This is a genomic window from Arthrobacter globiformis NBRC 12137 (assembly GCF_000238915.1).
GTDB lineage: Bacteria > Actinomycetota > Actinomycetes > Actinomycetales > Micrococcaceae > Arthrobacter > Arthrobacter globiformis.
On the sequence record NZ_BAEG01000085.1, the window covers coordinates 230,687 to 287,273 of the forward strand.

A 56,587-nucleotide genomic window follows, 5' to 3' on the forward strand; every position below is an offset into this window, starting at 1 on the left:
GCCCACCACACCGCCGCCGATGACGGCCACATCTGCCTCAAGACCTGTGGCGGCACATTCCTCGCCGTTTGTGCCAGGGTTCATGCATATTCCTTCCCTACGCCGGTACTAACCGGATCAGGTCAAGCGGTCGGCTCTGACGCCCTCTCAGCCCTGCGCCTTTTATGACAGCAGTAACGGCTCCCGCGGTACCTGCCCAGTTTAGAGGAACTAAGGTGGTTGCCATGACCCAGCACTCTGCCCACACCGCCGCCCGCCTGTACCTCTGCACCGACGCCCGCAAGGACCGCGGGGACTTCGCGGACTTCGTGGACGCGGCGTTTGCCGGCGGCGTGGACATCATCCAGCTGCGGGACAAGAGCATCGAGGCGGCCGAGGAACTCGAGCTGCTGGAAGTCGTCCACGCCGCCGCCCGCAGGCACGGCCGGCTGTGGGCGGTGAACGACCGCGCCGACATCGCGTCCATCGCCGGTGCACCGGTCTTCCACATCGGCCAGAAGGACCTGCCGCTCCGCGCCGCCCGGAAGCTGCTGCACGATGCCACCGTGATCGGGCTGTCCACCCACAGCACGGATCAGGTGGATGCCGCCATCGGCGCCGCCCACGGTCGCAGCGGCCTGGACTATTTCTGTGTGGGCCCGCTCTGGGCCACGCCCACGAAGCCTGGGCGCGCCGCCGTCGGGCTCGACCTGGTGCGCTACGCGGCGGAGGCTGTCCGCACCGCGAACGAGGAACGGGTCGGCGGCCTGCTGCTGCCCTGGTTCGCGATCGGCGGGATCGACCGCACGAATGTGGAGCAGGTCCTGGCGGCCGGAGCCAGCCGGATCGTCGTCGTCCGCGCCATCACCGATGCCGCAGACCCGGCAGCCGCCGCCGCGGAACTGCTCGACGCCCTCGACGCAACGGCGCCGGCGGCCATCTCCTAGCTATCCGCTCAGTCCCAGCTGCACCATCCGCCGGGAATGGTTGTCCGCGACCTCGGCGGTGATGCCCCGCATCAGCTCCCGCGCGGTGGCGTCCGTGGCGCCGGGCTCCGCCTCGACGAACAGCGCGCCAAGAAAGGCGTGCTCGTGGCCCACGCGCTGGGCCTGCGTGACCGCTTCACCCAGGAGGCGGCGGCCCCACAGCGCGAGCCTGGACGCGAGCCGGGGGTCGTCCGCCAGCGCTCCCTTGAGCCGCTCCCGGAGGACGCCCGTGGCTTCTTCCGACGACTGGATCTGCTGGATGAGCTCGCGCGTTCCGGGATCCACGAACCGGGCCACCGCGCGGTAGAAATCGGCGGACACGGTGTCCACCACATAGGCCTTCATCAGGGATTCGTACCAGTCCGCCGGACGGGTACGTTCGTGGAAGTGGTCCACGGCCGACTGGAACGGCAGCATCGCATTTTCGACGTCGACGCCCATCTCAGCCAGCTTGGCGCTCACCAGTTCGTAGTGCTCGAATTCAATGACCGCAATCCTGCCGATCACGGCCCGGTCATGCAGCGTGGGCGAGTAGCGGGCGTCGGAGGAGAGCCGTTCGAACGCGGACAATTCGCCATACGCCATCACGCCGAACAGGTCTGCGACGAAACGGTCGTAGCGAGCGGTGTCAGCCGAGGATGTGCCCATAATCCAAGACTAACGGCGCAATTCGGGCTAACCTGATTTTCGTGTCACATCATCGTCTGTCGCCCAGCGTCCACGAGCAGACCAACGCGCTCGCGGACGCCCTGAGCGCACTGCGGACGGAGCTGGAGCTACCGGGGGACTTCCCCGAGGACGTTCTCAAGGAAGCCGAAGCCGCCGTGGCGGACCGGCAGTTTCCGGACCTGGATCTGACCGGGGTGGAATTCCTGACCATCGATCCGCCGTCGTCCACCGATCTGGACCAGGCACTGTTCATCGAACGCCGCGGCGAGGGCTACCGGATCCTCTACGCCATTGCTGACGTACCGTCCTTCGTGCGGCCGGGCGGCGCGCTCGACGCCGAGACCCGCCGCCGCGGGCAGACTTTCTACGCGCCGGACGGCCGGATACCGCTGCACCCCGAGGTGATCAGCGAGAACGCCGGCAGCCTGCTGGCCGGACAGCTGTGCTCCGCCTTCGTCTGGGACTTCGAGCTCGACGCCGCCGCCGAGGTGGTGTCCGCGGTGGTGCGCCGGGCCACCGTGCGCAGCCGTGCCAAGCTCAACTACAGGGGCGTCCAGGCGGACCTGGATGCCGGAACCGCCCCTCCCATGCTGCAGCTGTTGCGCGAGGTGGGGCGCAAGCGCGTGGACCTGGAGCGGGCCCGCGGCGGGGCCAGCCTGAACATGCCGGAACAGGAGATTGTTCAGCTTCCCGACGGCGGCTACCGGATCGTGGCGGTCCCCCAGCTTCCGGTGGAGGACTGGAACGCCCAGATTTCGCTCATGACCGGGATGGCCGCCGCTTCGCTGATGCTCAATGGCAAGGTGGGGATCCTGCGCACCATGCCGGCCCCGGATGAACGCTCGCTCAGCCACTTCAAGCGCCAGACAGCCGCGCTGGGCAAACCCTGGGACGGGCAGGAAAGCTACGGCGAGTACCTGCGCACCCTCGACCCCACCGACCACCGGCAACTGGCCATCCTCCATTCGGCCGGCATGCTCTTCCGCGGCGCCGCGTACACGCATTTCGACGGAACCGTCCCGGAGGTCGCCGTCCAGTCAGCCATCGGCACGGCGTACGCCCACACCACCGCGCCGCTGCGCCGGCTCGTGGACCGGTTTGTCCTGGTCATCTGCGAGGCACTGAGCAACAACCAGCCCGTGCCTGCCTGGGCCCGGGAGGCGCTCCCCTCGCTGCCCGAAATCATGGCGTACTCGGACCAGCTGGCGGCGAGGATGGAACGCCTTGCCCTGGACACCGTCGAAGCCGCGCTGCTGATCAACCACATCGGACAGGAGTTCGATGCCGTGGTGATCTCCGGGTCAAAGCCCGCCAAAAACGGCAACGGGAACGGGAACGGCGCCGGCAATGGGAACGGCAACAACGGTAAAGGGCTCAACGGCAAGGGAACCAACGGGTCCGGCCCCTCTGGCGTGGTCCAGATCGCCGAACCGGCGGTGACGGCCAGGTGTGCGGGCGAAATGGAGCCCGGCACCAGGGTCCGCGTCCGGCTCATCTCCTCGGACATCGCCACCAGGGAGGTCCACCTCGAGCTTGTCGGCTGATCCGCTCCTGCGCCGCCGCAGGCCCCTGCGGCGGCGTGAGTCAAGGAAAACACGGGTTTGCCAGTAGACTGGGTGGGTAGTAATGGATGCCCGGTCGTTGATTTCCTCGATTTGAATTCAACAAGCCCGCCCCTACGCGATCTTGAGTACCACCCGCCGGTCCCCAGTGCCGGCAATTAGATAGCCCGCGATCGGCTTCCACTGGAATTGCTTGCGCGCCTGAGCGTGCTCCGGAACGGCCCCGTGCCCGCCCCGTTGAGCAGGCGGCGCCAATGCCTAAATGAATAAGGAAACTCCCCTGTGAGTGAATTGCATACCCACCAGCTGCTCTCCGACGACACCGGCACCGAGACCATCGAGCCGGAAGAAACCATCATCTCGGACGAGAAGCCGCACGAAATAGCCGAAAAGTCGTTCGCCGACTTCGACGTCCGCGCTGACATCGTTGAGTCACTGGCAGACGCCGGCATCACGCACCCCTTCCCCATCCAGGCCATGACGCTGCCCGTCGCCCTGTCAGGCCACGACATCATCGGCCAGGCCAAGACCGGCACCGGCAAGACCCTTGGCTTCGGCATTCCCGTCCTCCAGCGCGTGGTGGGCCGGGACGACGCCGGGTTCGACAAGCTGCCCTCCCCGGGCGCGCCGCAGGCCATGGTGATCGTTCCCACCCGCGAGCTTGCCGTCCAGGTGGCCAACGACCTGCAGACAGCATCCCGCAAGCGCAACGTCCGCATCGCCACGATTTATGGCGGCCGCGCGTACGAACCCCAGATCGACGCGCTGCAGAAGGGCGTGGAAGTGGTTGTCGGCACACCCGGCCGCCTCATCGACCTCTACAAGCAGAAGCACCTCGTGCTCAAGAACGTGAAGATCGTGGTCCTCGATGAGGCCGACGAGATGCTGGACCTCGGCTTCCTGCCCGACGTCGAGACCCTGATCGCCGGGACCCCGGCGGTCCGCCAGACCCTCCTGTTCTCGGCCACCATGCCGGGCCCGGTCATCGCGATGGCCCGCCGGTACATGACGCAGCCCACCCACATCCGCGCCGCCGATCCGGACGACGAGGGCCTGACCAAGCGCGATATCCGCCAGCTCATCTACCGCGCGCACAGCATGGACAAGACCGAAGTGGTCTCCCGCATCCTGCAGGCCCGCGGCCGCGGCCGGACCATCATCTTCACCAAGACCAAGCGCACCGCAGCCAAGGTTGCCGAGGAACTGGTGGACCGCGGATTCGCCGCAGCTGCCATCCACGGTGACCTCGGACAGGGCGCCCGCGAGCAGGCCCTCCGTGCCTTCCGCAACAACAAGGTGGACGTCCTCGTGGCCACCGACGTCGCCGCCCGCGGCATCGACGTCGACGACGTCACGCACGTCATCAACTACCAGTGCGTCGAGGACGAGAAGATTTACCTGCACCGCGTGGGCCGCACCGGCCGCGCCGGCAACAAGGGCACCGCCGTGACGTTCGTTGACTGGGACGACATGCCGCGCTGGGGCCTCATCAACAAGGCGCTGGGCCTGAGCGTTCCGGAGCCGATCGAAACGTACTCCTCCTCACCGCACCTGTACGAGGACCTGGACATCCCGGAAGGCACCAAGGGCCGGCTGCCGCGCAGCAAGCGCACCCTGGCCGGCGTCGACGCCGAGGTCCTGGAGGACCTGGGCGAGACCGGCAAGAAGAACAGCCGCTCCGGTGGCCGCGATGCCGGCCGCTCCGGCAGCCGGGAAGGCAGCCGGGAAGGCAGCCGCCGCGGCGGTGACGCCGGCAAGCGTTCGGGCGAGCACCGCCGTCGTTCTTCAGAGTCCGGCGCGGATGCCGGAACCGGTCCCGCTTCCACTGCGACTGTCGAAAGCGAGCAGCCGGCGCGCCCGCGCCGCAGCCGCACCCGCACGCGCCGCCGCAATGGCGAAGTGGTTTCCGGCAGCGAGTCCGCAGCAACCGGCTCGCAGCCGGGCGGCACCGAGGCTTCATAGCCTCAATGACTGAAACTGTCTGGGCGCCGGACGGCAGCAACCTGGTGGTGCACGCGGATAACGCGGACTTCCTCCCCACGCTGCCGGACGGCGCCTTCACGCTCATTTACGTGGACCCGCCCTTCAACACCGGCCGGGCCCAGCAGCGCCAGGAAACAAGGATGGTGCTGAACGCCGGCGGCGACGGCGACCGGGTGGGCTTCAAGGGCCGCTCCTACGACACCATCAAGGGTGCCCTGCACCGGTACGACGACGCCTTCAGCGACTACTGGTCCTTCCTCGAGCCGCGCCTGGTGGAGGCCTGGCGGCTCCTGGCCGACGACGGCACCCTGTACCTGCACCTTGACTACCGCGAGGTGCACTACGCCAAGGTCATGCTGGACGCCATCTTTGGCCGTGAGTGCTTCCTCAACGAGATCATCTGGGCCTACGACTACGGTGCGCGCGCAAAAAACCGCTGGCCCACCAAACACGACAACATCCTCGTGTACGTCAAAAACCCGGCCAAGTACCACTTCAACAGCGCCGAGGTGGACCGGGAGCCCTACATGGCGCCGGGGCTCGTGACTCCGGCCAAGCGTGAGCTGGGCAAGCTGCCCACCGACGTCTGGTGGCACACCATCGTCTCCCCCACGGGCAAGGAAAAAACCGGCTACCCCACGCAGAAACCCGAGGGCCTGGTGCGCCGGGTGGTGGCTGCGTCCAGCCGCCCGGGTGACTGGTGCCTCGATTTCTTCGCCGGTTCCGGCACCCTCGGCGCCGTGGCGGCCAAGATGGGGCGCCGGTTCGTCTGCGTGGACCAGAACCAGCCGGCCATCGACGTCATGGCCAAGCGGCTCGGGGCGCACGCCGAGATTGCGTCCTGCCCGCCGGCGTAGGCATCAGCCCAAGTAAGTAGCACGTCAGGGCGTTCCCAGCGCTGGGAACGCCCTGAAGTGCTACCCAGTTGGGATTCGGCGGACGCCAGATGGGGTTCAGCGCACGACGGCGGTGCCCGTGCCCAGCTCCTCAATCCGCTCGAACACGTCCGGCGCAGTCAGGTTCTCGCCCAGCCGGTTCGGCTTGCCCAGGCCGTGATAGTCCGAGGACCCGGTCACCAGGAGCCCGTGCTGGGCGGCCAGCTTCCGCAGGAACTCCCGGCCCTCCTCCGGGTTGTCCCGGTGGTTGACCTCCAGCCCGGCCAGGCCGGCGTCGATCATGTTGTGGTACGTGCTTTCACCCACGATGCGACCCCGTGCGGAGGCAACGGGGTGGGCAAACACGGGAACGCCGCCCGCGGCACGGACCAGTTCGACGGCGAGGGCCGGCTCCGGCGCGTAGTGCTGCACGAAGTAGCGCGAGTGGGAGGTGAGGATGGAGGTGAAGGCCTCGGAACGGTCCGCCACCACGCCCGCCGCCACCAGGGCGTCGGCGATGTGCGGCCGTCCCAGCGTGGCCCCCGGCGCCACATGGTGGATCACGTCGTCCCAGCTCAGGGGATAGTCCTCGGCCAGCAGCGTAACCATGCGTTCGGCGCGGGTGAGGCGGGCCTCCCTGGCCTTCGTGATTTCTTCGAGCAGCCCCGGGTGCGTGGGATCGTGCAGGTAACTCAGGAGGTGGACGCTGATCCCGTGCTCTGTCCGGCAGGAAATCTCCATCCCGGGCACCAGTGCCACGCCGTCATCAATCGCCGCCCGGGACGCTTCCTCCCAGCCGTCCGTGGAGTCATGGTCCGTCAGCGCGATGACGTTCAGTCCTGCAGCCGCCGCGGCTGCCATGACCTCCGCCGGAGTTTCCGTGCCATCGGAAATATTCGAGTGGGCGTGCAGATCTATCCTCACCAGCCCAGCCTAGTAGATGGCGCGCCCCAGTGGCCGGGATAACCATGATTCTCCCTCCCGTTCTCCCTGCGGGGCCGGTGTTGGCCTAAGCCGCTCGGCTGGTGAGACGATGGGACGGTGAACTCAGCAGACAACACCCACAACGGTGAAAACACAGCTTCCCAGCCCCTGGAAGAGCGCGTCAACAACCGCTCCCAGCGGCCCAGTTCCGCGGCTTTCAAGGCCTTCATGGCCAGCAACTGGGCGCCCGCGCCGCAGGTGACCCCTGAACGGGACGCCGTCGCCGGCCACGCCGCGAAGAGGCGGCGGGCCATCTCCGACCAGTTCAAGGGTGAACGCCTGGTGCTTCCGGCCGGGCCCCTGAAGGTCCGGTCCAACGACTGCGACTACCGCTTCCGGCCGCACTCCGGCTTCGCCCACCTCACCGGCCTCGGCCTGGACCATGAGCCCGACGCCGTGCTCATCTTCGAACCTGTCGAGGAGGGAAAGGGCGACGACGGCGGCAGCCACCGCGCCACGCTCTACTTCCGGCCACTGGCCGGACGGGACACCGAACAGTTCTACGCAGACGCGCGGTCGGGAGAATTCTGGATCGGGGCCCGGCCCACGCTGGCCGAATTTGAGGCCCGGCTCGGAATCCCCACGGCCCACATCGACGAACTCGAGGTGGCCGTCACCAAGAACGTCGGTGCCCCCGAAATCGGCGGCGTCTCCATCCGTCTGGTGCGCAAGGTGGACGAAAACATCGACGCGCTCGTGGACACCGCCCGCTACAACACGGCCAAGGACCCGGACAACCTGGACCTTGGCGTGCTGGACGCCCTCGACGAGAAGCTCTCCGAAGCACTCTCCGAGCTGCGCCTGACCAAGGACGAGTGGGAAATCGAGCAGATGCAGATCGCGGTGGCCGCAACGGTGGAGGGTTTCACCGAAGTGGTCAAGGCTCTGCCCCGCGCCCTGACGCACTTCCGCGGTGAGCGCGTGGTGGAGGGCGCCTTCTTCGCCCGCGCCCGGGAGGAAGGCAACGAACTCGGCTACGACACCATCGCCGCCGCCGGCAACAACGCCACGGTGCTCCACTGGACCCGCAACACCGGCAAGGTCAACGCCGGGGACCTCCTCCTGCTGGACGCCGGCGTTGAGGCGGATTCGCTCTACACGGCGGACATCACCCGCACGCTCCCGGCCAACGGCAAGTTCTCGGACGTGCAGCGCAAGATCTACGAAGCCGTCCTCGACGCAGCCGACGCCGGCTTCGCAGCCGCACAGATCGGCGTGAAGTTCCGCGACATCCACACGGCCGCAACCACCGTCCTCGCGGAGCGCCTTGCCGAATGGGGCCTGCTCCCGGTCCCCGTCGAGGAAGCCCTCGGCGAGGACGGCCAGCAGCACCGGCGCTGGATGCCGCACGGCACCAGCCACCACCTCGGCCTCGATGTGCACGACTGCGCCCAGGCCAAACGGGAACTCTACCTGGACGGGGTGCTGCGCGAGGGAATGGTCTTCACCATCGAACCGGGCCTGTACTTCAAGCAGGAAGACCTCGCCATCCCCGAGGAGTACCGCGGCATTGGCGTACGCATCGAGGACGACATCCTGATGACCTCCGAGGGCCCCGTGAACCTCAGCGCGGCCCTGCCCCGCACCGCGGACGACGTCGAGGCCTGGATGGCCGGGATCTACCAGGAGATCGACGCCAAGGATTAGGAATTGCAGAAAGGGACGGCCACCGGGTGATCCGGTGGCCGTCCCTTATTGCTGTCTCCCGCTACTGCTGGTGCTGCCCGTCCCGGCCCTGCTCGGCCTGGTTCGGATCCACCCGCACGCCATACTGCGGCCGGCCGTCCGGCAGGTCCGGGTAACGGACGGACGCCGGGCGCTGGCCCGCGGCCGGCGCGCCTTCCGTGCCCTGGTCCTGCTGGCTGGCCCCGTACTGCTGGCCCTGCTGGTTGGCCCCGTACGGCTGTTCCTGCGGCTGCCCGCCCTGGGCGTCCTGCTCCGCACCATACTGTTGGTTGGCACCGTACTGCCCGTTGGCGTCCTGGCTGCGCTGACCGTAGGGGTCGTTCCAGCCCGCCGGCCGCTGCGGCGCCTGGCCCTGGGAAGGGCCCTGCGGCGGACCCTGGTGCCGGCCCGGCTGCTGGTAGGGCTGGTTCTGGTAGTCGTGCTGGCCCTGGTAGTCGCGCGGGGCGTGCGGCGCCGGCCCCGCACCCGGAGTGGCGTCGGACGGCGTCATCGGCAGCTGCTGGAGCAGCCGCCGCGCCTCGTGGGCAGCCTCCAACGCCACGATGACGTCGTAATTGGTGGCAACCACCTGGCTGGTGGACGTGAAGTCGCGCTTGCCGCGCTGCATGGCGTAGGTCACGATCCCGAACAGCATGAAGAACGCCGCGCCCATCAGCACCGAGCTGATGATGGAGAACGTCCCGCCGGCCGGTGTGAAGAAGGACAGCATGACGCCGACGAACAGGCCGAACCACATGCCGCTCAGGGCACCGGAGAGCGCCACCCGGGGGTAGCTGAGGCGGCCCGTCACGCGCTCCACCATCTTGAGGTCGTTCCCCACGATGGACACCAGGTGCACCGGGAACTGCTGGTCAGCGAGGTAGTCAACGGCCTTCTGGGCGTCCAGGTAAGAGGTATACGTGCCGACGGTGTCCCCGGTAGGGACAGTCTTCGACTCGTCCGAGCCGTTGGGCGCAGCCTTCGGAGCACCAAAAATGTTAGCCATACCCCCATTCTTGCCCATAAGGATGGGTGAAAGCTGAAAATTCAGCTAAAAGAGAGCAGACTCGGTAGCCTGTAGAGGTGAGCACGAATCCTACCCGCGTCTTTGTTGCGCGCCTCCTGGGACTGGACGTCTTCGACCCTCTGGGCGACCGTCTGGGACGATTGCGTGACGTCGTCGTGCTCTCCCGCGGAACCCGGGGCGCCCCGCACGTGGTGGGCATCGTCGTCGAGGTGCCCGGCAAGAAGCGCGTGTTCGTCCCGATGACCCGCATCACCTCCATCGACCAGACGCAGGTCATCTGCACCGGGCTGGTCAACCTGCGGCGCTTCGAACAGCGCGGCGCCGAGACCCTGGTGGTGGCCGAAATGTTCGACCGCCGCGTCACCCTCACCGACGGCAGCGGTGACGCCACCATCGAGGACATCGCCATGGACCAGCATCGCTCGGGCGACTGGTTCGTGAGCAAGCTGTTCGTCCGGCGCGGACACTCCCTGGCGCCCCTGAGCAGGCTGCGCCGCAACGAAACCATGATCATCGACTGGGCCGACGCGCACCAGGGAGCGAAGACAGAACCGCAGGCAGCCACCCAGTTCGTGGCGAACCACGAGGACCTCAAGCCCGCGGACTTCGCCGAGGCGCTGCAGGAAATGAGCGACAAGCGGCGGTTCGAAGTGGCCAGCGAACTGCAGGACGAGCGGCTCGCGGACGTCCTGCAGGAGCTGCCCGAGGACGACCAGGTGGAAATTCTCTCCGCCCTCGACGTCCAGCGCGCCGCTGACGTCCTGGAGGAGATGGACCCTGACGATGCCGCCGACCTCCTCGGTGAGCTCCCGTCCGCCCAGGCGGAGGAACTCCTTCAGCTGATGGAGCCCGAGGGCGCCGAGGACGTCCGTCGCCTCCTCGAATACGACGAGGACACCGCCGGCGGCCTCATGACCCCCGTGCCCGTGATCCTGCCGCCCGAAGCCACGGTCGCGGAAGCCCTCGCCCACGTCCGGCGCGAGGAGCTCTCCCCTGCGCTCGCCTCATCCATCTTCATCGCCCGTCCTCCGCTGGAAACGCCCACCGGCCGGTTCCTGGGCGTGGTGCACATCCAGCAGCTGCTGCGCTTCCCGCCGTTCGAGTCGCTGGGCAACCTCGTGGACAAGAACCTGGAACCGCTCTCGGACCTGGCCCACATCAGCGAAGTGGCCCGCACACTCGCCACGTACAACCTGAACTCGCTGCCGGTGGTCAACCAGGCTGGCCGTCTGGTGGGCGCAGTGACTGTGGACGACGTCCTGGACCATCTGCTGCCCGATGACTGGCGGGCTAACGACGGCGAAGCCCCGGTCAGAAAGCTTGGTGGCCGCATTGGCTGAGAACACGGCAAAGGGAACCCGCACCGGCGGAAAGCCGGCAGGCCAGGGGAGCCTGGACACGCCGCTGAGCGGCCGCCAGCGCATCCTCCCCAAGTTCTCCCCGAACCCCGACGCGTTCGGCCACGCGACGGAGGGCTTTGCCCGTTTCATGGGCACGCCGCAGTTCCTGCTCTACATGACCGTGTTCTGTGTATTCTGGCTCGCCTGGAATACCTTCGCCCCCACGGCCTGGCAGTTCGACAAGGTCGAACTCGGGTTTACGCTCCTGACGCTGATGCTGTCCCTGCAGGCGTCCTACGCCGCGCCGCTGCTGCTGCTCGCCCAGAACCGCCAGGACGACCGGGACCGCGTGTCCCTGCAGCAGGACCGCCAGCGGGCGGAACGAAACCTCTCAGACACCGAATACCTCACGCGGGAACTGGCCTCCTTGCGGATCGCGCTGCGTGAAGTGGCCACCCGTGACTACGTCCGGGCGGAACTGCGCAGCCTGCTGGAGGACTTGCTGGAGGCCCAGGAGGAGCTCCGCACGCACGAGCCGTCAGGGCCCGGAAGCCATGAATCGCCGCGCGAACTGGTCCGGGAAAAGCTGAAGGAGAAGCGGGAGAAGCAACGCAATCCCCGCACGCAGCAGATCCCCAAGGTCAAGTCTGAAAAAACGCGCGGCCGGGCAGCCCACCGACCCACCTCTCCCGAAAGCTGAGCACCACGGCATGAGCACCACCCTCGTTCAGGCAGTCAACGCTGCCCTGGCAACCGTCATCGACCCGGAACTCCGGCGCCCCATCACCGAACTGGGCATGGTGGACTCCGTGGAAATCTCCGACGACGGGACCGTCCGGCTGGCGGTGCTGCTCACCATTGCCGGCTGCCCGCTCCGCGACACGATCACGAGGGACTCCGAGGCGGCGCTGCTGAACGTTCCCGGTGTGACCGCCGTCGACGTGGACCTGAAAGTCATGACCCAGTCGCAGCGCGATGCGCTCAAGGAGCAGCTGCGCGGCCCCGGCGGCGAGCGGGGCATCCCGTTCAACCAGCCGGGATCCCTCACCAAGGTCTTTGCGGTGGCCAGCGGCAAGGGCGGCGTGGGAAAGTCCTCGGTGACCGTCAACCTCGCCTGTTCCCTCGCGGCACAGGGGCTGCGCGTGGGCATCGTGGATGCCGACGTGTACGGCTTCTCCGTGCCGGCCCTGATGGGGATCACCCAGGCCCCCACCCGCGTGGACGACATGATCCTCCCGCCAGTGGCCTACGGCGTGAAGGTCATTTCCATCGGCATGTTCGTCACCGGCAACCAGCCGGTGGCCTGGCGCGGACCCATGCTGCACCGGGCCCTCGAGCAGTTCCTCACCGACGTCTACTTCGGCGATCTGGACGCGCTGTTCCTTGACCTCCCGCCGGGCACCGGCGACATCGCCATCTCGGTGGCGCAGCTGCTGCCCAAGGCCGAGATCCTGGTGGTCACCACTCCGCAGGCCGCCGCGGCCGACGTCGCAGAACGCGCCGGCGCCATCGCCACCCAGACCGGGCAGACGGTCGCAGGGGTCATCGAGAACATGTCGTTCCTGGAAATGCCCGACGGCGGCCGGATGGACCTGTTCGGCACCGGCGGCGGGGAGGTCCTCGCCGAAAGGCTCAGCGCGTCGACCGGCACGGACGTGCCGCTGCTGGGCCAGATTCCGCTGGACATTCTCCTGCGGGAAGGCGGCGACTCGGGCAATCCCATCGTCCTGGGCGGCCCGGACACGCCCGCAGCGGCGGCGCTGTCCGGCATCGCCGGGAAGCTCGCGGCCAGGCCGCGGGGACTGGCCGGGATGAAGCTGGACGTCCAGCCCCGCTGATTGGGCAAGGCCCCGCTAGGTCGCCTCGGAGTCGAAAGGGGCCCGCTCCCCCACGCCGAGGCTTTCGATGATGCGCGCCGGCCGCTCCTCGGTGTGGGAAGCTGCGGCTGATGCCGCAGCGGCTACTGCCGCCGGACCGCCGGCGCTGACCGGCTTGGTGTCGTCTTCGAGGAGCGCTTCCTTGATGATGCGCCGCGGATCGTACTGGCGGGGATCGTACTTCTTCCAGTCGACGTCATCGATGTCGATGCCGACTTCTTCCTTGATCTGTTCCCGCGCGCCGGAGGCCATCCGGCGCACTTCACGGACCAGGTTTGCCAGTTTCTGGGTGTATTCGGGCAGCCGCTGGGGGCCGATCACCAGAATGCCGATGAGCAGCAGAAGGATAAACTCCGGGCCGTTGATTCCAAACACTTTAGGAAGATTACCCTCTCCGGGGAGGCAGTGACGATTTCGGTCCGGCCGGCACCCTCTGCGGGCACGCTGCAGGGACGGGGAAGCGTCTCAAAGCCCCAGCTGGCGGGCTATTTTGCGGAGGCCGCGTTCGAGCCGGTCGACCACCGTCTCCTGCGCTGCGGCTGTGCCGCCGGCAGCGTCCGTCCCGGCGGCAACGCCCGGGCTGGCCGCGCTTCCGGCGCCCGCGAGCATCGCCACGGCATCGTCGGCCGAGGTGGCAGGCAGGTCCGACACGTAGGTGAAGGTACTCCGCGGCGTCTGGTAGATCGCGCTCCACGGCGGCCCCGCCTTGACCCAGACCTGGCCGTCCGCCGTAGCACCCGGCAGGTCAGCGGCGACGTATCCGTCGCTTCCCGCCGGGTGCCGGTCAGCGGGTTGATCGGCCAGGGCGCCGTCGGCGATCCCTGGTGCTGTTCCAGAATCCGTGCCGTGTGCTGCCCGTCCGTGAGGCGCAGTTCAACCGTGGGCCGGCCCGCCAGCACCGTGGTGCTGGCAGAAACAAGGTGGAAGCCCATGGCACGCAGCTCAGGGCAGGTCCAGCCGGAGGACCGCAGCGCGGCGAGGCGGCTGTCCGTTCCGGGAGAATGTCCGGACTGGCCGTAGAGCGAGGCCGTGCCCGCGGCGTATTGCCTGGGTTCGCCCGCGGCCGTATAGGCTCCGGCGGCAACGGCGCCTGCCGCCACCACAGCCACCCCGCCGGCCAGCCCCGCCAGCATCATCCGGCTGGGCCGGGAAACGGGGGCCGGCGCCATGGCCAGTTGCTGGGTGCGGAGCAGGAGCCGCGCTGTCAGTTCGTCACTGGCGGCCGGGACCGCGGCTGTACGGAGTCGCTCAATGTACTGGCGCTGCCGGTGCAGCGCGCTGGCGCATTCGGCGCACGCGCGGATATGGTCCGTTGTCTGCGGGTGCCGTCCGCCCGCAAGCGGCGGCAACCCTGTCCTCGTCCTGAGCCCCTCCAGCAAGCGATGTAGCTGACCCATGTCGCCGATCAGAGAACGCCGGCGATGCGGGGCATCTTCAGCCGCGGCTTGCGTGCCTGCTGCGGGCGCGGATCCCGGTGGGCAAGCTTTTCGCGCAGCATCGTCCGGCCGCGGTGAATGCGCGAACGCACCGTGCCCAGCTTCACGCCGAGGGCCTCGGCGACTTCGTCGTACGACAGCCCCTCCAGGTCGCACAGGACGACGGCGGCACGGAAGTCCGGCGGAAGTTCCTCGAGGGCGGCCTGGACGTCGAGGTCCAGGTTGTTGAGTTCGAAGCTTTGCTCAGGGCCGGGTTCCCGGCCGGGCAGCCGGGATTCGGCGTCCTCGGCGAGGGCGTCAAAGCGGATGCGGCTCTTGCGCCGCGCCTGGTCCAGGAACAGGTTGGTGGTGATCCGGTGCAGCCAACCGTCCAGGGTTCCAGGCTTGAAGTTCTCCAGGGAACGGAAGACGCGGACGAACACCTCCTGGGTGAGGTCCTCGGCGTCGTATTTGTTACCGGTAAGCCGGTAGGCGAGCCGGTACACCTTGGCGGAGTGGTTGGTGACCACTTCTTCCCACGTGGGCATGGCCCACTCGGCAGCTTGCTCTTCAGTTGCAGGGACAGGTGCCGCAACGGATGCTGACATCGTCCACTCCCCTCGTGGATGTAATAACGCCTGACGTGCTTTACATCATTGGTTCGGCGCCGATCACCACTTGGATGAGCGGATTATTATCATGTCAAAGTTGGCTGGGAATTTCCTGACTGCAGGGCCCTCCTTTGCTAAAAGCGCAACTCCAGGCCGGAATTTCATGCCGGTTTCCGGGGATTTTCTTCGCAATTCGCCGCACAGCGTGAGAGTATGCGCCATCACAGGCGTCACGGCTGTCACTTGCCCCTCGGGCGCCGTCCAACCAAGTACGCTGTAAGAACATGCCCCCTGCCGCCCAGAAAGCGAAATCCATGAGCGCCGATAAGTCCACGAGCTGGTCCTATGCAGAAGATCTGCCTGCCGAGGATGAGGTCCTGCTGCGCGCCCGGGAACGTTCGTTCGAGCTTGGCGTGACACCCATCGGCCGTGGCGTTGGCGCCGTGCTGACTGTGCTCGCCGCCGCTTCCAAGGCGCAGACCGCCGTCGAGATCGGTACCGGCGCGGGGGTCTCGGGCGTCTGCCTGCTCCGCGGCCTCGGCCCGCAGGCTGTGCTCACCACCATCGACGTGGACGTGGAGCACCTGAAGGCCGCGCGGGAAGCGTTCCAGGAGGCCGGCAGTCCGGCCAACCGCACCCGCACCATCTCCGGCCGCGCGGGCGATGTCCTGCCGAGGCTCACCGACGCAGCCTATGACCTCGTCTTCATCGATGGGGACAAGCCCAACTTTCCCCGCTACGTGGAGCAGGCCGTGCGCCTCCTCAAGACCGGCGGGCTGCTGATCGTCAATGACGCCCTGGACAAGGACAGGGTGTCCAACCCGGCGGCCCGCGACGCAACCACCGTGGTGCTGCGCCAGGTGGGCAAGGCCGTGCGCGACGACGACCGGCTGGCTTCCGCCATGCTTCCCACCGGTGACGGGCTGCTGGTGGCGGTCAAGAAATAGGCTGGTCCGTAAGGGGCTGGCCAACACAGGCCGGCCAGGGATACGAAAAAGGCAGGGCCCGCAGCCTTCCGGCTGCGGGCCCTGCCTTTATTCTTATTCGGTGACGCCGACGAGGCAGTCCTTGAGGTTGGCCGCCTCTGTGGCATTAAGTTCAACCACGAGGCGTCCCCCGCCTTCGAGCGGCACACGCATGATCAGGCTGCGGCCCTCCTTGGTTACTTCCATAGGGCCGTCGCCGGTGCGTGGTTTCATAGCCGCCATGAGGAATATCCCCTCCAGTAGTCCCAGGACCGAGCAGCCCGGCCGGGCTGAGTCCGCGTGGTCAAAACAAAGCCGCTCTGGCGGTCCTTTCGGCAGCCGCCCTGGCTGAACAATCCGAATGCTTTTTGTCCTTGCTTATTACCTATTATCCTGTAATTACCCGTCTGTAGCTAATCGATGGACAATTCGTTCACGTCCGGATTCCTGCGTCCCTCTGCAGGCTGAGCTGGGGAAACCCCGGGCACGTCACGGCGGATAGTCCCCTCCGCCCGGCAGTTGCGCCCACGCCCACAGCCACACCACCCAGACGATCTGCAGCAGGACGAACATGGTGATCACCGCGCCGCGGTAGGCCCTGGACCGGGAAACGAGCGCGGCAGCCAGGGCCAGCGGAAACAGCGGCAGCAGCATGCGGAACGTGCTGGTCTGCGGATGCAGGAACACCACGAGGTATCCCATGTAGCACAGGCACCACAGCCGAAGTTCCGTTCCCAGCCGGCGCACCGGCGGCGAGGCCATAAAGAGCCCGAACACCGCCACGAAGACGAACGGTGCCACGAGCCCCAGCACCGGACCGAACAACAGGACGCCGGTGTCGAACCAGGGCTTGAAGGGCACGAGGTCGTGTCCGCGCCAAACGGTTTCGGTCTTGGTGTAGGCGGCGATGTCGCCGGTGGCCGCCCACGCGATGGCCGGCCAGGCGAGCGCACCCGCGCCGCTGACCGCGGTCAGCCCGGCGAGTGACCACAGTTCATTCCGGCTGTGGATCTGGCTCCCCTTGGCGTCCGGTCTGTGGTTCCGTGCGGCGAGCCATGCCTCACCGGCGCGGTACAGGAACAGGATCCCGATGGTCGCCGCAAACGGAACGCCCGTGGGCCGGGACAGGCACATGGCCACGACCACGGGAATGGCCCACAGGTAGTGCCGCCGCACCACCAGCAGCAGCGCCGCCGCCAGCAGCAGGAGGTTCAGGGATTCCGCGTACGGCACCTGGAGCACCGGCGAGACGGGGAAGGTGGAGAAGAACGCGGCGCCCCACAAGGCCGGCCAGTGGCCTGCCCGGGTGCGGAACAGCAGGTAGACCACCAGCGAGGCCGCCAGCCCGGCGAGCATCGCGATCAGGATGAGGGCGGCAGCGGGGCTGAGGCCCGCGGCAGCGGAAAGCATCCGGCCCAGCGTTGGAAACAGCGGATAGAAGGCCCAGGTGTTCTCCTGCACGTTGCCGGCCGCGTCCACCGGCAGTTCGGTCGGGTATCCGCCGGTCATGACGGACTCGTACCAGCGCGCGTCCCAGATGTTGATGAAGTTCCAGTAGTCGGGCTTGGCCGGGAACCAGGGGTTGATTCCCTGGTGCAGGGCGGCCGACATGAAAATGCAGGCACTGACCAGCCGCGCAGCGGCGTACACCGCCGCCACCTGGGCCCACCACGGCCACCGGACCAGGCGGCCGCCGAGCCGTGCCGCGGCGGTCCGGAACGCCGTGTCCAGCCGCGTGCCGTGATCCGACGGCGGGGGTTCGGCTGTTGCCGGCGGCACGGGGCCCGGAGGCCCTGGGGAGCTCACGTCCGGTCCTCGGCGGCCGGCTGTTCGGCGGCCGCAAGTTGGCTGGCGCGGTCGCGCAGCTGCTCGCGGAGGCGCTCTATTTCGGCGTTCCTGGCGGCCAGCTGGTCCCGCAGGTCGTCCAGCACCTGGTCCACTTGGTCCATCCGGTAACCCCGCAGCCCCAGCGCAAACCGGACATGGTCGACGTCGGATGGTGTGGCGTCGTCGGGAAGCAGCACCGGAGGCAGCGACGCCACGGGTTCATCGAACCCGTCGTCGAAGCCGTCTCCGGCGAGAGGCGCACGGGCGCGTTTCCTCCGCAGCATGCCCGCCCCGAGGTCGGTACCGATGAGGGCGGTGGCTCCAATCAGGACGATGGCCAGGAAAACGAGGAAGAAACTCACATCACCAATCGTGCCAGACGCAGCCCCGCCTGCCGCTTACCCGCGCAGCTGCTGCCCTGGCTGCCTACCACGGGTGGTGCTATTCGGGCCGCTGGTCGCCGTTGGTGGAGGGCGCCCGGACGTGTCCGTGGAGGACGAGGTTCACGGCCTCCTCCGGGGAGTCCACCACCTGGATGAGGTCCAGGTCCTTCGCTGAGACCATTCCCTCAGCCACCAGGGTCCCCGTGATCCATTCGATCATCGGTCCCCAGAACGCCGCGCCCAGCAGGACAATCGGGAACGAGGTCACCTTCTGGGTCTGCACCAGGACCATGGCCTCGAAGAGCTCGTCAAGGGTGCCGAGGCCGCCGGGAAGAACGATGAAGCCCTGGGCGTACTTCACGAACATGGTCTTCCGCGCGAAGAAGTAGCGGAAGTTGATGCCGAGGTCCACCCACTGGTTCAGGCCCTGCTCGAAGGGCAGCTCGATGCCGAGGCCCACCGAGACGCCGTTGCCTTCCACGGCTCCCCTGTTGGCGGCTTCCATCGAGCCAGGGCCGCCGCCGGTGATGACGGCCACGCCTGCTTCGGCGAGCTTGCGGCCCACCTCGACGCCCATGTCGTAGTACGCGCTTCCGGGCTTGGTGCGCGCTGAGCCGAAGACGCTGACCGCCTGGCCCAGGTCGGAGAGCGCACCGAAACCTTCCACGAACTCGCTCTGGATCCGCATGACGCGCCAGGGGTCGGTATGGATGAAGTGGCCAGGGCCCTTGGTGTCGAGCAGCCGCTGGTCCGACATTTCCACCGCGGCCTGCTTACGGCGCAGCTCTAGAGGCCCTTTCCGGCGGGGCTGTACTGATTTTGACGGATCTGCGTTGATGCTCATCCCCCAAGGCTAACCTGCTGACCTGCAGGTATCTCTTGAATTACGATCAACCGGAAGTTGGAGTGATTGCGGTCATAACCGAGCAATGTTCGCTAGATTCATTCTTATGACTACTCAACTGCCAGGCGACGCACTCGTCTCCCTGAATGCCGTTAACAAGCATTACGGTCAGCTCCACGTTCTGAAGGACATCAATCTCCAGGTCCGCAAGGGCGAGGTGGTTGTGGTCATCGGCCCCTCAGGCTCGGGCAAGTCCACCCTGTGCCGGGCCATCAACCGGCTTGAGACCATCGACGACGGCGACATCGCCATCGACGGCAAGCAGCTGCCTGCGGAAGGCAAGGAGCTCGCCCGGCTCCGGGCCGACGTCGGCATGGTGTTCCAGTCCTTCAACCTGTTCGCGCACAAGACCATCCTGGAAAACGTGACTCTGGGCCCCATTAAGGTCAAGGGCGTGTCCAAGGCGGAGGCGGACAAGGAGGCCATGGCCCTGCTGGAGCGGGTGGGTGTGGGCCACCAGGCACCCAAGCTGCCGGCGCAGCTCTCCGGCGGCCAGCAGCAGCGTGTGGCCATCGCACGGGCCCTCGCCATGAAGCCCAAGGTCATGCTGTTCGACGAACCCACGTCGGCGCTCGATCCGGAGATGATCAACGAGGTCCTGGATGTCATGATCCAGCTGGCCAAGGAGGGCATGACCATGATCGTGGTCACCCACGAGATGGGCTTCGCCCGGAAGGCCGCCGACCGTGTGGTGTTCATGGCGGACGGCCAGATCGTGGAGGACGCCACGCCCGAGGAGTTCTTCACCAATCCCCAGAGCAGCCGCGCCAAGGACTTCCTGTCCAAACTGCTCACGCACTGACAACCGGCAGACCCCGCTGGTTTCCAGATCACGAGTTCGCACCCAGGCCGTCACCGGCGGCCGCCCAATGAAAGGAACGTCATGAAGGCATTTTTGACCCGAAGGAAATCCCTTCTGGCAGCAGCATCCGCAGCCCTCGCTCTGACCCTGAGCGCTTGCGGCGGCGGCGGAACCGGGACCGGCTCCAACCCCACCCCGGTCGAGAAGCCCAGCTTCGCTGCAGGTACCACCATGGAAAAGCTCGCCTCGGCCGGCAAGGTGACCATCGGAACCAAGTTCGACCAGCCGCTGTTCGGACAGAAGGGCCTGGACGGCAAGCCTGTCGGTTTCGACGTCGAAATCGGCAAGCTGCTCGCCGCCAAGCTGGGCATCGCCGCTGACAAGATCGAATGGGTCGAGACTGTCTCTGCCAACCGCGAGCAGTTCATCAAGCAGGGCAAGGTGGACCTGATCGTGGCCACCTACACCATCAATGACAAGCGCAAGACCGAGGTCGCCTTCGCCGGCCCGTACTACGAAGCCGGCCAGGCGCTGATGGTGAACAAGGACAATACGTCCATCACCAAGCCCGAGGACGTCAAGGGCAAGAATGTCTGCTCGGTGACGGGATCCACCCCGGCCTCCACGATCGTGGAAAAGTACGGCGCAGTCCTGGTGCCGGCCGCCACCTACTCGGCCTGCCTCGAACCGCTCCGCAACAAGCAGGTTGAAGCGGTGACCACCGACAACGTCATCCTGGCTGGCTTCGTCAACAAGGAGCCGGATGCGTTCAAGCTGGCTTCCGACGAAACCTTCACCAAGGAGCCTTACGGCATCGGCGTGAAGAAGGATGACACCGAATTCCGCAACTGGATCAATGACCAGCTTGAGGCCTTCGCCAAGGACGGCTCCTACAAGAAGGCCTGGGAGGACACCGCAGGCGCGGTCATCAAGACGGCACCGGAACTTCCGGCCATCGACCGCTACTAGAACGATCGTGGCGGTTACCGGCGGCTGTGCATGCCATAGCCTGCCGGTAACCGCCGCTTCCGTTTTCCGCACATTCCCCTGAACGCAGCTAAAGGATCCTATGGACGTCATCATTGAAAGCCTCCCCCAATACTGGGACGGCTTTCTCAGAACCCTGTTCCTGGCCGCCGTTTCCGGCATCATCGCACTGGTTGTGGGCACCCTGCTGGCCGCCGCCCGGGTCTCCCCCGTTGCCGCCCTCCGCGGCTTCAGCATGGCCTACGTGGAGGTGGTGCGTAACACCCCGCTGACCATCGCCTTCTTTTTCGCGGCGGTGGTCCTGCCCCGGCTCGGTGTGACCTTCCAGCAGTTCGAAATCGCGGCGATCATCGCCCTCAGCGCCTACACGTCCGCCTTTATCGCTGAGGCGGTCCGCTCCGGCGTCAACAGCGTTCCCATCGGCCAGGCCGAAGCAGCCCGCAGCATCGGCATGAAATTTGGCCAGGTCCTGTCGCTGATCATCCTCCCGCAGGCCCTCCGCACCGTGGTTCCGCCCCTGATCAACATCCTCATCGCACTCGTCAAGAACTCCTCAGTGGCCGGCGCCTTCTTCGTGCTGGAGCTGTTCGGCTACGGCAAGCAGTTGGCCAACGATCATGGCGATGCCGTCATGTGGGTTCTGGTGGGGGTTGCCTTCTTCTATCTCCTGATCACCGTGCCGCTGGGTTACCTTGCCCACCAGGTCGAACGAAAGGTGGCGATCGCCCGATGACTTCGGTTCTCTACGACGTTCCGGGGCCCAAGGCCCGCCGTGTCTCGCTGATCGGCTCCGTGATCGGCATCGTGCTGATCGCGGCCCTGCTGGCCTGGGCCATCATGACCCTCGCCCAGCAGGGGATCTTCCAGGCGCAGCGCTGGGCGATCTTCGGCCAGGCTGACGTCTGGACACTCCTCGCCAACGGCATCACCGCGACGCTGAGCGCGGCGGCGATAGCAGCTGTCATCGCCTTTCCGCTGGGACTTCTGCTGTGCCTGATGCGCATCTCCGATGTTGCCTGGATCCGGGTCCCCACCAGGATCGTGCTCGAGTTCCTGCGCGGCATGCCTGTGGTCCTGATGATGCTGTTCGTGCTGCTGGTCTTTGCCACCAGCTCGTTCATCGCCGTGGTGGCCGGCCTGGTCCTCTACAACGCCGCGATCTTCGCGGAGATCATCCGGGCAGGCATCCAGTCGCTCCCCCGCGGGCAGCGCGAAGCAGGTTTGGCGATCGGCCTGACCAGCTTCCAGTCCCGGCTGAGCATCGAACTGCCACAGGCGGTCCGCCGTATGCTGCCGTCCCTCGTGGCGCAGCTGGTGGTCCTGCTGAAGGACACGTCGCTGGGCTACATCGTGGCCTACGGCGAGCTGCTGCGTGCGGTGCAGGTGATGGCCGACTTCCTGGGCCCGCAGTTCCTGTTCCCGGTGTTCTTCGTGGCCGCGGCCATCTACATCGCCATCAACCTGGCAGTGTCCCGGCTGGCCATCTGGATCGAGCGGCGCGGGTCCAAGAAGGCCGCCGGCGGAGTGGCGAAGGCCCCCACCGCCGGTGTCTCCACCATAGTGAAATAAACGGCAGCTCTTGACGGCGAAGGGTCCACAGCCATCCGGCTGTGGACCCTTCGTGTTTATCTGCCAGTGCTCAGGACAGCTGGCTCAGGACAGCTGGCTCAGTACAGCCACGTCTGCAGTGCCCGCAGGCAGGTGCGGATGGCTTCGGCCTCCACATGCTCGTTGTCCTTGTGTGCCAGGAGCGCGTCCCCGGGCCCGAAGTTCACGGCCGGGATGCCCAGTTCGCTAAAGCGGGCGACGTCGGTCCAGCCGTATTTGGGCTTGGGCTCGCCGCCCACGGCGGCAACGAAGGACGCGGCGGCGGGGTGGTTCAGTCCGGGCCGTGCGCCGGCGGCGCTGTCCGTGCGGACCACGTCGAACCCGTCCAGCAGCGCGCGCACGTGCTCTTCGGCCTGATCGGGGGTCTTGTCCGGGGCGAAGCGGTAGTTGATCTCCACGACGCAGCGGTCCGGGATGACGTTGCCCGCGGTGCCGCCGTGGATCTTCACCGCATTCAGGCTCTCGCGGTAGTCCAGGCCGTCCACGGTCACGGTCTGCGGGCTGTACGCCGCGAGCCGTTCGAGGATGGGTGCGGCGGCGTGGATCGCGTTGCGGCCCATCCAGGCCCGGGCCGAGTGGGCCGCCTCGCCGGAGGTGGTGGCGTGGAACCGCATGGTGCCGTTGCAGCCGCCCTCCACGGTGCCGTCGGTCGGTTCGAGGAGGATGGCAAAGTCGCCGCCGAGGAGCCCGCCGTGGTTCCGCACCAGCCGGCCCAGCCCGCTCTTGACCGCTTCCACCTCCTCATGGTCGTAAAACACAAAGGTGACGTCCTTGCCCGGTTCCGCCCCGCCGTCGAACATGGAAGCCGCCAGTGCAAGCTGGACCGCAACGCCGCCCTTCATGTCCGTGGCCCCGCGGCCGTACAGGACGCCGTCGCCGGGGACGCCAGACGGCCAGGTGGACGGCACCGTTCCCAGTGAGTCTTCCGTGACCGGCAGCGGCACCGTGTCCAGGTGGCCCGCCAAAATGACCCGTTCGCTCCGGCCGAGGTTGGTGCGGGCGATGATGGAGTCGCCGTCACGTACCAGTTCGAGGCCGGGCAGCTGGCGGAGTGCGGACTCGACGGCATCGGCCAGCTCGCGCTCATTCCCGGAGACGCTGTTGATGTCGATGAGCGCGGAGGTCAGCAGTGCCACATCCTGGCGCAGGTCAAGGGTTACGGGGGCTGTTTCGGCAATCACCATCCCACTGTATCCCGCACCCGCCCGCCCCAACCCGGTGGCACTCCGTCCCAACTGGGTGGCAGCTCAGGGCGTTCCCGGCGCCGGGAACGCCCCGAAATGCGACTCAGATACGCGCGGACCGGTTTCAGTGCGCGAGCCTCGTCTCGATAGACTTGGCGCATGACTGAAACCGCTTCTTCCGCCGTGCCCGCTGCCCAGACACTGTCCGACGAATCCCGTTCGGCCTATGGATTCGGCGTAGCCACCATCGCCACGCGGAACGGCGAAGCCACCGTGCTGGATGCCTGGTTCCCCGCCCCCGCCCTCGGTGTGGCCGCCGAAAACCTGCGCGCCGTGGAAAACGCCGACGAAACCCTGACGGACATCGCGGCCGCCGGCACCGACGCCGACCGCGGCACCGAGCAGAAGGTGGTGTTCGTCCAGATCAACCTGGACGAGGCCCCGGCCGACACTGCCGACGCCTACCTGCGCCTGCACCTCCTCTCGCACCGCCTGGTCCAGCCCAACAGCCTCAACCTTGACGGTATCTTCGGCAAGCTCCCCAACGTCGTCTGGACCAACTTCGGCCCGTGCGCCGTGGACGGGTTCGAACTGACCCGCGCCAAGCTGCGAAAGCGCGGCGCCGTCACCGTCTACGGCGTGGATAAGTTCCCGCGCATGGTGGACTACGTCGTCCCGGCGGGCGTCCGCATTGCCGACGCCGACCGCGTGCGCCTGGGCGCCCACCTCGCCGAGGGCACCACCGTCATGCACGAGGGCTTCGTGAACTTCAACGCCGGCACGCTGGGGACCTCCATGGTTGAGGGCCGCATTTCCGCCGGCGTGGTGGCCGGCGACGGTACCGACGTCGGCGGCGGCGCCTCGATCATGGGCACCCTCTCCGGCGGCGGCAAGGAGAAGGTATCCCTGGGCCAGCGCGTCCTGCTGGGCGCCAACTCCGGCGTCGGCATCAGCATCGGGGACGACTCCGTGGTGGAGGCAGGGCTGTACGTCACGGCCGGCACCCGCGTCCGCGTTGCCGGGCCCAAGGATGCCGACGGCGAGGACACCAGCAAGATCGTCAAGGCCGTGGAGCTCTCCGGCGTGCCGAACCTGCTCTTCCGCCGCAACTCCACCACCGGTGAAGTTGAAGTCCTGCCCCGCCAGGGCCAGACCGTGGAACTGAACGACGCCCTGCACGCCAACTGACCGCACGCCAACTGACCGTGAGGACACAGCCGGCACGCCACCCAAAAGGGCGTGCCGGCAGATTGCTGGAGTAACCACGTGACACGCAGACGCAGGCTGCGCGGGGCTGCCATCACCGGGCTCTGCCTGGTCCTGGTCGCGGGCGGCATCTACACCGTGGCCACCTTGGTGCAGCGCTCCGAACAGCTGATCACGGAGGAGTGCACGGCCGCCGTCGGCGCACAGCGGGCCGACCTGGCCACCGACCAGGCTGCGAACGCGGCGCTGATCACGGCTGTCTCGGTGCGGCGCGGGCTGCCGCCGCGGGCAGCCAGCATCGCCCTGGCCACCGCCATGCAGGAATCCAAGCTCCGGAACATCGGCCACGGCGACCTGGCCGGGCCTGACTCCAGGGGGCTCTTCCAGCAGCGCCCGTCCCAGGGCTGGGGCACCCAGGACCAGGTAATGGACCCGATCTATGCCACGAACGCCTTTTACGATGCCCTCGTGAAGGTGCCCGGCTATGCCACGCTGGAGATCACTGACGCCGCCCAGCGGGTCCAGCGCTCCGCCTACCCGACGGCCTACGCCGAGCACGAGGCGATGGGACGGTCTTTCGCCTCAGCGCTGACGGGCGAGTCCCCGGCTGCCCTGGACTGCACGCTCCGCTCACCGGACACTGCCGGCGACCCCGCCGCCCTGCTCAATGAGCTGGAAGCCTCCTACGGAAGCATCCCGACGACGGTGACCGGCCAGACGCTGGAGGTCGATGTCACCGACAGCTTTGCCTGGTCCGTGGCCCACTGGGCAGTGGCAAACGCCAAAGAGTTCTCGGTGGAACGCGTTGACGTGGACGGAAAGCGTTGGGACAGGAAGGCCCGCAACGGGTGGCAGGATGCACCCGACACCGGCGGCCGGGTGGCCATCACGCTGGCTGCCGACGGGTCCTGAATTTGACGGCATGGCCCTCAAGCTCTAAACGAGGATCTCCACGACCGGCTGCACGTAGCTGCGGAACACCTCGGGCTGGGACAGCAGCTCGTGGCTCATGATGATCTTGTCCGGCTCCAGGTACCACGCCCGCTGCTCGTCCAGCGGCAGCTCGATGATGGTCAGCGCAAAGTCCCGTGAGTCCCGGCCCACCTCCAGGAGCCGGTCCTCCACGATGTCCTCGAGCAGGTGCGCGGAGCCCCCGGCCACGCGTTCGGCCTCCAGTTCGGCGTACTCCGCGCGCCGCTCCCTGGCCCAGGTCAGGGCGGCCCCGAAGTGCGCCTGCAGGACCCTGCGCAGCGCCGGTGAGTTGGCGAAGGACCGGAACCCCGGGGGCGAGAGTTCGGGGGACATCTGCGGGTGTGCCTTGAGGAGCTGCTCCCACCAGGCTTCCCACTCCGTTTTCAGGGCGCTGATGCCGCCCACTTCGGCGGTGAGGTGGTGATGGTCAACATGGCGGACCTTCGGTGCGGCATGCGAAAGCGCCGGAAAGCCCGCGCCATCGAGCCCGGCAACATCACGTATGTAAAGGGCAATGAGCATGGGCCCCGACGTGTCCATAGTGATTCGCCAGCCTGGACCGCCTGTGTGCTGCATGCGTATGCCTCCTTGGCATCTTGTTTTCCACCCCGTTGTGCCGGCCACCCGTTCTCCGGCTTTCAGTCTATTCCCCCAGCCCGGGGAGGTTAATGGCTGGCACCGACCCTCCTGCGAAGCCCCTCGATGTGGGATTCGAGCACGTCGCGGCACATTTCCGGGGACATCCAGCCCGGCTGCAGCAGGGCGTGCATGGCCAGCCCGTCCAGGGTTGCCAGCAGGTGTTCGGCGGCCGTCACCAGCTGCGGTCCGGCACCGGTCCCGGCGGAATCGTCCTCGTGCAGGAGCCGGGTGATCACCTGGCCGACGATGGCGGCCACGGCCCGGTGGCTCCGGTCCGCCTCGGCGGCCAGGAAGGGCCGGATCCTCGCCGCGTTCCTGAACGCCAGCCAGGCGCACGCGTCCAGGGCACGTTCTTCGTCCAGGGGCAGGAATTCGCCCAGGAGTGTTAATACCGCCCGGCTCATGTCCGGGTCAGCGGCTGCGGGCCCGAGCCCGAGCCCGGTAAGGGCCTTGTTGAGGCGGGACAGCAGCCTGTCCGAAACCGCCGCAAACGAGTAGGCCAGCAGGTCATCACTGCTGTCGAAGTAATGCCGCACGGAGCCCACCGCAAGGCCGGCCTCGTCCGCCACTTCCCGCAGGGACGCGCGTTCCAGGCCGTCCGTGGCGATGATCCTGCACACGGCGCCAACAATCTCCTGCCGGCGCTGCGCGGCGTCCACGATTTTCGGCACTCTTGTTTTTAGCACGGGTGTGCTCCGAAACCGCGGCGGCGCGCTGCCGCCCTGTGCGTAGCCGTTAACGCCGACGGCGGCCGCCCACCGGGAAGGTGGACGGCCGCCGTCGAGGTTTGGGAGCCGGTGGGGATTAGCGGGCCGGGTACTGCCGCTCGGGCTCTCCTGTGTAGAGCTGCCGCGGACGGCCGATCTTGGTGTTGGGATCGTTGATCATTTCGCGCCACTGGGCAATCCAGCCCGGCAGGCGGCCGATGGCGAACAGCACGGTGAACATCTTCTCCGGGAAGCCCATGGCCTTGTAGATCAGGCCGGTGTAGAAGTCCACGTTCGGGTACAGCTTGCGCTGGATGAAGTAGTCGTCGCCGAGGGCCTTCTCCTCCAGCCGCATGGCGATGTCCAGGAGCTCGTCGTGGCCGCCGAGCTTGCTGAGCACTTCGTGTGCGGTGGCCTTGATGATCTTGGCACGGGGATCGTAGTTCTTGTAGACCCGGTGGCCGAAGCCCATGAGGCGGACGCCGTCCTCCTTGTTCTTGACCTTCTCCATGTAGTCCTCGGGCTTGACGCCGTCGGCCTGGATCTGGCGGAGCATCTTCAGCACGGCCTCGTTGGCGCCGCCGTGGGCGGGGCCGAACAGGGCGTTGATGCCTGCAGACACGGACGCGAAGAGGTTGGCGTTGGAGGAGCCCACCAGACGCACCGTGGAGGTGGAGCAGTTCTGCTCGTGGTCCGCGTGCAGGATGAGGAGCAGGTCCAGGGCCTTGACCACTACCGGGTCCAGCTCGTACTGCTCGGCCGGCAGGCCGAAGCTCAGCCGCAGGAAGTTCTCCACAAGGTTCATGGAGTTGTCCGGGTACAGCATCGGCTGCCCGATCGACTTCTTGTGCGCGTAGGCCGCAATGACCGGCAGCTTCGCCATGAGGCGGATGGTGGAAACCTCCACCTGCTCGTCATTGAACGGGTCCAGTGAGTCCTGGTAGAAGGTGGACAGCGCGGACACAGCCGAGGACAGCACGGGCATCGGGTGCGCGTCGCGGGGGAAGCCGCCGAAGAAGCCCTTGAGCTCCTCGTGCAGCAGGGTGTGGCGGCGGATCTTCTGGTCGAAGTCCTCCAGCTCGGTCGGCGTCGGGAGGTTGCCGTAGATCAGCAGGTACGAGACTTCGAGGAAGCTGGAATGCTGGGCCAGCTGCTCAATCGGGTAGCCGCGGTACCGCAGGATGCCTGCGTCGCCGTCGATGTAGGTGATGGCCGACGTCGTGGCGGCCGTGTTCATGAAGCCGGGGTCAAAGGCAACGGCGCCGGTCTGCTTCAGTAGCTTGGAAACGTCGTAGCCTTCGTTTCCCTCAACAACCTTGATGCGCGGGAGTTCGAGCTCGCCGCCTGCGTGGCGCAGGGTTGCGCTGGTGGTCTCAGTCATGGAGTCCCCTTCATGAGGCGTCTGGCCTCTCTAGAAAGCTTGATCCAACATCAGGTGGGCCGCGCGGGGTCCCGCCCCAGACGGGAATTCCAACGGCCTTGCCGCCTTCTTGTAGAAAGCCACCATTGATAGTCAGTTAAAAAACTACCGCCACTTGCAGGTTGCCACTAATCCGGGAGCGCCAAATTATCCCCAAAACAGGCCAGTTGTGGTGCGAGTCACACCATTGTTACGGCGCCCGGAGGGTTAAAAGTCGCCCCGCGGGGACGTCATGACAACGCCGGTGGGACGCCCGGGGACCCGGCCTAGGCCAGGCGGGCCACCGCAGCGTCGATCCGTTCGTCGGTTCCGGTGAGCGCCACGCGCACATAGCCGTGCCCGGCGTCGCCGTAAAACACCCCCGGACCCACCACGATCCCCCGCTCCGCGAGGCGTGCCACGGTGTCCCAGGTGGCTTCGCCCGCGGTGCACCACAGATACAGGCCGGCAGCCGACTCGTGCAGGGTCAGACCGAAGGATTCGAGCGCCGGCAGGAGCCGCTCCCGCCGTCCGCGGTACAGGTCCTTCTGCGCCAGGACGTGCGTGTCGTCTCCGAGGGCCACCCGCATGGCTTCCTGCACCGGGTACGGCACGATCATGCCGGCGTGCTTGCGGCTGTTGACGAGGTTGGCCATCAGGGCCGCATCCCCGGCGACGAAGGCCGCGCGGTAACCGGCCAGGTTGGACTGCTTGCTCAGCGAGTACACGGCGAGGAGCCCGTCGTGGGAAGCACCGGCGACGCGCGGATCGAGGATGCTCGGAACCGCCTGCCCGCCGCGCTGCAGGTCCCACTCCCCCCAGCCAAGCTCGGCATAGCACTCGTCGGACGCCACCAGCGCGCCGATTTCACGGGCCTGGTCCACAATCTTCTTCAGGGATGCTGCGTCCCGGACGCTGCCGGTGGGGTTGCCCGGGGAGTTGACCCAGACCAGGCGGACCCTGGACCGGGTGGCCGCGTCCAGTTCGTCGAGGTCATCAGCCGCCACCGCCGTTGCCCCGGCGAATGTGGCCCCGATGTCGTAGGTCGGATACGCGACGGTAGGCCGGACGACGACGTCGCCCGGCTTGAGGCCCAGCAGGAACGGCAGCCAGGCCACGAGTTCCTTGGAACCCACGGTCGGCATGACGGCGCGGGGATCGAGCCCTTCCACGCCGCGGCGGCGTGCGAACCACCCGGCGATGGCCTCCCGGAGCGCGGGAGTGCCATGGACGGTGGGGTAACCGGGCGCATCCGCGGCGGCCTTAAGGGCGTCCTGGATGACCGGCGGCGTCGGGTCAACGGGCGTGCCGATGGACAGGTTCACCGCACCACCGGGGTGTTCAGCCGCTTTGGCGAGGTACGGCGCCATCGCTTCCCACGGGTAGTCGGGCAGGCTAAGGCCGAAACTGCGCACAGCTGTAGTCACGAAGGGGTCCGCCTCAGTGGTCCTGGTTCTGCGGCGGGAGCGCTGCAATCATCGGGTGGTCCTTGCCGGTGTTGCCCACCTTGGCGGCGCCGCCCGGGGAACCGAGGTCGTCAAAGAACTCGACGTTCGCCTTGTAGTAGTCGGCCCATTCCTCAGGGGTGTCATCCTCGTAGTAGATGGCTTCCACCGGGCAGACGGGCTCGCAGGCGCCACAGTCGACGCACTCATCGGGATGGATATAGAGGGAGCGTTCGCCTTCGTAGATGCAATCGACGGGGCACTCCTCAATGCATGCCTTGTCCTTAACATCTACACACGGCTGCGCGATTACGTACGTCACGTCCCTTGCCTCTCCACGTTGATTCCGGCGGCTGGCCGGTTGCTGCATCCGGCCTGCATGCCGGGCTGTCCACTTCAGAGCCTATTATCTCCCAGGCCCGTCCCGCGAACGAAGCGGGCGCGTCACACTCCGGACGCGTCTTACGATGGACAGGTGAGTCCGACACCATCAGCACCCCGGCAGTTCCTGGCCACGGCCCCGGCGGGAACGCGCGTGGTGGTGCGCTACAGGATCGACGGCGGCTTCACGGACGCACTGGGAGACCTCCTGGGGTGCGGCGAAAGTGAGTGCACCGTGCGGACCCGGACTTCCGACGTCGGCATCCCCCTTGACCGGGTGGTGGCCGCCAAACAGGTGCCGCCGGCACCTCCGCGCCGTGGTTCACGGCGGACGCCGCCGGCCGCGGACTGACGACGGCCCCGCCTAGGCCCTGTCCGCGGCACCGTACTCCAGCACCTCGTCCGGAAGAGTGCGCATCCTTCGCAACGGCGAGAACAGGACCGGGGCGGTGGCCAGGAAGCTGCCGGCCGCTCCGATCAGCATGGTGGGCACCAGGCCAAGGTGTTCGCCCAGGTACCCCGATGCCAAGGCTGCCAGCGGCATCACGCCCCACACCGCAAACCGGATGGACGCGTTCATGCGGCCGAGCAGCCGTGGCGGGCAAACCCGCTGGCGCATGGTGAGCTGCATGATGTTGTACACCAGGACGCTGAAGCCAAACCCGAACTCCGAGATGAGCAGCAGGGCCAGTGCGACGCCCGGCTCGGGAACAGTGCCCGCAAACGGCACCAGCAGCAGAAAGACCGAACTGACCAGGGCGCACACGGGAATCACGGTGCCTTCGCCGATCCGGGCGGCAAGCCGCGGCGCCGCCACTGCGCCCAGCAGCCCGCCTGCGGCGCCCACGGTCATGATCAGGCCCATGCCCTGCGGCCCCAGGCCGAGGTTGCGGAGCACCAGCAGCGGCATCATCGTGTACATCAGCATGCCGGAAAAGTTCATGCCGCCGGTGCAGGCCGCGATCCGGCTGATGAGCGGATGCCGGACAACAAACGAGAGCCCTTCCCGTATTTCGACCGGAAGGGGGCGCCGTGCGGCGGCCGGCGCACGCACTTCTGAGTCACGGGTACGGGCAAGGAACACCGCGGAGAGCAGGTAACCTGCGGCCTCACCCACGAAAAGCACGGGAGCCGACACGACCGCCAGCAGCGCACCGCCCGCAGCGGGTCCGCCGATTCGTGCTATCTGGGCCGTCGCCTCAAGCTTCGAGTTGGCCTCCCTCACCTGCGGGGAGGCCACCAGGACCGGCACGTAGCTCTGGTAGGCGACGTCGAAGAACACCGTTGCCGTGCCCACGATCCCCGCGACCAGATAGAGATGCCAGATTTCCAGGCCGCCGCTCCACCACAGGACCGGCACCGCAGCCATGGCGGCCATCCGCAGCAGATCGGCAGTGATCATGGTCCTGCGCTTCAGCCACCGGTCCACCCAGGCCCCGGCCGGCAGTCCGACCGCCAGGAACGCCGCCAGGCCTGCGGCGTTCAGCACGCCCACCTCGAATTCCGAGGCGTGGAGCATGACCACGGCCAGCACCGGCAACGCGAGCTGGCCCAGCTGCGCGCCGAACTGTCCCAGGGCCTGCCCGGCCCAGAAGGTGGAGAAGTTGCGGTCCCGCCACAGCGGCCCTGCCGTTGTCTCCGCGGCAGTGGGTTCGGCAGTCACGGCTTCAGTTTCGGCTGGCGATTGGCATATGTCAATCAGTTATTGCTCGTTACACTTGCGACTATGAACCACCCGCCGGAGGGCGACGACGCGGACCTGGTGGCCAAGGGCCGCGCGCTGAGTTCGCCGCTGCGGCTGAGGATTCTTCGGCTGTGCCTGCACCAGTCGCGGACCAACAAGGAAATCGCGGAGTTGCTCGGCCTCAATCCCGCCTCCAGCCTCCACCATGTCCGGACCCTGGTGCGGACCGGGTTCCTGCTGGCAGAGGAACGCCGGAAGGGCCGGCGCGGCGCTACGGAGGTGCCCTACATCGCCAGCCGCAAGTCGTGGAGCACGCCGGTGGACAACGTGGCGCCGATCCTCATCGAGACGTTCGTGCAGGAGACCAGGGATCTGCCGCCTGAGGACATCGAGGTGTGGCGGCTGGGCGTGAAGTTCAACGCCGCCCGGCGGGAGGAAATGCTGGGCAAGCTCCGCGCCATCGTCGAAGAGTACATGGCACTTCCCGCCGACGACGACGGCGAGGCCACCTCACTCATGATTGCCCACCACCGGGACCCGACGGCTGACTAGCGGCCGTGCCGCCGGACCTCCGTGGCTGTACCGCCGCCGGAGGACGGGCGGCTGTACCGCCGGCACCAGGCCAGCATTCCGACGGTGACCAGCACGGTCCCGTAGACCCAGACACTTCCCGCCAGGTCCCCGGCGATCAGCCGCTTGCCGGACTCCATCCCGGACCACCAGCCGGCCAGGGCGTAACAGAGACCGCCGCACACCGCCGTCGGAATCAGTGTCCGGAACGCCGCCCCGAGGAACAGCTGTAGCGACGCCAGGAGCAGCAGGGCCGCGATGGCCCCCAGCGGCAGCGCAGCACCGGCCGCGAATTCCTGGCGGTGGAGCGCGGTTCCGGCGAAGGCAGCAAAAAGAGCTGCCGGCACGGCGGCGGCCAGGCCGCCTGCCATGCCGGCAGCTCTTCTGTTCACGCTGGCAGTCCCCTGCGGGAGGGTGACGTTATGCCTTGGCGCGGGCGCGGTTGGCCTTGGCACGCTCGTTGGAGTCGAGGATGACCTTGCGGATGCGGATGTCCTCCGGCGTGACCTCGACGCACTCGTCTTCGCGGGCGAATTCGAGGGACTCTTCGAGGGTGAGCTCGCGCGGGGGCGTGAGGTTCTCGAAGCTGTCGGAGGAAGCCGCACGCATGTTGGTGAGCTTCTTTTCCTTCGTGATGTTGACGTCCATGTCGTCTGCGCGGGAGTTTTCGCCCACGATCATGCCTTCGTAGACCTCGGAGGTCGGCTTGACGAAGAAGGAACCGCGTTCCTGCAGGTTGATCATGGCGAACGGGGTCACCACGCCGGCGCGGTCGGCCACCATGGAACCGTTGGTGCGGTATTCGATCGGGCCGGCCCAGGGCTCGTAGCCCTCGGCGATGGACGCGGCGATGCCGGCGCCGCGCGTGTCCGTGAGGAACTTGGTGCGGAAGCCGATCAGGCCACGGGCGGGAACGATGAACTCCATGCGGCACCAGCCGGTGCCGTGGTTGGCCATGTTAGTCATGCGGCCCTTGCGTGCTGCCATGAGCTGGGTGACGGCACCGAGGTACTCTTCGGGCACGTCGATGGTCATGTGCTCCATCGGCTCGTGGACCTTGCCGTCGATGGTCTTGGTGACCACCTGGGGCTTGCCGACGGTGAGCTCGAAGCCTTCACGCCGCATCTGCTCCACGAGGATGGCCAGCGCGAGCTCGCCGCGGCCCTGGACTTCCCAGGCATCCGGACGCTCGGTGGGGAGAACCTTGATGGAGACGTTACCGATGAGTTCCTTGTCCAGGCGGTCCTTGACCTGGCGGGCCGTGACCTTGGCGCCCTTGACCTTGCCGGCCAGCGGGGACGTGTTGATACCGATGGTCATTGAGATCGCGGGATCGTCAACGGTGATCAGGGGCAGCGGCTGGGGGTTCTCGACGTCGGTCAGGGTCTCACCGATGGTGATCTCCTCGATGCCGGCAACGGCGACGATTTCGCCCGGGCCGGCGGACTCGGCCGGAACGCGCTCAAGCGCCTTGGTGGCGAGGAGTTCGGTGATCTTGACGGTCTTGAGCTCGCCGTTGGCGCGGGCCCAGGCAACCTGCTGGCCCTTGCGAAGAGTGCCGTTGTAGATGCGCAGCAGTGCGAGGCGGCCCAGGAACGGGGAGGCGTCCAGGTTGGTGACGTGTGCCTGCAGGACGCCTTCGGGGTTGTAGGTCGGCGCGGGGATGTGCTCGATGATGGCGCTGAAGAGCGGCTCGAGGTCCTCGTTCTCCGGGGCAGTGCCGTCGGCGGGCTGTTCGAGGGATGCGCGGCCTACCTTTGCGGCGGCGTAGACCACGGGGACGTTGAGAATCTTGTCCAGGTCAAGGTCCGGAACCTCATCGGCAAGGTCGGAGGCCAGGCCCAGGAGCAGGTCCATGGACTCGTGGACGACCTCTTCGATGCGGGCATCGGGGCGGTCGGTCTTGTTGACCAGGAGGATCACCGGCAGGTGCGCGGCGAGGGCCTTGCGGAGGACGAAGCGGGTCTGGGGCAGCGGGCCCTCAGACGCATCCACGAGGAGAACGACGCCGTCCACCATGGACAGCCCGCGCTCCACTTCGCCGCCGAAGTCGGCGTGGCCGGGGGTGTCGATGACGTTGATGGTGATGGTCTCGCCGTTGGAGGACGGTCCGTTGTAGGCCACCGTGGTGTTCTTGGCCAGGATGGTGATGCCCTTTTCGCGCTCCAGGTCACCGGAGTCCATGACGCGGTCTTCGAGGTGGTTGTGCTCGGCAAAGGAGTTGGTCTGCTTGAGCATGGCGTCCACGAGGGTGGTCTTGCCGTGGTCAACGTGGGCCACAATCGCGACGTTGCGCAGGTCACTGCGAACTGCAGTTGCTACCGCGGTGTTGGTGGTGGTTTCAGACATGCGTTATTGCTCGATTCAGTGGTGAAGTCAGCTGTTGTATCGCGACATTTCCAACCGGAACGCACGACGGATCAGACCCTTAACACAGGGCACCTACTGCCAGTCTAAACGCTGAGCCATTTATTGGCCTAAAACGGGTACTTCCGCCCTTCCCCGCGCCCGTTACCAAATCGTGAATCCAGCCGCACGTCATGTGAGCAAAATCACTGGCTTTTCCGAAAGTGATCCACCACTATTGCTAGACCACTTACGAACAGGCCAGGAGTCCACGGATGTTACAAGCCTCGACGCGGGCCCTCCTGATTGGTCCGGTCATCGCCGCCAGCGTGTTTTTGGCGGGCTGCGGCGCAGCAATGGAGCCGGCGTCCGGTGCCGGATCGGCGGCGCCTCGTGCCGCCGCCCCGGTGGCCGCCCCCGGTGAGGCCGTGGCCGCCGGTTCGGCGGTCGTGAGCGATCTGGGCGCCGCCGTCGACCCCGCCAGCCTTCCGGCCGGAGCGCTGTACCGCAATCCGGCCAACGGGCGGGACGAGGTCATCGTGGGCAACATCGCCCACACCGCGCTGCTGATCGGCGACTCGCAGTCCGAACCTCAGGCCAGCTGGCCGCGCCGGGCCCTCACGGGGCTGGGCTACGACGTTTTCTTCTGCGGCAAGGGCGGCACCGGCTTCGTGGCCTCCAACGGCACCACGGGCAACTACGTGGATGCGCTGCAGCGCGGCGACTGGCACCTGCCCTACGGCTTCCCCCCGCTGGTGCTCATCGAGGGCGGCGGAAACGACGCGAAGCAAGGGGCGAGCAACGAGCAGATCTCGGCAAACGCCGACCGGCTTATCACGACGATCAAGCAGCGGTACCCGGGCGCGAAGCTGGCCATGGTGGGAACGCTGGGCAAGGGAGCGGACCACGGCGGCGCCCGGCGGGCCGAGGTTGACGCCCTGCTGGGGACTGTCGCCGCGGACCACGGCATCCCGTTTGTCAGTGTCGGGGACTGGCTCACCCGTTACGGGCTGGAGTCGCAGCTGAAGGACAGCGTCCACATGAACGGCGAGGGGCACCGCGCCCTGGGTGAGCTGCTGGGTGACAGGCTCGCGAAGCTGGGGCTGCGGCTTTCCTAGCTTCAGTGAGGCCTCACCCGCTTTGAGGCCAGACGGGAGCCGGTATCCCCCGCGGGTGGATACCGGCTCCTGTTCTTTGTTGCCTTTTTTATTGGTGCCGCGCCGTGCCGGCCCGCATGGACGGTGGCTACGCCGTGGCGACTTCCGGGGGAAGCATGAGGCTGGCCCCGGGGATGGCGTTGAGCAGGGCCTTCGTGTATTCCTGCTGCGGCGCGTCAAAAACGTCGTCCGTCGCACCCGTCTCCACGAGCCTGCCCTTCTCCATCACGCACACGTGGTCGGCGATCTGCCGGACCACGGCAAGGTCATGCGTGATGAACAGGTACGTCAGCCCCAGGTTGGCCTGCAGGTCTGCCAGCAGGTTCAGTACCTGCGCCTGCACCAGCACGTCCAGCGCCGACACAGCTTCGTCGCAGATGATGACCTCCGGATCGAGTGCCAGGGCGCGGGCAACCGCCACGCGCTGGCGCTGGCCGCCGGAGAGCTCGTTCGGGTACCGCTGCATGGTGGACTGCGGCAGAGCCACCTGGTCCAGCAGCTCGCGGACCTTCTTTTCGCGGCTTGCCCTGTTGCCCACCTTGTGGGTCCGCAGCGGCTCTTCGATGGTCCTGAAGATGTTGTACATCGGGTCGAGGGAACCGTACGGGTCCTGGAAGATCGGCTGCACGCGCCGGCGGAAGGCAAAGATCTCCCTGCTGTTCAGAGTGGCGGTATCCACGCCGTCGAACACGATCCTGCCGGACGTCGGCGGCAGCAGGTTCAGCACCATCTGGGCCACCGTGGATTTACCCGAGCCGGACTCGCCCACGATCGCCGTCGTGGTGCCGCGCTTCACGCCGAAGGACACGGAATCCACTGCGGTAAAGTCGGCGGACCGCCCGATGCCGGACCGCAGCTTGAAGACCTTGCTGAGATTTTCGACGCGCAGGACCTCCTCCGGCTTGTCCTTACCCTGTTGGGCCCGGTGCTGCGCCGTGGTCCCGGTGAAGGCGGCCCCGGGTGACGCCTCGGACGGGGCCAGGAGATCTTCGGACTCCACGCCAAGCTCCTTGGCCACCTGGATACGGCGGGACGCGAGGGAGGGTGCCGAGGCGACCAGCCGCTGCGTGTAGGGGTGACGCGGGTTGCGCAGCAGGTCCAGCGAAGGACCCGCCTCCACCACGTTGCCCCGGTACATCACAACCACCTTGTCGGCGCGCTCTGCCGCCAGGCCAAGGTCGTGGGTGATGAGCAGCACGGATGTGCCAAGCTCGGTGGTCATCTTGTCCAGATGGTCCAGGATCTGCCGCTGGACCGTGACGTCGAGTGCGGAGGTCGGTTCATCGGCGATGAGCAGCCGCGGCTGGCAGGACAGGCCGATGGCGATCAGCGCCCGCTGGCGCATGCCGCCGGAGAACTCGTGCGGGTACTGCTTTGCCCTCCGGTGTGCGTCCGGAAGCCCTGCCTCGGCAAGGACCCTGGCGACGTCGTCAGGCCCGTCAGGGCGTCCGTTAGCCCGCAGCGTTTCGCGGACCTGGTAGCCGATTTTCCATACCGGGTTCAGGTTGGACATCGGGTCCTGCGGAACCATGCCGATGGTGTTGCCCCGGAGCTCGATCATGCGCTTCTCCGGCGCCCCGGCGATGTCCTCGCCGTCGAGCAGGATCTGGCCGCCGGACACCCGGCCATTGGCGGGCAGCAGGCCGATGGCGGCCAGCGCCGTCGTCGACTTTCCGGAACCGGACTCGCCCACGATGGCGACCGTTTCCCCAGGCATGATGGTCAGGTGCGCGTTGCGCACCGCCTGGACCTCACCGCCGCTGGTGGCGAAGGAAATGGCGAGGTCCCTGATTTCCAGCAGGGGCTTCACATCCGATGCACCCGCTTCGCTGACGCTGATCTTGGAAGTTGTCATGTGGGGCACCTTCATCGTTGACGGCTCTTCGGGTCGAGCGCATCGCGGAGGGCATCGCCCAGCATGATGAAGCTCAACACGGTGATGGACAGGGCCGTCGCGGGATACAGCAGGACGGCGGGATTGGTCCGCAGCGAGGGCTGGGCGGCGGCGATGTCATTGCCCCAGGACATGACGCTGCCGGGCAGGCCGATGCCCAGGAAGGACAGAGTGGCCTCGGCGACGATGAACACCCCCAGTTCCATGGTGGCAAGCACGATGATGGGGGCAAGGGCGTTCGGCAGGACGTGCCGGAGCAGGGATCCCATCCTGGACACACCCAGGGACCGTGCGGCGGTCACGAAGTCGGCGTTCCGCACCTCCATGACGGCGCCGCGGGTGATGCGGGCCATTTGCGGCCAGGCCAGCAGCACGATCACCATGACCACCGTCCAGACGCTCTTGTTGTCCTTGAAGAAGGGAAGCTGCGTGATCACGAGCGCCCCCAGGACGAGCGGCAGGGCGAAGAAGATGTCGCCGAGGCGGGCAATGACCGCGTCGAGCCAGCCGCCAAAGAAGCCGGCCAGCGCGCCGAGCGTCACGCCGATAACCAGCACGAAAATGACTGACAGCACGCCCACCGACAGCGACGCCTGCGTTCCGTGGATGACGCGGGAGAAGACGTCGCAGCCCTGGAAGGTGTAGCCGAACGGATGGCCGGCCGTCGGCGCCCCGTCGGAGAACTGCAGGTCGCAGTTGTCGTTGGGCGCGACCTGGGTGAAAAGACCCGGGAAGAGTGCAATGACCACCAGCAGCACGATCAGCAGTGCCGAAACGATGAACAGCGGGCGGCGGCGCAGCTTGCGCCACGCCTCGGCCCACAGGCTCAGGGGTGCCTGGTCCGTCCTGACGGAGTCGGTGGCGAGCAGCGGGGTTTCGTCGATGGGTGCGACGTAGTGGTCTGCCTGGTAGTTACTTGTCATAGCGAATCCTTGGATCGAGCCAGGCGTAGAGCAGGTCCACCAGCAGGTTCGCCACCACGAAGATGAGCACAAACACACTGACGATCGCAACGATCGTGGGGCCTTCGCTGCGCAGGATGGCCTGGTACAGCTTCTGCCCGACACCCGGAACATTGAAGATGCCCTCGGTGACGATGGCGCCGCCCATCAGTGCGCCCAGGTTGGCGCCCAGGTAGGTGGCCACGGGAATCATCGAGTTGCGCAGGATGTGCGCCAGGACTACGCGCGGCCTCGAGAGGCCCTTGGCCGTAGCGGTCCGGACGTAGTCGGCGTTCATGTTCTCGATCACGGACGCCCGGGTGAGCCGGAGGACATAGGCGAAGGACACCAGGCCCAGGACGAACGCCGGGAGCAGCAGCGTCCCCCAGGAGGCGTCGGATCCCACGGTGGGCTTGGCCCATCCCAACTGCACGCCGACCACCAGCTGCAGCACGAAGCCGAGCACGAAGGTGGGGATGGCGATAACCACCAGCGAGGCGATGAGCACGGTGGAATCAAAGAGCTTGCCCTTGCGCAGGCCGGCGAAGAGGCCAGCGGCCACGCCGAAGACGCCCTGGATGACGAGGGCCTCTATGGCCAGCATCGCGGTCACAGGGAAGACCCGGCCCAGCGTGGCGGCGATGGGTTGCCCGGTGAAGTCGTTGCCGAGGTTGAAGGTGAACAGGTTCTTCAGGAACAGCCCGTACTGCACCCAGAACGGTTCATCGAGGTGGTACTGCTGCCGCAGGGCAGCTATGACGGCAGGGTTGGGCTGGCGGTCGCCGAACAGGGCGGCGATGGGGTCGCCGGGAAGGGCGAACACCATGTAGTAAACGAGCAGGGTGGTCCCGACAAAGACGGGAATCACCTGCAGCAGCCGACGGAGGACGTACTGGATCACAGCAGTTCCTCCCCGGCGAATTGACATTGGGGATTCATGGGGCAGCTTTCATGCTGGTTCATGGCCCATGGGGGCCCGGCATCCTGGGCCGGACCCCCATGTGCTGACTGATTTGGGTGGTTCCAGGGACTACTTGGCGGTGATGTTGTAGTACTGGAGCACGCCGTTCCAGCCGCTGTCCACGTTGGTGACGTTCTGGCTCCACACGGCCTGGCGGGCCTGGTACCAGAGGGGCAGGTTGGGCAGGTCCTTGAAAAGCACTTCCTGCGCCTGGGCGAACTTCTTGTTGGCGTCGTCGGTTGACTTCGCGCCCAGGCCCTCCTTGAGGAGCTTGTCGAACTCAGGGCTGGAGTAGCCCTCGTAGTTCGAGCTGGAGCCGGTCTTCAGGAGCGGGCCGAGGAAGTTGTACAGGGAAGGGTAGTCTGCCTGCCATCCCGCACGGGTTAGGCCCGGAAGGGTCTTGGACTTGCGCAGGTTCAGGATTTCGGCGAACTTCGCGAACGGTTGTCCCTCAGCCTGGATGCCAAGGGTGTTCTTGATGTTGTTGGCTACGGCGTCGATCCATTCCTTGTTGCCACCGTCGGTGTTGTACGCCAGCTGAAGCGGCTTGGAGGCATCGTAGGGTTTGATGGCCTCAGCCTTGGCCCACAGGTCCTTGGCCTTGGCGGCGTCGAACTTGAGGAACTCCGAGCCGGCAACGTTTTCGTTGTAGCCGTCGATGACAGGGGCGGTGAAGTCCTTCGCCGGGATGCGCGTCCCGTTGAAGATCACCTTCGTGATTTCTTCGCGGTTGATGGCCATCGACAGCGCCTGGCGGCGCAGCTTGCCGGCTTCCCCCTGGAAGTTGGGGTTGTAGACCGGAATGTTCAGCGTGGCGTTGCCGGCGTAGGCCTTGTTCAGGTGGTTCTCCGGGAAGTCGGTCTCGTAAGTCCGCAGCGCGTTGGTGGGAAGCACGTCCGTCACATCGAGGTTGTTGGCCTGGATGTCGGTGTAGGCGGGGCCCGGGTCGGTGTAGAACTTGAAGGTCACACCGCCGTTTTTGGCCGCGCGGGGACCGCTGTAGTCGCCGTTCTTGACCAGCGAGATGGACTGGTCGTGGACCCAGGCGCCTTCCTTGGCGAGCTTGTACGGGCCGTTGCCGACGGGGTCTTCACCAAACTTTTTCGGGTCCTTCATCGCCTCTGACGGCAGGGGGTAGAACGCCGAGTAGCCAAGGCGAAGCGGCCAGTCGGCCTCCGGCTGGCTGAGCTTGACCTGGATCGTGGAGTCGTCCCTCAGGACGAGGCCGGACATGGTCTTGGCGGTGGGGGCCGGAACGTCCTTTTCCTCCCCGTCAGCGCCCTTTTCGGTCTTGACGGCACTAACGTCGTCGTAGCCTTCGATCGATTCGAAGAACGTGCCGTTGTTCTGCAGGTTGGTGCTCAACGCCGCGAAGTTCCAGGCGTCAACGAAGCTCTTGGCCGTGACTTCCTCGCCGTTGGTGAACTTGGTGCCGGTCTTGACCTTGATGGTGTAGTTCTGGCCGTCCGGCGACTCGATGGATTCAGCGAGCGCGTTGACCGGCTTGCCGTTGGCGTCGTAGGCGCGAAGGCCTTCGTACAGCAGCTCTACGACGCGGCCGCCGTAGACCTCGTTGGTGTTGGCCGGCAACAGCGCGTTCTGCGGCTCGTTGCTGTAGGCCGTGATGACTTTGTTGGGATCTCCGGCAGCGCTGCCGGAACCGTTGCTGGTGCCGCCTCCGGCACCGCAAGCGGACAGGGCAAGGGCGGCGATGGCCACCATGCCCAATGCTTTGGAAGTGCGCGCAAAACGCATTCCGCCTCCTAGGAGTTGTGGGAGAGATTGGTGGGGACTCAGGTGTATCCCCGAAGCCCAGGACACAGAAGGTGGTCTGTGACGTGGGCAACACAAGCATGAAGCCTAACCGCAAAACGTCCAGATAGTGATACGCCGTTACCAAACCGTAACCGGATGGTGTTGGACACGCCGGACGATTTAAGGGCGCAAGTTACCCGCTGGTATCATGCCCCGCTTTGTGACACAGCTCACCCCTGGGCGATGTCCGGGCTCTCCCACAACTCCCCTGTTATTCCGTTCCGGTGGCCAGCAGCTGGGCGCGCAATTCCCGGCGCTCGCGCTGCTTTTCCGGATCCGGCAGCGGCACGGCGGCGAGCAGCCGCTGCGTGTAGGCCTCCTGCGGGTTGCGCAGGATCTGGTCGCGGGTGCCCTGCTCCACGATCCGGCCGCGCTGCATGACGCAGATGCGGTCTGCCAGCACGTCCACGACGGCGAGGTCGTGGGTGACGAAAAGGCAGGCGAACCCGAGCTCGCGCTGGAGGTTCTGGAACAGCTCCAGGACCTTGGCCTGCACCGACACGTCGAGCGCAGACGTCGGCTCGTCCGCCACCATCAGCTTGGGCTTGAGCGAGAGTGCCCGGGCAATGCCGACACGCTGTTTCTGGCCGCCGGACAGCTCGTGCGGGTACCGGTTCCGGTAGTTCCGCGGCAGCTCCACCTGGTCCAGCAGCGCCTCGATGCGCTTCTGCAGGTCGGCGCCCTTCGCCACGCCGGCAAGGTACATGGGCTCGCCGATGCTTTCGCCGATGGGCAGTCTCGGGTTCAGGGACGAGGACGGGTCCTGGAACACCATGCCGATGTGGCGCCGCACCTGGTGCAGCTGCTTGCCGTTCTTCTTCGCGGCGGAAATGTCCTCGCCCACCACGCGCATCGTTCCGGCCGCGACCGGCAGCAGTCCGACGGCGGCGCGCCCGATGGTGGTCTTGCCCGACCCGGACTCCCCCACAAGGCCCACCACCTGCCCGGGATGGATGGTCAGGTTGGCCCCCTCGACGGCGCGGAAGGCCGGCACGCGGCCCTGCTTCGGGTACTCGATGGCGACGTCGGTCAGCTCCAGGACCGGTTCGCCCACGGGCCCCCTGGATACGGCGGCTGCCAGGGCCGCCGCGTTCTCCCGCTCGCGGCGGACCAGTTCCTCGTGGTCCACGGAGTCGAGCTCTGCGTGGGTGGCAGCGGCCAACGCTGCAGTCACGTCCACGTCCGGTGCGGCGTCCGTTCCGCCCTGGCCGAGGTGCGGCACGGCCGCGAGCAGCGCCTGCGTGTACGGGTGCTGGGGATTGTGGAAGATCTGCTCTGCGGTGCCGGTCTCCACGATCAAGCCCTTGCGCATGACGGCGATCCGGTCGGCGAGGTCCGCCACGACGCCCATGTCGTGGGTGATCAGGACGATGGCACTGTCCAGCTTGTTGCGAAGGTTCCGCATCAGGTCCAGGATCTCCGCCTGCACCGTGACGTCCAGGGCAGTGGTTGGCTCGTCAGCGATCAGCAGCTTGGGATCGCAGGACAGCGACTGGGCGATCATGGCACGCTGCCGCTGGCCGCCGGAGAGCTGGTGCGGATAGGACTTGAACGCCTTCACCGGGTCCGGCAGCTCCACGAGTTCCAGCATCCGCAGGGCGCGCTCCTTGGCCTGGTCCGGTGACACTTCGTTGTGCAGGCGCACCGTCTCGACGATCTGCGCGCCCACCGTGTACACCGGGTTCAGCGCCGTCATGGGCTCCTGGAAGATGACGGCCACGTCCTTGCCCCGGACGCTGCGGATGTTGGCGGCATCCTCGCCCAGCAGTTCCTTGCCGGAGAGCCTTACGCTGCCGGACACCCGGCTGTTGCTGGGCAACAGGCCCAGGAGCGCCATGGAACTGGCGCTTTTGCCCGAACCGGACTCGCCCACGATGGCCAGGACCTCACCGGCGCGGACCTCATAGTTGAGGCCGACGGCGGCCGGCACCCACTTCTTTTCCACGCCGAAGTCGACGCTGAGGTCGCGCACTTCCAGGACGACGGAACCCTTCCCGTCTGCCCTTCGCCTCCCGGAGCCGGGCTCCATGGAGCCCGGCTCCAGCGGGTCCGACGCCGGACGGTCAGGACTGATGTAGTCAGACATGTTGGGGTTTTCCTTCCACCCGGGCCAGCGGAGCAGCTGAGATTAGTGCTGCGGCCGGGAATACTGAATTATTGGGGGCATGAGCACTGTGCCGCATGCCGGGAACGCCGCAATCTTCAAAGCGCGCACCAACAAATGGTTTGCCGGATTCTCGTGGTTCGTGGCTGCCGCCGGGCTGGCTGGCCTCGTTGTGGCGGGCGGAGTCCCCGCCCTGGCCGGTGCCGGGCCGCTGCTGCTTATCGCCTATCTGGGCTGGCTGCTGTTCTGGCGTCCGGCGGTGGTGGTCCACGACGCCGGAGTCACCATCGAGAACCCGTTCCGCGCCATCACGGTCCCGTGGGCGGCGCTCGTGCAGGTGGACACCCGGTACGCGCTGACCCTCGTCACGCCCGGCCGAAGCTACGGGGCCTGGGCAGCCCCCGCCCCCGGCATCTGGGGCGGACGCAACGCCCGCCCCGAGGACCTCCGGGGACTGCCGGACAGCACGTACGGGCCGGGGAACTCCGTCCGCCCCGGCGACCTCAAGAGCACCGACTCGGGACAGGCCGCGCAGCTGGTCCGTGGACGCTGGCAGCAGCTGGTCGAATCGGGACTCCTCGATGCCGGAGCAGCCGAGACCACTCCGGTGAGCGTGAAGTTCCGCTGGCGCGAGGCCGCCGCCGCCCTGGTCCTTCTCGGGCTCAGCTACTGGAGCGTGGCCGTCCTGTAGGCAGGAAGCACGCTGCGCCCGCCCGCGGCGTCGCAGCAGCACCTCAGGCTCCCCTGTCCCCGCCGGCGGTCCGGCCATCATCTGCCCTGCTGTCCAGCGCCGCCACCGGCGTCGCCGCCGGAGGTGTTGCCCCGGCGTCCCTGGCCTTCTTGGCGTTGAACTTCTTCTGCCGCGGGTCAAAGGCGTCCCGCAGGCCGTCGCCGATGAAGTTGATGCTGAGGCAGATGAGGACGATGAACAGGCCGGGGAACCAGAACAGCCAGGGGCGGGTAGCGAAGGCTTCCTGGTTCTGGGAGATGAGCAGGCCCAGGGAGGTGTCCGGGGACTTGACGCCGACGCCGAGGTAGCTGAGGGCCGTTTCGGTAAGGATCGCCGCCGACATGGTCAGGGTGACGTTGACGATCAGGACGCCCACCGCGTTGGGCAGGATGTGCTTGAAGATGATCCGGGCGTTGCTGGCCCCGGAAATCCGCGCCGCGTCGACGAACTCGCGCTCCCTCAGGGTGAGGAATTCGCCGCGCATGAGTCGCGCCAGGCCCACCCAGCTGATGAGCCCCAGGAAGATGCCAAGGGCGAGGACACCGTTGCTGCTGGCGAAGGACGCAAACCAGCTGCCTTCATCCCGGCGTCCTGCGAGCTGCGCCATGACGGCGGCGAGGAGCAGCGCCGGGACAATGATGATGACGTCGGTGAGCCTCATCAGGACGGCTTCCATCCAGCCCCGGAAATAGCCTGACAGCGCCCCGACGACCACACCGATCAGGCCGGCGATAAGGCCGATGACCACCATGATCGTGATGGACTGCTGGGCACCGCGCATGGTCATGGCGAACAGGTCGCGCCCGATCCGGTCCTGGCCGAAGGGATGCTCGCCCCAGGCCAGGGGCCACAGTGAAGCCGTGGGGGCGCCGTCGTTGACTAGCGGTGAGACGGCTTCATGGGTGTACTTCCACCAGCCGGGGATCCCGGCATAGCCCACAGACGTGAAGGCCATGACGAAGATGATGGCGAAGACGGCAAGGCCGGCGATGGCGCCGGAGTGGCCAAGGAACCGCTTGCGGACAATCTGGCCCTGGCTCAGGCCCCTGGCTTCGGAGACAGGCTCGATGCCTGCAGGTTCCTGCCGCAGGCCGGCCTCCTCCGCCATGATTTCATCCTGCTGACTGGGCTGGCTCATGCTTTCACCCTTACTCGTGGATCCAGTGCGGAGTAGGCGAGGTCCGCGATGAGGTTGAACGCCATGGCCGTGATGGCGACGCAAATGAAGACGCCCATGACCGGGTTCGGGTCAACGTGCTGGATGCCGTCCAGGAACAGGAACCCCATGCCCCGGACCGAAAAGACAGTCTCGGTGATGACCGCGCCGCCGATCAGGCCGCCGATATCGAACGCCACGATGGTGGCCACCGGTATCAGGGCGTTACGGAAGGCATGGCGCATGACGACAGTCCGCTCGGAAAGACCCTTGGCCCGCGCCGTACGGATGTAGTCCATGTTCATGATTTCCAGCATGGACGCGCGGGTGAACCTTGTGTATCCGGCGAGGGAAATGAGGATGAGCGCGGTGGTGGGCAGGATCAGGTGGGTGAACGAGTCGATGCCCAGGATCCAGAAGTCGCCCTCGATGTTCGGAGTGCCGGCGCCGATGGTGGCGATCGGCCGTCCCCGGACCCTGCTGTTGTTGAAGTAGGCGGGCCAGGCCTGCATGAAACGGTCCAGCAGAATGAGGAAGCCCAGGAGGAAGGACGTGATGGCCGCCGCGCGCATGGACTGCCCGCGGTCGTAGCCGCCCATGAAGTAGCCGATGGCCATGCCGACCAGGACCGCTGCGACAGCCAGCAGCACGATCATCAGGAACGTCGCCTGGTTCAGCAGCGGCTGGAGCACGAAGTAGAGAACCACTCCCGCGCCCACGGCGATCAGGGCGGACTGCAGCGCCTTGCGGTTCCGCAGCCCTGCCGTTAGCAGGGTCACGGCAAAGGCGATGCCCACCCCGGCTATGGCGATGACCACCGGGCCCAGGCCGGGTGTCTTGAACCACTGGGTAACGGAGAAGTAGATGAGGACCGCGGCGACTGCGGCGAAGACGATGCCGCCGATGAGTGCCCTGCGCCTGGCGTCGCCGCCGGCCACGATCATCGCCACGGCGCCGAAGACGGCACCGACGCCGAGTGAGACCGGCAGGGGTATCTCCGGGTTGCGGAGGAAGTTGTTGAAGCCGATGGCGCCGAATTCCTTGAGCAGGACAGCGACCCAGAAGATCGGCAGGGAGAAGAACAGGAAGGCCATGAAGGTCACGCCGTAATCCAGTGTGCTGTACTGGCGCAGGGCGGTGATGATGCCCAGCGTGATGCCCACGAGAATGGCCAGAACGGTGGCCCCGGTGACGAGTGTCAGCGTCTGAATGAGTGCATGGCCGAGGGCGTCCGTGATGGGCTGGCCGGCGATGTTCTTGCCGAGATTGCAGGAGCCGGTGAAGGGCACCAGGCACTGGGCGGCGCCGCCGAGCCATTTGAAATACCGCACGGGCGCAGGCGTGTCGAGGTCCAGCAGTGCGGATCTCGAGTCCATGAGCTGCTGCTTGTTCGGGGCGCTGCTGGCGCGGAACTCCGCGAGCGGATCGCCTGATGCTGCGGTCAGCAGATACACCAGGAAGGATGCGCCCAAAAGGATGAGTGCGGCGGTGACGAGCCGCCGGACTATGTAGGTCACCATTGTGATACAACCTCAGGATTCGGGCCCGGGGATTGCCCGGACCGGTCGCAGGTTTGGCGGCGCCTTACTGCTTGTGCTGCCAACACAGGCACTGCCGGGAGATGGCGCTGCAAGGCGCCGGGACCGTGGTGCTGGTCCCGGCGCCTCATCTAGCTAGTTGCACTTCGTGGCATGGGCTTACTTCTCGGCCCACTCCCAGAAGTTCCACCAGACGCCTGTCTGGTTCGGCATGAACTTCACACCGGTGATGCGGTCGCTGTAAGCGTCAACACCAACAGACTGGAACAGCGGGAGGCCGTATGCCGAGTCCCAGATCTTCTTGTCGATCTGCTTGGTCAGTTCATCCTGCTTGCTGCGGTCAGTCGTCACAATAAGTTCGTCCATGAGCTTGTCGGCTTCAGGATCGCTGAACTTGTTGAAGTTGGAACCGTTGCCGGAGCGGAAGATCTGCGGCACGCCGGAGACTCCGACGCCGGGGTTGATCCAGCCGAAGATCGTGGCGTCGTACCCGCCCTTGCCCAGGGCCTTGCCCCAGTCAGAGGCGCCAAGTCCGCCGTCGACGATCTTGAAGCCGGCCTTGGTGGCGGACTCGCGGATGAGCGAGAACGCGTCCACACGGTTCGGGTTGTCCTTGTTGTACATGATGCGGACCTCGGGGGTCGCACCGTTCAGGAGCTTCTTGGCAGCATCAACATCGGCGTCCTGGTAGGCCGAGGAGCCGTTGCCCTGCGCGGAGGCTTCGTAGGCCGGCTGCGCGGGGACGAACAGCTGCGAGTCCAGGGGCTTTGCCTCCGGATCGAGCTTCTTGATGATCTTGTCCACGATGTCCTTGCGCGGCACCGTCTTGATGAATGCCTCGCGGACACTCTTGTCAGCGAAGGGTCCCGAGTAGTTCAGGTCGATGTGGTCGTAGGAGAGCTGGTTGCCCTGTTCCACCGTGACGCCCTGACTCTCGAGTGCCTTGAGCTGTTCGAGCGTGTCAGCCGACGCCTGCGGAGCGATAATGTCAGCTTCGCCGTTCTTCAGCGCCTGGACCTGTGCCGGGGAGGAACCGATGTAGCGGACAGTGATCTCGTCCAGCTTGGCCTCGGGGCCCCAGTTGTAGTCCTTGTTGCGGACCATGGTCAGGGACTGGTCCTGGTTGATGCTCTGGACAACGAACGGGCCGTTGGACAGGAACAGGCTCGGATCGCTCGGCAGGGTCTTGGAGTCGAAGCCAGTGTTCCACATGTCGGACATGGCCTTGAGCTTCGCATCGGCGGCCTTGGGCGCCTTGGAGTCGCCGCGGGGCAGGCTCTTGAGGTGATCGATGAACGCCTGCGTGTCTGCCAGGCCGGCCTTCTTGGCCAGGACGTGGGCCGGGATATCAATGCCCTGTCCGCCCAGCGCGATCTCCCAGTCGGCGAACGGCTTGGAGTACTTGATGGTCATGGAGCGGTTGTTGTCGCCGATTTCGGGGAAGTCGGTGAGCTTCAGGCCCGTGGGGTCACCGGCGTAGGAGAAGTAGGATGTTCCTGCCTTGCCCTCGGCGTCGGCGTCGTTGTAGTACCCGGAGAAGGCTGCCCACTGCAGGAGCAGGTCCGCTGCGGTGACGGGCGTGCCGTCCGACCACTTCACACCTTCGTTGATGGTGTACTTGACGGTCAGCGGATCGTCAGACGTCTTTTCCATCTTGCCGAACTTGTCGTTGTGGACGATGTTCAGCTGGTTGTCGATGTAATAGAACCCGGAGTGTGTGGCGTAGCTGACCTTCGAGTTGATGTCAGTGTTGCCGTCGGCCGTGTTCGGGTTGAAGGTGTTGAACGCGTTGACCTCAACTACAGTGGCTGTTCCCCCCTGTTTGCCGGCCGCATTGCTGGACGGGGTTGTCCCGCCATTGGTGCTCGCGCAGGCGCTGAGCGCCAGTGCAGCCGCGGCTGCAACGCCTACTGCTTTGGAAATACGACTGAATCGCATTCCGCCTCCTATGTTTCTGTGAGTGTGGAAAAGACCTTCGCTGTGGGCGCCGGCCAGACCCGCTACATCCCCCCAGTGAGATGTGGCGAGTCTCACATGACAAGTAGCCTAGACCCGAACCCGGTACCTGCGGTCCGAAAGTTGTCCCTCAGTAAAGGTTGTTATCGAGATGCAACCATCCTGTTGCCGAACGAAAAGCCAGCACCCTTTTTCCTTGACGCCGTGTTGCACGGAGGGTAGTGGTCCAATCACAAAAAAGCCCCGGTCCAAAGGACCGGGGCTTTTCCGCTGTTAATACTCAATCACTGAGTACCTCAGTGGAAACTCACACGTTGAAGCGGAACTCCACCACATCGCCGTCGGACATGACGTATTCCTTGCCTTCGATGCGGACCTTGCCGCGCGACTTCGCCTCCGCCATGGAGCCGGCGTCGATGAGGTCCTCGAAGGAGACAACCTCAGCCTTAATGAAGCCGCGCTGGAAGTCCGAGTGGATGACCCCGGCTGCCTGCGGGGCGGTGTCGCCCTGGTGGATGGTCCACGCGCGTGCCTCCTTGGGCCCGGCTGTGAGGTAGGTCTGCAGCCCCAGCGTGTGGAATCCGACGCGGGCCAGCTGGTCCAGCCCGGATTCGTCCTGCCCGTTCATTTCGAGCATTTCGCGCGCCTCGGCCTCGTCCAGCTCCACCAGGTCGGACTCGAGCTTGGCGTCAAGGAAGATGCAGTCGGCCGGCGCTACCATGGCGCGCAGCTCGGCCTGCTTCTCCTCGCTGCCGAGGATCCCCTCGTCCGCGTTGAAGACGTAGATGAAGGGCTTGGCCGTCAGGAGGCTGAGCTCCTTGAGGTGCTCCATCTCCAGCTTGTCGCTCGTGACGGACGAGTAGATGGTGTCGCCGCGCTCCAGCACCGACTGTGCGGCCTTGATGGCAGCGAGCTCCGCGGCCTCCCGCTTCTTGATCTTGACCTCTTTTTCGATCCGGGGAATGGCCTTCTCGATGGTCTGCAGATCGGCGAGGATCAGCTCGGTGTTGATGGTTTCCATGTCCGAGCGGGGGTCGACCTTGCCGTCGACGTGGATGACGTCAGGGTCATCGAAGACGCGCACCACTTCGGCGATGGCCTCCGCTTCACGGATGTTGGCGAGGAACTGGTTTCCCAGGCCTTCCCCTTCGGAGGCGCCCTTGACGATGCCTGCGATGTCAACGAAGGAGACAGCAGCGGGCAGTACGCGCTGCGAGCCGAAGATCCCGGCGAGCTGCTGGAGCCTGGGGTCGGGCAGGTTCACGACGCCGACATTGGGTTCGATGGTGGCGAACGGATAGTTCGCGGCCAGGACCTGGTTGCGGGTCAGTGCGTTGAAAAGTGTTGATTTGCCGACGTTGGGCAGTCCGACGATGCCAATAGTAAGAGCCACGGACATTGATTCTACCCGGTGGCCCTCGCATCCCGTGCCGCCGGGTGCTGCCTTCACAATAAATGTCACAGCCCCGTGCCACAGTGAAGGCATGGAACCTTTTGCAGTCATTCTGGCCCTTTTAATGCTGTTGCTGGGCGCCGTGTCCGGCGCGGGCGCGGTGTACGTGGTGCTGCGCCGCCGAAGCACCGCCCTGGAGGCCGATTTCGACGGCGTTTCGGCCCGCCTTTCGGAGGTGAGCGCCCAGTTTGCTGCCGCGGACGCCGAACGGAAACTTCTGTCCGCCCAGAACCGGGAGTTGGGCACGTCGCGTGAGCAGGACGCCAGCGTCCTGCGCGCACTGGCGCCGGTGGCTGAGAAGCTCACGGCGGTGCAGCAGCAGGTATCCCTGCTGGAACGTGACCGGCTGGAACAGTACGGTCAGCTGGCCCAGCAGCTGCAGGAGGCCCGCCTGACGGACGAGCAGCTGATGCGGTCCACGCATGCGCTTGAGTCGGCGCTCCGGTCGAACAGCGCGCGCGGGCAGTGGGGCGAAGTGCAGCTGCGCCGGGTCGTGGAGGCGGCCGGCATGATGAGGCACGTCGACTTCCATGAGCAGCACCACGGCACATCAGGCGCCGAGGCCGCGGTCCGGCCGGACCTTGTGGTCCAGCTGCCAGGCGACAAGCAGCTCGTTGTCGACGCCAAGGTCCCCCTGTCCGCCTACCTTGAGGCGCAGGAGCTGGGACAGTCAGCCATTGACAAGCCCGGACTCACCCAGGCAGCGCGGCAAAACCTCCTGGCGGCGCACGCCAAGGCACTGAAGACGCATGTGGACGCCCTCAGCACCAAGAAGTACTGGGACATTTCAGGGAACTCGCCCGAACTGGTGATCTGCTTTGTCCCGGCCGAGTCCATCCTCGCCGCCGCGTTGTCCGCCGACCCTGCGCTCCTGGATCACGCGCTGTCCAAGAATGTGGTGCTGGCTTCCCCCGGCACACTGCTCGCGGTGCTCAAGTCAGTGGCGTTCACGTGGCGCCAGGACGTTCTGACGGACAGTGCACGGGAGCTCTTCGAGCTTGCCCGGCAGCTGTACGAGCGGATGGGCACGCTCGGGGACAACGTGGGCAAGCTCGGGTCCTCGCTGAAAACCTCGGTGGACCGCTACAACGCGATGGTCGGCACGCTGGAGGCACGGGTGCTTCCCACGGCGCGGAAACTGAATGCCCTGGACGCCAGCGGACTGGTGACGCCTCCGGCTGTGCAGGTCACGCCGCGTTCGCCCGCGGCCCCGGAACTGCAGGGCGAATCACGGCAGTACGCTGACCTGCACGCCGCGGAGCTGGCAGCGGCCGAACTGGACGCCGGCGAACTGATAGCCGGCGAACCGCGGTCGGCCGCGGCGGAAGAGGACGCCGCCTAAAGGAGACGCCGGACGGACGCCGGCTCGCGCTCTCCTGCTAGCGCGAACGGCGTCCGCCAAGGGCGCGGGACACGTCCCCCGCTTCCTTGAGCGTGGCGCGAAGCTCCTTGGGCAGGGAGAAGAGGAGGTCCTCCTCCGCAGTCACAATCTCCTCGACGGCGTCGTATCCGTAGTCGGCCAGGAGACGGAGCACGTCCTTGACCAAGACCTCCGGGACGGACGCGCCTGAGGTGACGCCCACGGTGGCAACACCCTCGAACCAGGACTCGTCCACCTCGTTGGCGAAGTCAACACGGTACGACGCCTTGGCGCCGTATTCGAGTGCCACTTCGACGAGGCGCACGGAGTTGGAGGAGTTTGCCGAGCCGACCACGATCACCAGATCAGCCTGGGGCGCGATCTTCTTGATGGCCACCTGGCGGTTGGTCGTGGCGTAGCAGATGTCGTCGCTGGGCGGATCCTGGAGCGTGGGGAAGCGATCCTTGAGCAGCCGCACAGTCTCCATGGTCTCGTCCACGCTGAGCGTGGTCTGGGAAAGCCAGATGACCTTTTCGGGGTCCCGTACCGTCACCTTGTCCACCTCATGGGGGCCATTGATGATCTGGATGTGCTCGGGGGCCTCGCCGGACGTTCCTTCAACCTCTTCGTGGCCGTCATGGCCGATCAGGAGGATGTCGAAGTCGTCCTTGGCGAAGCGGACGGCCTCCTTGTGCACCTTGGTCACGAGGGGGCAGGTCGCATCGATCGTCCGCAGCCCGCGGTCCTCCGCGGACTGGACCACCGCCGGCGAAACGCCGTGGGCCGAGAATATGACCAGGGCGCCCTCGGGCACTTCGTCCGTTTCGTCCACGAAGATGGCGCCCTGTTCCTCCAGGGAGCTGACCACGTGGACGTTGTGGACGATCTGCTTCCGGACATAGACGGGCGGTCCGTAGTGCTGCAGTGCCTTTTCGACGGCGATGACCGCGCGGTCCACGCCGGCGCAATATCCGCGCGGGGCTGCCAGCAAAACCTTCTTGGGGCCGGGGACCGGTGCCGCCGCGAGCACTTCCTCCGGCGAACGCCGCCGGCGCGGGACGGTTGGCATCGAAAGGGAAACTGCAGAGGAGGTCATTGCTCCATGCTACCGGCTGGGCGGCAGGCCCCTGGGCGGCTCATCGCCTGCGGGCAGGACCGCCGACCACCCTGGCCAGCACGCCTGCCGCCGCCAGGGCCGCACCGACGATCGCCGCCGCCAGCGTCCACGACGCAAACCCGGCAGCTGAAGCCGCCACGAACTCGCGCTTGAACAGGTCTGCCATTTCGTTTCCGCTCGCGGTTCCCATGACGGCGTCGGCGGCCGAGCGGGATGCCAGCGTCCACAGTCCGGACAGCGCCAGTGCGCCCACTCCAATGCCGGCCAGGACTTTCCACCGCCGGCGGGCCGTCACGAGCGCGAGGAGAAACGCCACGCCGGCACCGACGGCCAGGCTGTATCCCAGCGGAGAGTATGCGGAAACCCGGTCAATGAGCTGCCGCTGGTTCGTCTGTCCGATGTTCACCAGCGTCTGGCCCGGGGCCTCCAGCGGCACACCCACCTGGCTGGAAATCTGCTTGGCCGCAAGGGCGACGAGCGGGGCCACATCCAGGGTCAGCGAGGTGCCGGATTCCGCTTCAGGCGGAAGGGACGCCGGGTCGGCGAAGTTGAGGCGGTGGCTCTTCCGCAGTGTTTCTTCCCAGGCAGCCGGGTACTCGGGCAGGCCAGTGAGAGAGGTTGCCGCCTTTTCCAGCACCGGCCGGACCAGTGCGGCCACCTGCGGCGGGAGGGTGCCGCCGGTATCAATGCTGCTGACGGCGGCCGTTGCCAGGCGCTTCTGGAAATCCGGATCCTTACCCAGTGGTGCAGCCAGGGCAACGAAGCCATCCTCCTGCACGATGTTGCGGTCCACCCAGATGGCCGGAACCGCGGCGGCGGAGAGGAGAAGACCAAGGATGACGGCCAAGGCCGCAAGAAATGAGCGCAAGGGATTCCTAGCTGGTGGGGATTCTCGGCTGGTCGGATGCCCGGCTGGTCAGCAGGACACTGCCATCCTAGGTGCGCCGTCGCATGATCGAAAAAGTAGGCAGCCGATCGAAAAAGCAGGACGATCCAAATCGTCGGGCCACCGGCAATTCCGGCTTATCAGCTATGCCACGCTGTCAACAATGTCGGAGCCGGGTGATACAGCTATGGATAGAGTGGATTAACCCACCGCGCACGCACCATCCACAGGCAAAGGACCGCGACCATGCAACTGGCATTCGCCGCCACCGGGGCTGCACATGGCTGAAAACGCCACCGTCCCTGTACCCGGCACGGCCCCCGCAGCCGGCCCCAGCACGGTGCCGGCCACTGCCGCCGACACGAGCCCGGACAACCCCTGGCCGCTGCAGTTGCTCTCCCAGAAGCTCAAGACCCACATCGATCGGGCACCGGCAGCCTGGGTAGAAGGGCAGGTCATCGAACTGAACCGGCGCGGCGGCAGTGCCTTCCTCACCCTCCGGGATGTTGACGCCGAGATCTCCCTGCCGGCTTCCATCTGGTCCAAGCTGCTCGACCGCCAGGAGGCACCGCTTGAACGCGGAAGCCGGGTGGTTGCCCTGCTGAAGGCTGAGTTCTGGATGAAGACCGGGCGCCTGAACATGTCCGTGAAGGACATCCGCCCGGTTGGACTGGGTGATCTCCTCGCACGGATAGAACGGCTGCGCCACGCCCTGGCCGCGGAAGGGCTGTTTGCCGAGTCGCGGAAAAAGCGCCTTCCGCTGCTCCCCCACCGGATCGGTCTCATCACCGGCCGCGACTCCGATGCCAAGAAGGACGTGCTGCGCAACGCGGCCCTGCGCTGGCCGGCAGTTGAGTTCGAGATCCGCGAAGTTGCAGTGCAGGGCAACACTGCCGTATCCCAGATGGTCAGGGCGTTGCGCGAACTCGATGCCCGTCCCGAGGTCGACGTCATCGTGATCGCCCGCGGTGGCGGAGCGCTGGAGGACCTGCTGCCGTTCAGCAGCGAGGAACTCATCCGCGCGGTCGCCGCCGCGGTGACTCCGGTGGTCAGCGCGATCGGACACGAGGCGGACCGGCCCATCCTGGACGACGTCGCCGATCTCCGGGCCTCCACGCCCACTGACGCAGCCAAGCGGATCGTGCCGGAAGTCTCGGAGGAACTTGCCCGGGTCCGGCAGGCTGAGGCCCAGCTGCGCCGCTCCGTCACGCTGCTGGTGGCCCGGGAAACGGACCGTCTGGCGGCAGTCCGGTCCCGTCCCGTCCTCGCGTCTCCTGAGAGTATGATCACTGCGCGCGCGGACGATGTGGAACGGCTGGCCCAACGGTCGACGGCGGCCATCAGCGCCGCCGTCACAAGGGCTTCCGACCAGCTGGTCCACCTTCAGGCGCAGGTCCGGGCCTTGTCACCGCAGCAGACTCTTGACCGCGGTTACGCCGTGGTACAGCTTTCCGGGTCCGGCGGCGCAGTGGTCCGCCAGCCCGCCCAGGCCCCGGCCGGAGCCGCGCTCTCGGTCCGGGTGGCCGGCGGGCGGTTCGGCGCGGAATCCACAGGCGCACCATGAACCGGGACGCACCCTAAGCCGGCCATGGCGCCAGCACCTCATGACATCACCACCGACACGACAGGCCAGAAAACATGACAGACCCGACCATCAGCACAGAGCCAGAGAACAGCACGGAGCCTGCGAACAGCACAGCACAGCCGGGCACGGCGCTTCCTCCGGACATTGATGCCCTCAGCTACGAGGAAGCACGGGAACAGCTGGTGGCCGTGGTCTCCAAGCTCGAGGCCGGCGGGACCAGCCTCGAGGACTCCCTGGCCCTGTGGGAACGGGGCGAGGCACTGGCGCGGCGCTGTGAAGAATGGCTGGAGGGCGCCCGGAAAAGGCTCGCGGCTGCCCGCAAGGACAGCTAGCGCCGGCGGGGATTTGGCCGCAGATTAAGCCGGGTTCAGGACCGCTCGACGAGGCGGCGCTCGGCTTCGACGTCGAACTCGGCCTTGGGCCACTCCAGATCGAACTCGCCGAGCCCCTCCAGCAGCAGTTGCTGGACCGCAATGCGCGCATACCATTTCTTGCTGGCCGGCACGACGTACCACGGCGCGTGGTCCGTGTTGGTGGCATCGAAGGCAGCCTGGTAGGCGGCCATGTAGTCGTCCCAGAAGGCGCGCTGTTTCAGGTCCTCGGTGTTGTACTTCCAGTGCTTGGCCGGGTTGTCCAGCCTGGCCAGGAGCCGCTCTTTCTGCTCGTCGTTGCTGATATGCAGCATGACCTTGATGACCTTCGTGCCTACGGCAACCTGCCGGGCTTCGAACTCATTGATCGCCTTGTAGCGGCGTTCGATTTCCTTCGGGTCCGCCCAGCGGTGGACCCGGTGGATCAGGACATCCTCGTAGTGTGACCGGTCAAAGACCCCCAGCATGCCGGCGCCCGGGACTTCCCTTTCGATACGCCAGAGAAAGTCGTAGGCGCGTTCCTCTGGGGTGGGGGCCTTGAAGGATTTGAACTGTACGCCCTGCGGATCCATGGCGCCCAG

54 protein-coding genes and 1 riboswitch (2 of these 55 cut by a window edge) are annotated in these 56,587 nt (G+C 66.4%); of the genes, 22 read left to right on the top strand and 32 right to left on the bottom strand.

Annotated elements, in window-relative coordinates; genetic code table 11:
- On the bottom strand, positions 1–84 hold the start of the coding sequence (gene thiO / locus ARGLB_RS17685; RefSeq protein ID WP_003805113.1) for a glycine oxidase ThiO. The gene continues 1,167 nt to the left of window position 1, outside the view; only the first 84 of its 1,251 coding nucleotides appear in the window; its start codon is at positions 82–84; its stop codon lies off the left edge, out of view.
- A riboswitch (TPP riboswitch) is annotated at positions 77–197 on the bottom strand. Its footprint overlaps the gene before it by 8 nt.
- Before the next feature lie 27 nt (positions 198–224).
- Between thiO and thiE the strand changes: the two genes are divergently transcribed.
- A complete protein-coding gene (gene thiE / locus ARGLB_RS17690) occupies positions 225–926 on the top strand; it encodes a thiamine phosphate synthase (protein ID WP_043419673.1) in 702 nt (233 codons plus the stop codon).
- Here the strand turns inward: thiE and ARGLB_RS17695 are convergent, their stop codons facing one another.
- Positions 927–1,613, bottom strand: coding sequence for a ferritin-like fold-containing protein (locus ARGLB_RS17695; protein ID WP_003805117.1), 687 nt, complete (start codon positions 1,611–1,613; stop codon positions 927–929).
- 41 nt (positions 1,614–1,654) lie between these two features.
- Between ARGLB_RS17695 and ARGLB_RS17700 the strand changes: the two genes are divergently transcribed.
- The 3 genes from ARGLB_RS17700 to ARGLB_RS17710 all read left to right on the top strand — a co-directional run bounded on the left by ARGLB_RS17700 (position 1,655) and on the right by ARGLB_RS17710 (position 6,036).
- A complete protein-coding gene (locus tag ARGLB_RS17700) occupies positions 1,655–3,178 on the top strand; it encodes an RNB domain-containing ribonuclease (protein WP_003805118.1) in 1,524 nt (507 codons plus the stop codon).
- A gap of 300 nt (positions 3,179–3,478) precedes the next feature.
- Positions 3,479–5,158: a DEAD/DEAH box helicase gene (locus ARGLB_RS17705; protein ID WP_003805119.1), complete on the top strand. Its 1,680-nt coding sequence runs from the start codon at positions 3,479–3,481 to the stop codon at positions 5,156–5,158.
- Positions 5,159–5,163: 5 nt separating this feature from the next.
- On the top strand, positions 5,164–6,036 hold the full coding sequence (locus ARGLB_RS17710; protein WP_003805121.1) for a DNA-methyltransferase: 873 nt from the start codon (positions 5,164–5,166) through the stop codon (positions 6,034–6,036).
- Positions 6,037–6,132: 96 nt separating this feature from the next.
- Here the strand turns inward: ARGLB_RS17710 and ARGLB_RS17715 are convergent, their stop codons facing one another.
- The gene (locus tag ARGLB_RS17715; protein ID WP_043419605.1) at positions 6,133–6,978 is read right to left on the bottom strand and encodes a PHP domain-containing protein; all 846 of its coding nucleotides are present in this window, start codon (positions 6,976–6,978) and stop codon (positions 6,133–6,135) included.
- 117 nt (positions 6,979–7,095) lie between these two features.
- Here ARGLB_RS17715 and ARGLB_RS17720 point away from each other — a divergent pair, with 117 nt between their 5' ends.
- A complete protein-coding gene (locus ARGLB_RS17720; RefSeq protein WP_003805125.1) occupies positions 7,096–8,685 on the top strand; it encodes an aminopeptidase P family protein in 1,590 nt (529 codons plus the stop codon).
- 61 nt (positions 8,686–8,746) lie between these two features.
- Here the strand turns inward: ARGLB_RS17720 and ARGLB_RS17725 are convergent, their stop codons facing one another.
- Positions 8,747–9,709 carry a general stress protein gene (locus ARGLB_RS17725; RefSeq protein WP_003805127.1) on the bottom strand — a complete coding sequence of 321 codons (963 nt, stop codon included), beginning with the start codon at positions 9,707–9,709 and terminating at the stop codon, positions 8,747–8,749.
- Positions 9,710–9,786: 77 nt separating this feature from the next.
- Here ARGLB_RS17725 and ARGLB_RS17730 point away from each other — a divergent pair, with 77 nt between their 5' ends.
- Genes ARGLB_RS17730 through ARGLB_RS17740 form a run of 3 tightly spaced genes read left to right on the top strand, consistent with a single transcriptional unit; the run spans position 9,787 to position 12,908 of the window.
- Positions 9,787–11,070, top strand: a complete 1,284-nt coding sequence (locus ARGLB_RS17730) for a magnesium transporter MgtE N-terminal domain-containing protein (RefSeq protein ID WP_003805129.1) — start codon at positions 9,787–9,789, stop codon at positions 11,068–11,070.
- Entirely contained in the window at positions 11,054–11,770 is a 717-nt protein-coding gene (locus tag ARGLB_RS17735; protein WP_003805130.1) for a DUF1003 domain-containing protein, read from the top strand. Before ARGLB_RS17730 ends, ARGLB_RS17735 begins: the two co-directional genes overlap by 17 nt.
- 10 nt (positions 11,771–11,780) lie before the next feature.
- Positions 11,781–12,908 carry an Mrp/NBP35 family ATP-binding protein gene (locus ARGLB_RS17740; protein ID WP_003805132.1) on the top strand — a complete coding sequence of 376 codons (1,128 nt, stop codon included), beginning with the start codon at positions 11,781–11,783 and terminating at the stop codon, positions 12,906–12,908.
- A 15-nt stretch (positions 12,909–12,923) separates the two neighbouring features.
- On the opposite strand, the gene ARGLB_RS17745 is transcribed toward ARGLB_RS17740, so the two are convergent.
- From ARGLB_RS17745 to sigE, 3 genes are all read right to left on the bottom strand, one after another.
- Positions 12,924–13,322, bottom strand: a complete 399-nt coding sequence (locus tag ARGLB_RS17745; RefSeq protein WP_003805135.1) for a twin-arginine translocase TatA/TatE family subunit — start codon at positions 13,320–13,322, stop codon at positions 12,924–12,926.
- 90 nt (positions 13,323–13,412) lie between these two features.
- Entirely contained in the window at positions 13,413–13,598 is a 186-nt protein-coding gene (locus ARGLB_RS23060; protein WP_003805136.1) for a hypothetical protein, read from the bottom strand.
- A 754-nt stretch (positions 13,599–14,352) separates the two neighbouring features.
- A complete protein-coding gene (gene sigE / locus ARGLB_RS17755; RefSeq protein ID WP_003805137.1) occupies positions 14,353–14,970 on the bottom strand; it encodes an RNA polymerase sigma factor SigE in 618 nt (205 codons plus the stop codon).
- A gap of 317 nt (positions 14,971–15,287) precedes the next feature.
- On the opposite strand from sigE, the gene ARGLB_RS17760 reads away from it, so the two are divergent.
- On the top strand, positions 15,288–15,920 hold the full coding sequence (locus ARGLB_RS17760; protein ID WP_003805138.1) for an O-methyltransferase: 633 nt from the start codon (positions 15,288–15,290) through the stop codon (positions 15,918–15,920).
- A gap of 93 nt (positions 15,921–16,013) precedes the next feature.
- On the opposite strand, the gene ARGLB_RS22915 is transcribed toward ARGLB_RS17760, so the two are convergent.
- The 4 genes from ARGLB_RS22915 to ARGLB_RS17775 all read right to left on the bottom strand — a co-directional run bounded on the left by ARGLB_RS22915 (position 16,014) and on the right by ARGLB_RS17775 (position 18,992).
- Positions 16,014–16,181: a DUF3117 domain-containing protein gene (locus tag ARGLB_RS22915; RefSeq protein WP_003805139.1), complete on the bottom strand. Its 168-nt coding sequence runs from the start codon at positions 16,179–16,181 to the stop codon at positions 16,014–16,016.
- A gap of 246 nt (positions 16,182–16,427) precedes the next feature.
- Positions 16,428–17,624 (bottom strand): putative hexosyltransferase, encoded by a 1,197-nt coding sequence (locus ARGLB_RS17765; RefSeq protein ID WP_139023402.1) that lies wholly within the window; start codon positions 17,622–17,624, stop codon positions 16,428–16,430.
- Between the two features lie 116 nt (positions 17,625–17,740).
- A complete protein-coding gene (locus ARGLB_RS17770) occupies positions 17,741–18,127 on the bottom strand; it encodes a DivIVA domain-containing protein (protein ID WP_003805141.1) in 387 nt (128 codons plus the stop codon).
- Between the two features lie 79 nt (positions 18,128–18,206).
- Complete coding sequence (locus ARGLB_RS17775) at positions 18,207–18,992, bottom strand: LOG family protein (RefSeq protein ID WP_043419608.1); 786 nt, start codon at positions 18,990–18,992, stop codon at positions 18,207–18,209.
- A gap of 106 nt (positions 18,993–19,098) precedes the next feature.
- Between ARGLB_RS17775 and ARGLB_RS17780 the strand changes: the two genes are divergently transcribed.
- The 4 genes from ARGLB_RS17780 to ARGLB_RS17795 all read left to right on the top strand — a co-directional run bounded on the left by ARGLB_RS17780 (position 19,099) and on the right by ARGLB_RS17795 (position 22,410).
- Positions 19,099–19,854 (top strand): amino acid ABC transporter ATP-binding protein, encoded by a 756-nt coding sequence (locus tag ARGLB_RS17780; RefSeq protein WP_043419610.1) that lies wholly within the window; start codon positions 19,099–19,101, stop codon positions 19,852–19,854.
- 81 nt (positions 19,855–19,935) lie between these two features.
- Complete coding sequence (locus tag ARGLB_RS17785) at positions 19,936–20,823, top strand: glutamate ABC transporter substrate-binding protein (RefSeq protein WP_003805144.1); 888 nt, start codon at positions 19,936–19,938, stop codon at positions 20,821–20,823.
- Between the two features lie 100 nt (positions 20,824–20,923).
- On the top strand, positions 20,924–21,574 hold the full coding sequence (locus tag ARGLB_RS17790; RefSeq protein ID WP_003805145.1) for an amino acid ABC transporter permease: 651 nt from the start codon (positions 20,924–20,926) through the stop codon (positions 21,572–21,574).
- A complete protein-coding gene (locus ARGLB_RS17795; protein WP_003805148.1) occupies positions 21,571–22,410 on the top strand; it encodes an amino acid ABC transporter permease in 840 nt (279 codons plus the stop codon). The genes ARGLB_RS17790 and ARGLB_RS17795 overlap by 4 nt, the downstream gene beginning before the upstream one ends.
- Positions 22,411–22,508: 98 nt before the next feature.
- Here the strand turns inward: ARGLB_RS17795 and dapE are convergent, their stop codons facing one another.
- Positions 22,509–23,633, bottom strand: a complete 1,125-nt coding sequence (gene dapE / locus ARGLB_RS17800) for a succinyl-diaminopimelate desuccinylase (RefSeq protein ID WP_003805150.1) — start codon at positions 23,631–23,633, stop codon at positions 22,509–22,511.
- 159 nt (positions 23,634–23,792) lie between these two features.
- On the opposite strand from dapE, the gene dapD reads away from it, so the two are divergent.
- Both dapD and ARGLB_RS17810 read left to right on the top strand, forming a co-directional pair.
- Positions 23,793–24,821 carry a 2,3,4,5-tetrahydropyridine-2,6-dicarboxylate N-succinyltransferase gene (dapD, locus tag ARGLB_RS17805; RefSeq protein ID WP_003805153.1) on the top strand — a complete coding sequence of 343 codons (1,029 nt, stop codon included), beginning with the start codon at positions 23,793–23,795 and terminating at the stop codon, positions 24,819–24,821.
- A 78-nt stretch (positions 24,822–24,899) separates the two neighbouring features.
- Entirely contained in the window at positions 24,900–25,751 is an 852-nt protein-coding gene (locus ARGLB_RS17810) for a hypothetical protein (RefSeq protein ID WP_003805155.1), read from the top strand.
- 24 nt (positions 25,752–25,775) lie between these two features.
- On the opposite strand, the gene ARGLB_RS17815 is transcribed toward ARGLB_RS17810, so the two are convergent.
- The 5 genes from ARGLB_RS17815 to fdxA all read right to left on the bottom strand — a co-directional run bounded on the left by ARGLB_RS17815 (position 25,776) and on the right by fdxA (position 30,323).
- Complete coding sequence (locus ARGLB_RS17815; protein ID WP_003805157.1) at positions 25,776–26,387, bottom strand: hypothetical protein; 612 nt, start codon at positions 26,385–26,387, stop codon at positions 25,776–25,778.
- 89 nt (positions 26,388–26,476) lie between these two features.
- On the bottom strand, positions 26,477–27,121 hold the full coding sequence (locus tag ARGLB_RS17820) for a TetR/AcrR family transcriptional regulator (protein WP_043419614.1): 645 nt from the start codon (positions 27,119–27,121) through the stop codon (positions 26,477–26,479).
- A gap of 133 nt (positions 27,122–27,254) precedes the next feature.
- On the bottom strand, positions 27,255–28,538 hold the full coding sequence (locus ARGLB_RS17825; RefSeq protein WP_003805162.1) for a citrate synthase: 1,284 nt from the start codon (positions 28,536–28,538) through the stop codon (positions 27,255–27,257).
- A gap of 305 nt (positions 28,539–28,843) precedes the next feature.
- The gene (gene dapC / locus ARGLB_RS17830; protein ID WP_003805164.1) at positions 28,844–29,983 is read right to left on the bottom strand and encodes a succinyldiaminopimelate transaminase; all 1,140 of its coding nucleotides are present in this window, start codon (positions 29,981–29,983) and stop codon (positions 28,844–28,846) included.
- 13 nt (positions 29,984–29,996) lie between these two features.
- Entirely contained in the window at positions 29,997–30,323 is a 327-nt protein-coding gene (fdxA, locus tag ARGLB_RS17835; RefSeq protein ID WP_026265673.1) for a ferredoxin, read from the bottom strand.
- Between the two features lie 153 nt (positions 30,324–30,476).
- Between fdxA and ARGLB_RS17840 the strand changes: the two genes are divergently transcribed.
- Positions 30,477–30,734, top strand: coding sequence for a putative acetyltransferase (locus tag ARGLB_RS17840; RefSeq protein WP_175305022.1), 258 nt, complete (start codon positions 30,477–30,479; stop codon positions 30,732–30,734).
- 12 nt (positions 30,735–30,746) lie between these two features.
- Here the strand turns inward: ARGLB_RS17840 and ARGLB_RS17845 are convergent, their stop codons facing one another.
- On the bottom strand, positions 30,747–32,045 hold the full coding sequence (locus tag ARGLB_RS17845; protein WP_003805167.1) for an MFS transporter: 1,299 nt from the start codon (positions 32,043–32,045) through the stop codon (positions 30,747–30,749).
- Positions 32,046–32,108: 63 nt separating this feature from the next.
- Between ARGLB_RS17845 and ARGLB_RS17850 the strand changes: the two genes are divergently transcribed.
- Entirely contained in the window at positions 32,109–32,618 is a 510-nt protein-coding gene (locus ARGLB_RS17850; RefSeq protein ID WP_003805169.1) for a helix-turn-helix domain-containing protein, read from the top strand.
- Here ARGLB_RS17850 and ARGLB_RS17855 read toward each other — a convergent pair.
- A complete protein-coding gene (locus ARGLB_RS17855) occupies positions 32,615–33,028 on the bottom strand; it encodes a hypothetical protein (protein WP_139023394.1) in 414 nt (137 codons plus the stop codon). The genes ARGLB_RS17850 and ARGLB_RS17855 overlap by 4 nt on opposite strands.
- A gap of 28 nt (positions 33,029–33,056) precedes the next feature.
- Positions 33,057–34,985 (bottom strand): translational GTPase TypA, encoded by a 1,929-nt coding sequence (gene typA / locus ARGLB_RS17860; RefSeq protein ID WP_003805173.1) that lies wholly within the window; start codon positions 34,983–34,985, stop codon positions 33,057–33,059.
- Positions 34,986–35,257: 272 nt separating this feature from the next.
- Here typA and ARGLB_RS17865 point away from each other — a divergent pair, with 272 nt between their 5' ends.
- Complete coding sequence (locus ARGLB_RS17865) at positions 35,258–36,100, top strand: SGNH/GDSL hydrolase family protein (protein ID WP_003805174.1); 843 nt, start codon at positions 35,258–35,260, stop codon at positions 36,098–36,100.
- A gap of 127 nt (positions 36,101–36,227) precedes the next feature.
- Here ARGLB_RS17865 and ARGLB_RS17870 read toward each other — a convergent pair whose 3' ends face one another.
- The 5 genes from ARGLB_RS17870 to ARGLB_RS17890 all read right to left on the bottom strand — a co-directional run bounded on the left by ARGLB_RS17870 (position 36,228) and on the right by ARGLB_RS17890 (position 43,836).
- Positions 36,228–37,994, bottom strand: coding sequence for a dipeptide ABC transporter ATP-binding protein (locus tag ARGLB_RS17870; RefSeq protein ID WP_043419618.1), 1,767 nt, complete (start codon positions 37,992–37,994; stop codon positions 36,228–36,230).
- Positions 37,995–38,005: 11 nt separating this feature from the next.
- Entirely contained in the window at positions 38,006–38,956 is a 951-nt protein-coding gene (locus ARGLB_RS17875; protein WP_003805178.1) for an ABC transporter permease, read from the bottom strand.
- Positions 38,946–39,875, bottom strand: a complete 930-nt coding sequence (locus ARGLB_RS17880) for an ABC transporter permease (RefSeq protein ID WP_003805181.1) — start codon at positions 39,873–39,875, stop codon at positions 38,946–38,948. The genes ARGLB_RS17875 and ARGLB_RS17880 overlap by 11 nt, the downstream gene beginning before the upstream one ends.
- A 129-nt stretch (positions 39,876–40,004) precedes the next feature.
- A complete protein-coding gene (locus tag ARGLB_RS17885) occupies positions 40,005–41,690 on the bottom strand; it encodes a peptide ABC transporter substrate-binding protein (protein ID WP_003805183.1) in 1,686 nt (561 codons plus the stop codon).
- Between the two features lie 271 nt (positions 41,691–41,961).
- Entirely contained in the window at positions 41,962–43,836 is a 1,875-nt protein-coding gene (locus ARGLB_RS17890) for an ABC transporter ATP-binding protein (RefSeq protein ID WP_003805187.1), read from the bottom strand.
- A gap of 79 nt (positions 43,837–43,915) precedes the next feature.
- Between ARGLB_RS17890 and ARGLB_RS17895 the strand changes: the two genes are divergently transcribed.
- The gene (locus ARGLB_RS17895) at positions 43,916–44,545 is read left to right on the top strand and encodes a PH domain-containing protein (protein ID WP_003805189.1); all 630 of its coding nucleotides are present in this window, start codon (positions 43,916–43,918) and stop codon (positions 44,543–44,545) included.
- Positions 44,546–44,588: 43 nt separating this feature from the next.
- Here the strand turns inward: ARGLB_RS17895 and ARGLB_RS17900 are convergent, their stop codons facing one another.
- From ARGLB_RS17900 to ychF, 4 genes are all read right to left on the bottom strand, one after another.
- Positions 44,589–45,722, bottom strand: a complete 1,134-nt coding sequence (locus ARGLB_RS17900) for an ABC transporter permease (RefSeq protein WP_373279133.1) — start codon at positions 45,720–45,722, stop codon at positions 44,589–44,591.
- Entirely contained in the window at positions 45,719–47,260 is a 1,542-nt protein-coding gene (locus ARGLB_RS17905) for an ABC transporter permease (RefSeq protein ID WP_003805192.1), read from the bottom strand. Before ARGLB_RS17905 ends, ARGLB_RS17900 begins: the two co-directional genes overlap by 4 nt.
- A 177-nt stretch (positions 47,261–47,437) precedes the next feature.
- A complete protein-coding gene (locus ARGLB_RS17910; protein WP_003805194.1) occupies positions 47,438–49,216 on the bottom strand; it encodes an ABC transporter family substrate-binding protein in 1,779 nt (592 codons plus the stop codon).
- A gap of 325 nt (positions 49,217–49,541) precedes the next feature.
- Entirely contained in the window at positions 49,542–50,627 is a 1,086-nt protein-coding gene (gene ychF, locus ARGLB_RS17915) for a redox-regulated ATPase YchF (RefSeq protein ID WP_003805196.1), read from the bottom strand.
- Between the two features lie 91 nt (positions 50,628–50,718).
- Between ychF and ARGLB_RS17920 the strand changes: the two genes are divergently transcribed.
- Positions 50,719–52,029 carry a DNA recombination protein RmuC gene (locus ARGLB_RS17920; RefSeq protein WP_003805198.1) on the top strand — a complete coding sequence of 437 codons (1,311 nt, stop codon included), beginning with the start codon at positions 50,719–50,721 and terminating at the stop codon, positions 52,027–52,029.
- A 37-nt stretch (positions 52,030–52,066) separates the two neighbouring features.
- Here ARGLB_RS17920 and ARGLB_RS17925 read toward each other — a convergent pair whose 3' ends face one another.
- Both ARGLB_RS17925 and ARGLB_RS17930 read right to left on the bottom strand, forming a co-directional pair.
- Entirely contained in the window at positions 52,067–53,143 is a 1,077-nt protein-coding gene (locus ARGLB_RS17925) for a 4-hydroxy-3-methylbut-2-enyl diphosphate reductase (protein WP_003805200.1), read from the bottom strand.
- Positions 53,144–53,183: 40 nt separating this feature from the next.
- Positions 53,184–54,032 (bottom strand): hypothetical protein, encoded by an 849-nt coding sequence (locus tag ARGLB_RS17930; RefSeq protein ID WP_003805203.1) that lies wholly within the window; start codon positions 54,030–54,032, stop codon positions 53,184–53,186.
- A gap of 298 nt (positions 54,033–54,330) precedes the next feature.
- Between ARGLB_RS17930 and xseA the strand changes: the two genes are divergently transcribed.
- Both xseA and ARGLB_RS17940 read left to right on the top strand, forming a co-directional pair.
- A complete protein-coding gene (gene xseA / locus ARGLB_RS17935) occupies positions 54,331–55,614 on the top strand; it encodes an exodeoxyribonuclease VII large subunit (protein WP_003805205.1) in 1,284 nt (427 codons plus the stop codon).
- A 74-nt stretch (positions 55,615–55,688) separates the two neighbouring features.
- Positions 55,689–55,967, top strand: coding sequence for an exodeoxyribonuclease VII small subunit (locus ARGLB_RS17940; protein ID WP_003805207.1), 279 nt, complete (start codon positions 55,689–55,691; stop codon positions 55,965–55,967).
- 35 nt (positions 55,968–56,002) lie between these two features.
- On the opposite strand, the gene ARGLB_RS17945 is transcribed toward ARGLB_RS17940, so the two are convergent.
- Positions 56,003–56,587, bottom strand: partial view of a polyphosphate kinase 2 family protein gene (locus tag ARGLB_RS17945; protein WP_003805208.1) — the 3' portion only. Its footprint extends 270 nt past the window's final position; only the last 585 of its 855 coding nucleotides appear in the window; its start codon lies off the right edge, out of view — the gene reads right to left on this strand; it ends in the stop codon at positions 56,003–56,005.

Bases quoted from the DNA above. Each gene is read 5' to 3' on its own strand.
- thiE (WP_043419673.1), top strand. From the start codon at position 225: ATGACCCAGCACTCTGCCCACACCGCCGCCCGCCTGTACCTCTGCACC.
- ARGLB_RS17695 (WP_003805117.1), bottom strand. From the start codon at position 1,613: ATGGGCACATCCTCGGCTGACACCGCTCGCTACGACCGTTTCGTCGCA.
- ARGLB_RS17710 (WP_003805121.1), top strand. From the start codon at position 5,164: ATGACTGAAACTGTCTGGGCGCCGGACGGCAGCAACCTGGTGGTGCAC.
- ARGLB_RS17725 (WP_003805127.1), bottom strand. From the start codon at position 9,709: ATGGCTAACATTTTTGGTGCTCCGAAGGCTGCGCCCAACGGCTCGGAC.
- ARGLB_RS17740 (WP_003805132.1), top strand. From the start codon at position 11,781: ATGAGCACCACCCTCGTTCAGGCAGTCAACGCTGCCCTGGCAACCGTC.
- sigE (WP_003805137.1), bottom strand. From the start codon at position 14,970: ATGTCAGCATCCGTTGCGGCACCTGTCCCTGCAACTGAAGAGCAAGCT.
- ARGLB_RS17760 (WP_003805138.1), top strand. From the start codon at position 15,288: ATGAGCGCCGATAAGTCCACGAGCTGGTCCTATGCAGAAGATCTGCCT.
- ARGLB_RS22915 (WP_003805139.1), bottom strand. From the start codon at position 16,181: ATGGCGGCTATGAAACCACGCACCGGCGACGGCCCTATGGAAGTAACC.
- ARGLB_RS17775 (WP_043419608.1), bottom strand. From the start codon at position 18,992: ATGAGCATCAACGCAGATCCGTCAAAATCAGTACAGCCCCGCCGGAAA.
- ARGLB_RS17780 (WP_043419610.1), top strand. From the start codon at position 19,099: ATGACTACTCAACTGCCAGGCGACGCACTCGTCTCCCTGAATGCCGTT.
- ARGLB_RS17785 (WP_003805144.1), top strand. From the start codon at position 19,936: ATGAAGGCATTTTTGACCCGAAGGAAATCCCTTCTGGCAGCAGCATCC.
- ARGLB_RS17790 (WP_003805145.1), top strand. From the start codon at position 20,924: ATGGACGTCATCATTGAAAGCCTCCCCCAATACTGGGACGGCTTTCTC.
- ARGLB_RS17795 (WP_003805148.1), top strand. From the start codon at position 21,571: ATGACTTCGGTTCTCTACGACGTTCCGGGGCCCAAGGCCCGCCGTGTC.
- dapE (WP_003805150.1), bottom strand. From the start codon at position 23,633: ATGGTGATTGCCGAAACAGCCCCCGTAACCCTTGACCTGCGCCAGGAT.
- dapD (WP_003805153.1), top strand. From the start codon at position 23,793: ATGACTGAAACCGCTTCTTCCGCCGTGCCCGCTGCCCAGACACTGTCC.
- ARGLB_RS17815 (WP_003805157.1), bottom strand. From the start codon at position 26,387: ATGCAGCACACAGGCGGTCCAGGCTGGCGAATCACTATGGACACGTCG.
- ARGLB_RS17825 (WP_003805162.1), bottom strand. From the start codon at position 28,538: ATGACTGAGACCACCAGCGCAACCCTGCGCCACGCAGGCGGCGAGCTC.
- ARGLB_RS17850 (WP_003805169.1), top strand. From the start codon at position 32,109: ATGAACCACCCGCCGGAGGGCGACGACGCGGACCTGGTGGCCAAGGGC.
- typA (WP_003805173.1), bottom strand. From the start codon at position 34,985: ATGTCTGAAACCACCACCAACACCGCGGTAGCAACTGCAGTTCGCAGT.
- ARGLB_RS17865 (WP_003805174.1), top strand. From the start codon at position 35,258: ATGTTACAAGCCTCGACGCGGGCCCTCCTGATTGGTCCGGTCATCGCC.
- ARGLB_RS17870 (WP_043419618.1), bottom strand. From the start codon at position 37,994: ATGACAACTTCCAAGATCAGCGTCAGCGAAGCGGGTGCATCGGATGTG.
- ARGLB_RS17875 (WP_003805178.1), bottom strand. From the start codon at position 38,956: ATGACAAGTAACTACCAGGCAGACCACTACGTCGCACCCATCGACGAA.
- ARGLB_RS17885 (WP_003805183.1), bottom strand. From the start codon at position 41,690: ATGCGTTTTGCGCGCACTTCCAAAGCATTGGGCATGGTGGCCATCGCC.
- ARGLB_RS17890 (WP_003805187.1), bottom strand. From the start codon at position 43,836: ATGTCTGACTACATCAGTCCTGACCGTCCGGCGTCGGACCCGCTGGAG.
- ARGLB_RS17895 (WP_003805189.1), top strand. From the start codon at position 43,916: ATGAGCACTGTGCCGCATGCCGGGAACGCCGCAATCTTCAAAGCGCGC.
- ARGLB_RS17900 (WP_373279133.1), bottom strand. From the start codon at position 45,722: ATGAGCCAGCCCAGTCAGCAGGATGAAATCATGGCGGAGGAGGCCGGC.
- ARGLB_RS17905 (WP_003805192.1), bottom strand. From the start codon at position 47,260: ATGGTGACCTACATAGTCCGGCGGCTCGTCACCGCCGCACTCATCCTT.
- ARGLB_RS17910 (WP_003805194.1), bottom strand. From the start codon at position 49,216: ATGCGATTCAGTCGTATTTCCAAAGCAGTAGGCGTTGCAGCCGCGGCT.
- ARGLB_RS17920 (WP_003805198.1), top strand. From the start codon at position 50,719: ATGGAACCTTTTGCAGTCATTCTGGCCCTTTTAATGCTGTTGCTGGGC.
- ARGLB_RS17925 (WP_003805200.1), bottom strand. From the start codon at position 53,143: ATGACCTCCTCTGCAGTTTCCCTTTCGATGCCAACCGTCCCGCGCCGG.
- xseA (WP_003805205.1), top strand. From the start codon at position 54,331: ATGGCTGAAAACGCCACCGTCCCTGTACCCGGCACGGCCCCCGCAGCC.
- ARGLB_RS17940 (WP_003805207.1), top strand. From the start codon at position 55,689: ATGACAGACCCGACCATCAGCACAGAGCCAGAGAACAGCACGGAGCCT.